Source organism: Methylocystis sp., from assembly GCF_021731785.1.
Classification (GTDB): Bacteria; Pseudomonadota; Alphaproteobacteria; order Rhizobiales; family Beijerinckiaceae; genus Methylocystis.
In genome coordinates, this window is the sequence record NZ_JAKFWS010000005.1 from 1 (window position 1) to 55,794 (window position 55,794).

General features: G+C 63.9%; 53 protein-coding genes and 1 riboswitch (1 of these 54 only partly in view). Of the genes, 18 read left to right on the forward strand and 35 right to left on the reverse strand.

Annotated elements, in window-relative coordinates; translation table 11 throughout:
- Positions 1–29: 29 nt before the first annotated feature.
- From QZ964_RS00710 to QZ964_RS00725, 4 genes are all read right to left on the reverse strand, one after another.
- Complete coding sequence (locus tag QZ964_RS00710) at positions 30–680, reverse strand: hypothetical protein (RefSeq protein WP_292527965.1); 651 nt, start codon at positions 678–680, stop codon at positions 30–32.
- 133 nt (positions 681–813) lie between these two features.
- Positions 814–3,585, reverse strand: a complete 2,772-nt coding sequence (locus QZ964_RS00715; RefSeq protein ID WP_292527967.1) for a DUF4159 domain-containing protein — start codon at positions 3,583–3,585, stop codon at positions 814–816.
- Positions 3,585–4,520 (reverse strand): DUF58 domain-containing protein, encoded by a 936-nt coding sequence (locus QZ964_RS00720; protein ID WP_292527968.1) that lies wholly within the window; start codon positions 4,518–4,520, stop codon positions 3,585–3,587. Before QZ964_RS00720 ends, QZ964_RS00715 begins: the two co-directional genes overlap by 1 nt.
- A 65-nt stretch (positions 4,521–4,585) precedes the next feature.
- Positions 4,586–5,590, reverse strand: coding sequence for a MoxR family ATPase (locus tag QZ964_RS00725; RefSeq protein ID WP_292527970.1), 1,005 nt, complete (start codon positions 5,588–5,590; stop codon positions 4,586–4,588).
- Positions 5,591–5,919: 329 nt separating this feature from the next.
- Here QZ964_RS00725 and QZ964_RS00730 point away from each other — a divergent pair, with 329 nt between their 5' ends.
- Entirely contained in the window at positions 5,920–6,177 is a 258-nt protein-coding gene (locus QZ964_RS00730) for a DUF6111 family protein (RefSeq protein WP_292527971.1), read from the forward strand.
- On the forward strand, positions 6,174–7,412 hold the full coding sequence (locus QZ964_RS00735; protein ID WP_292527972.1) for a CCA tRNA nucleotidyltransferase: 1,239 nt from the start codon (positions 6,174–6,176) through the stop codon (positions 7,410–7,412). Before QZ964_RS00730 ends, QZ964_RS00735 begins: the two co-directional genes overlap by 4 nt.
- 104 nt (positions 7,413–7,516) lie before the next feature.
- Here the strand turns inward: QZ964_RS00735 and QZ964_RS00740 are convergent, their stop codons facing one another.
- The 5 genes from QZ964_RS00740 to recJ form a co-directional block, all read right to left on the reverse strand.
- Positions 7,517–8,587 (reverse strand): DNA polymerase III subunit delta', encoded by a 1,071-nt coding sequence (locus tag QZ964_RS00740; RefSeq protein ID WP_292527974.1) that lies wholly within the window; start codon positions 8,585–8,587, stop codon positions 7,517–7,519.
- Positions 8,584–9,261 carry a dTMP kinase gene (gene tmk, locus QZ964_RS00745; protein ID WP_292527976.1) on the reverse strand — a complete coding sequence of 226 codons (678 nt, stop codon included), beginning with the start codon at positions 9,259–9,261 and terminating at the stop codon, positions 8,584–8,586. The genes QZ964_RS00740 and tmk overlap by 4 nt, the downstream gene beginning before the upstream one ends.
- On the reverse strand, positions 9,258–10,445 hold the full coding sequence (locus tag QZ964_RS00750; protein ID WP_292527978.1) for a D-alanyl-D-alanine carboxypeptidase family protein: 1,188 nt from the start codon (positions 10,443–10,445) through the stop codon (positions 9,258–9,260). The genes tmk and QZ964_RS00750 overlap by 4 nt, the downstream gene beginning before the upstream one ends.
- 92 nt (positions 10,446–10,537) lie before the next feature.
- On the reverse strand, positions 10,538–11,545 hold the full coding sequence (locus QZ964_RS00755; protein ID WP_292527979.1) for a septal ring lytic transglycosylase RlpA family protein: 1,008 nt from the start codon (positions 11,543–11,545) through the stop codon (positions 10,538–10,540).
- A 279-nt stretch (positions 11,546–11,824) separates the two neighbouring features.
- Positions 11,825–13,621 (reverse strand): single-stranded-DNA-specific exonuclease RecJ, encoded by a 1,797-nt coding sequence (gene recJ, locus QZ964_RS00760; RefSeq protein WP_292527980.1) that lies wholly within the window; start codon positions 13,619–13,621, stop codon positions 11,825–11,827.
- 282 nt (positions 13,622–13,903) lie between these two features.
- On the opposite strand from recJ, the gene QZ964_RS00765 reads away from it, so the two are divergent.
- Positions 13,904–15,094, forward strand: a complete 1,191-nt coding sequence (locus QZ964_RS00765; protein WP_292527982.1) for a hypothetical protein — start codon at positions 13,904–13,906, stop codon at positions 15,092–15,094.
- Between the two features lie 25 nt (positions 15,095–15,119).
- On the opposite strand, the gene QZ964_RS00770 is transcribed toward QZ964_RS00765, so the two are convergent.
- A complete protein-coding gene (locus QZ964_RS00770; RefSeq protein ID WP_292527984.1) occupies positions 15,120–15,812 on the reverse strand; it encodes a MarC family protein in 693 nt (230 codons plus the stop codon).
- 166 nt (positions 15,813–15,978) lie between these two features.
- Between QZ964_RS00770 and QZ964_RS00775 the strand changes: the two genes are divergently transcribed.
- Both QZ964_RS00775 and QZ964_RS00780 read left to right on the forward strand, forming a co-directional pair.
- Positions 15,979–16,863 (forward strand): aldose 1-epimerase family protein, encoded by an 885-nt coding sequence (locus QZ964_RS00775; RefSeq protein WP_292527985.1) that lies wholly within the window; start codon positions 15,979–15,981, stop codon positions 16,861–16,863.
- Between the two features lie 30 nt (positions 16,864–16,893).
- Positions 16,894–17,925, forward strand: a complete 1,032-nt coding sequence (locus QZ964_RS00780; protein ID WP_292527987.1) for a cysteine synthase A — start codon at positions 16,894–16,896, stop codon at positions 17,923–17,925.
- On the opposite strand, the gene QZ964_RS00785 is transcribed toward QZ964_RS00780, so the two are convergent.
- A complete protein-coding gene (locus tag QZ964_RS00785; RefSeq protein ID WP_292527988.1) occupies positions 17,922–18,491 on the reverse strand; it encodes a hypothetical protein in 570 nt (189 codons plus the stop codon). The genes QZ964_RS00780 and QZ964_RS00785 overlap by 4 nt on opposite strands.
- Positions 18,492–18,531: 40 nt before the next feature.
- Positions 18,532–19,143 carry a molybdenum cofactor guanylyltransferase MobA gene (gene mobA / locus QZ964_RS00790; protein ID WP_292527990.1) on the reverse strand — a complete coding sequence of 204 codons (612 nt, stop codon included), beginning with the start codon at positions 19,141–19,143 and terminating at the stop codon, positions 18,532–18,534.
- Between the two features lie 369 nt (positions 19,144–19,512).
- Here mobA and QZ964_RS00795 point away from each other — a divergent pair, with 369 nt between their 5' ends.
- A complete protein-coding gene (locus QZ964_RS00795; protein WP_292527992.1) occupies positions 19,513–19,788 on the forward strand; it encodes a DUF1153 domain-containing protein in 276 nt (91 codons plus the stop codon).
- A 160-nt stretch (positions 19,789–19,948) separates the two neighbouring features.
- On the opposite strand, the gene QZ964_RS00800 is transcribed toward QZ964_RS00795, so the two are convergent.
- Positions 19,949–20,932: a YbhN family protein gene (locus tag QZ964_RS00800; RefSeq protein ID WP_292527994.1), complete on the reverse strand. Its 984-nt coding sequence runs from the start codon at positions 20,930–20,932 to the stop codon at positions 19,949–19,951.
- A 137-nt stretch (positions 20,933–21,069) separates the two neighbouring features.
- On the opposite strand from QZ964_RS00800, the gene QZ964_RS00805 reads away from it, so the two are divergent.
- Positions 21,070–21,648, forward strand: coding sequence for a Yip1 family protein (locus tag QZ964_RS00805; RefSeq protein WP_292527995.1), 579 nt, complete (start codon positions 21,070–21,072; stop codon positions 21,646–21,648).
- Here the strand turns inward: QZ964_RS00805 and QZ964_RS00810 are convergent.
- The 6 genes from QZ964_RS00810 to QZ964_RS00835 form a co-directional block, all read right to left on the reverse strand.
- The gene (locus tag QZ964_RS00810; protein ID WP_292527997.1) at positions 21,645–22,112 is read right to left on the reverse strand and encodes a molybdenum cofactor biosynthesis protein MoaE; all 468 of its coding nucleotides are present in this window, start codon (positions 22,110–22,112) and stop codon (positions 21,645–21,647) included. The genes QZ964_RS00805 and QZ964_RS00810 overlap by 4 nt on opposite strands.
- A 1-nt stretch (position 22,113) precedes the next feature.
- The gene (gene moaD / locus QZ964_RS00815) at positions 22,114–22,365 is read right to left on the reverse strand and encodes a molybdopterin converting factor subunit 1 (RefSeq protein WP_292527999.1); all 252 of its coding nucleotides are present in this window, start codon (positions 22,363–22,365) and stop codon (positions 22,114–22,116) included.
- Positions 22,362–22,970, reverse strand: coding sequence for a CDP-diacylglycerol--glycerol-3-phosphate 3-phosphatidyltransferase (gene pgsA / locus QZ964_RS00820; RefSeq protein WP_292528001.1), 609 nt, complete (start codon positions 22,968–22,970; stop codon positions 22,362–22,364). The genes moaD and pgsA overlap by 4 nt, the downstream gene beginning before the upstream one ends.
- A gap of 139 nt (positions 22,971–23,109) precedes the next feature.
- Positions 23,110–23,499, reverse strand: a complete 390-nt coding sequence (locus tag QZ964_RS00825) for a DoxX family protein (protein WP_292528002.1) — start codon at positions 23,497–23,499, stop codon at positions 23,110–23,112.
- A gap of 11 nt (positions 23,500–23,510) precedes the next feature.
- On the reverse strand, positions 23,511–24,119 hold the full coding sequence (locus tag QZ964_RS00830; RefSeq protein WP_292528004.1) for a malonic semialdehyde reductase: 609 nt from the start codon (positions 24,117–24,119) through the stop codon (positions 23,511–23,513).
- A gap of 15 nt (positions 24,120–24,134) precedes the next feature.
- Positions 24,135–24,833: a hypothetical protein gene (locus QZ964_RS00835; protein ID WP_292528006.1), complete on the reverse strand. Its 699-nt coding sequence runs from the start codon at positions 24,831–24,833 to the stop codon at positions 24,135–24,137.
- 293 nt (positions 24,834–25,126) lie between these two features.
- Between QZ964_RS00835 and QZ964_RS00840 the strand changes: the two genes are divergently transcribed.
- The 3 genes from QZ964_RS00840 to QZ964_RS00850 all read left to right on the forward strand — a co-directional run bounded on the left by QZ964_RS00840 (position 25,127) and on the right by QZ964_RS00850 (position 29,332).
- On the forward strand, positions 25,127–25,384 hold the full coding sequence (locus tag QZ964_RS00840) for an acyl carrier protein (RefSeq protein WP_292528007.1): 258 nt from the start codon (positions 25,127–25,129) through the stop codon (positions 25,382–25,384).
- 181 nt (positions 25,385–25,565) lie between these two features.
- Positions 25,566–27,398: a dihydroxy-acid dehydratase gene (ilvD, locus tag QZ964_RS00845; RefSeq protein ID WP_292528008.1), complete on the forward strand. Its 1,833-nt coding sequence runs from the start codon at positions 25,566–25,568 to the stop codon at positions 27,396–27,398.
- A 59-nt stretch (positions 27,399–27,457) separates the two neighbouring features.
- Positions 27,458–29,332, forward strand: coding sequence for a CHASE3 domain-containing protein (locus QZ964_RS00850; RefSeq protein ID WP_292528009.1), 1,875 nt, complete (start codon positions 27,458–27,460; stop codon positions 29,330–29,332).
- 10 nt (positions 29,333–29,342) lie between these two features.
- On the opposite strand, the gene QZ964_RS00855 is transcribed toward QZ964_RS00850, so the two are convergent.
- From QZ964_RS00855 to tsaD, 3 genes are read right to left on the reverse strand one after another with little or no spacing between them, the layout of a single operon-like run.
- The gene (locus QZ964_RS00855) at positions 29,343–30,332 is read right to left on the reverse strand and encodes an NAD(P)H-dependent glycerol-3-phosphate dehydrogenase (protein WP_292528011.1); all 990 of its coding nucleotides are present in this window, start codon (positions 30,330–30,332) and stop codon (positions 29,343–29,345) included.
- Entirely contained in the window at positions 30,329–30,880 is a 552-nt protein-coding gene (locus QZ964_RS00860) for a phospholipase D-like domain-containing protein (protein WP_292528012.1), read from the reverse strand. Before QZ964_RS00860 ends, QZ964_RS00855 begins: the two co-directional genes overlap by 4 nt.
- Before the next feature lie 11 nt (positions 30,881–30,891).
- On the reverse strand, positions 30,892–31,956 hold the full coding sequence (gene tsaD / locus QZ964_RS00865) for a tRNA (adenosine(37)-N6)-threonylcarbamoyltransferase complex transferase subunit TsaD (protein WP_292528014.1): 1,065 nt from the start codon (positions 31,954–31,956) through the stop codon (positions 30,892–30,894).
- A gap of 360 nt (positions 31,957–32,316) precedes the next feature.
- Here tsaD and QZ964_RS00870 point away from each other — a divergent pair, with 360 nt between their 5' ends.
- From QZ964_RS00870 to QZ964_RS00885, 4 genes are all read left to right on the forward strand, one after another.
- Positions 32,317–32,655 (forward strand): hypothetical protein, encoded by a 339-nt coding sequence (locus QZ964_RS00870; protein ID WP_292528016.1) that lies wholly within the window; start codon positions 32,317–32,319, stop codon positions 32,653–32,655.
- Positions 32,656–32,803: 148 nt separating this feature from the next.
- The gene (gene hemC, locus QZ964_RS00875; protein ID WP_292528017.1) at positions 32,804–33,733 is read left to right on the forward strand and encodes a hydroxymethylbilane synthase; all 930 of its coding nucleotides are present in this window, start codon (positions 32,804–32,806) and stop codon (positions 33,731–33,733) included.
- 5 nt (positions 33,734–33,738) lie between these two features.
- Entirely contained in the window at positions 33,739–34,458 is a 720-nt protein-coding gene (locus tag QZ964_RS00880; RefSeq protein ID WP_292528019.1) for a uroporphyrinogen-III synthase, read from the forward strand.
- Positions 34,459–34,469: 11 nt separating this feature from the next.
- The gene (locus tag QZ964_RS00885) at positions 34,470–34,937 is read left to right on the forward strand and encodes a hypothetical protein (RefSeq protein WP_292528021.1); all 468 of its coding nucleotides are present in this window, start codon (positions 34,470–34,472) and stop codon (positions 34,935–34,937) included.
- Positions 34,938–35,072: 135 nt separating this feature from the next.
- On the opposite strand, the gene QZ964_RS00890 is transcribed toward QZ964_RS00885, so the two are convergent.
- The 9 genes from QZ964_RS00890 to mog all read right to left on the reverse strand — a co-directional run bounded on the left by QZ964_RS00890 (position 35,073) and on the right by mog (position 45,679).
- On the reverse strand, positions 35,073–36,629 hold the full coding sequence (locus QZ964_RS00890; RefSeq protein WP_292528023.1) for a serine hydrolase: 1,557 nt from the start codon (positions 36,627–36,629) through the stop codon (positions 35,073–35,075).
- Between the two features lie 42 nt (positions 36,630–36,671).
- The gene (gene cysG, locus QZ964_RS00895) at positions 36,672–38,081 is read right to left on the reverse strand and encodes a siroheme synthase CysG (RefSeq protein WP_367119180.1); all 1,410 of its coding nucleotides are present in this window, start codon (positions 38,079–38,081) and stop codon (positions 36,672–36,674) included.
- Between the two features lie 130 nt (positions 38,082–38,211).
- The gene (locus QZ964_RS00900) at positions 38,212–40,479 is read right to left on the reverse strand and encodes a TonB-dependent siderophore receptor (RefSeq protein WP_292528026.1); all 2,268 of its coding nucleotides are present in this window, start codon (positions 40,477–40,479) and stop codon (positions 38,212–38,214) included.
- Between the two features lie 586 nt (positions 40,480–41,065).
- Entirely contained in the window at positions 41,066–41,464 is a 399-nt protein-coding gene (locus tag QZ964_RS00905) for a cytochrome c-554 (protein ID WP_292528027.1), read from the reverse strand.
- A gap of 202 nt (positions 41,465–41,666) precedes the next feature.
- Positions 41,667–42,290 carry an alpha-ketoglutarate-dependent dioxygenase AlkB gene (locus QZ964_RS00910; protein WP_292528028.1) on the reverse strand — a complete coding sequence of 208 codons (624 nt, stop codon included), beginning with the start codon at positions 42,288–42,290 and terminating at the stop codon, positions 41,667–41,669.
- A 65-nt stretch (positions 42,291–42,355) separates the two neighbouring features.
- Complete coding sequence (locus QZ964_RS00915; RefSeq protein ID WP_292528030.1) at positions 42,356–43,441, reverse strand: hypothetical protein; 1,086 nt, start codon at positions 43,439–43,441, stop codon at positions 42,356–42,358.
- A gap of 106 nt (positions 43,442–43,547) precedes the next feature.
- On the reverse strand, positions 43,548–44,174 hold the full coding sequence (locus QZ964_RS00920) for a 2,3-bisphosphoglycerate-dependent phosphoglycerate mutase (RefSeq protein WP_292528032.1): 627 nt from the start codon (positions 44,172–44,174) through the stop codon (positions 43,548–43,550).
- Between the two features lie 21 nt (positions 44,175–44,195).
- Positions 44,196–45,002, reverse strand: coding sequence for a 4-hydroxy-tetrahydrodipicolinate reductase (gene dapB / locus QZ964_RS00925; RefSeq protein ID WP_292528033.1), 807 nt, complete (start codon positions 45,000–45,002; stop codon positions 44,196–44,198).
- Between the two features lie 131 nt (positions 45,003–45,133).
- Positions 45,134–45,679: a molybdopterin adenylyltransferase gene (gene mog, locus QZ964_RS00930; RefSeq protein WP_292528035.1), complete on the reverse strand. Its 546-nt coding sequence runs from the start codon at positions 45,677–45,679 to the stop codon at positions 45,134–45,136.
- A 338-nt stretch (positions 45,680–46,017) separates the two neighbouring features.
- Here mog and QZ964_RS00935 point away from each other — a divergent pair, with 338 nt between their 5' ends.
- A complete protein-coding gene (locus QZ964_RS00935; protein ID WP_292528037.1) occupies positions 46,018–46,443 on the forward strand; it encodes a septal ring lytic transglycosylase RlpA family protein in 426 nt (141 codons plus the stop codon).
- Positions 46,444–46,589: 146 nt separating this feature from the next.
- On the opposite strand, the gene thiC is transcribed toward QZ964_RS00935, so the two are convergent.
- Complete coding sequence (gene thiC / locus QZ964_RS00940) at positions 46,590–48,425, reverse strand: phosphomethylpyrimidine synthase ThiC (protein ID WP_292528039.1); 1,836 nt, start codon at positions 48,423–48,425, stop codon at positions 46,590–46,592.
- 101 nt (positions 48,426–48,526) lie between these two features.
- Positions 48,527–48,620, reverse strand: a riboswitch (TPP riboswitch).
- Positions 48,621–48,704: 84 nt separating this feature from the next.
- Between thiC and QZ964_RS00945 the strand changes: the two genes are divergently transcribed.
- Both QZ964_RS00945 and QZ964_RS00950 read left to right on the forward strand, forming a co-directional pair.
- Positions 48,705–51,242 carry a cation-translocating P-type ATPase gene (locus tag QZ964_RS00945; RefSeq protein ID WP_292528040.1) on the forward strand — a complete coding sequence of 846 codons (2,538 nt, stop codon included), beginning with the start codon at positions 48,705–48,707 and terminating at the stop codon, positions 51,240–51,242.
- A 206-nt stretch (positions 51,243–51,448) separates the two neighbouring features.
- On the forward strand, positions 51,449–52,840 hold the full coding sequence (locus QZ964_RS00950) for an OmpP1/FadL family transporter (protein WP_292528042.1): 1,392 nt from the start codon (positions 51,449–51,451) through the stop codon (positions 52,838–52,840).
- A gap of 85 nt (positions 52,841–52,925) precedes the next feature.
- Here QZ964_RS00950 and QZ964_RS00955 read toward each other — a convergent pair whose 3' ends face one another.
- From QZ964_RS00955 to QZ964_RS00965, 3 genes are read right to left on the reverse strand one after another with little or no spacing between them, the layout of a single operon-like run.
- The gene (locus tag QZ964_RS00955; RefSeq protein WP_292528043.1) at positions 52,926–54,041 is read right to left on the reverse strand and encodes an Mrp/NBP35 family ATP-binding protein; all 1,116 of its coding nucleotides are present in this window, start codon (positions 54,039–54,041) and stop codon (positions 52,926–52,928) included.
- Between the two features lie 52 nt (positions 54,042–54,093).
- On the reverse strand, positions 54,094–54,327 hold the full coding sequence (locus tag QZ964_RS00960; protein ID WP_292528045.1) for a GDCCVxC domain-containing (seleno)protein: 234 nt from the start codon (positions 54,325–54,327) through the stop codon (positions 54,094–54,096).
- A 1-nt stretch (position 54,328) separates the two neighbouring features.
- Positions 54,329–55,264, reverse strand: a complete 936-nt coding sequence (locus QZ964_RS00965; RefSeq protein ID WP_292528046.1) for a 2-oxo acid dehydrogenase subunit E2 — start codon at positions 55,262–55,264, stop codon at positions 54,329–54,331.
- Between the two features lie 65 nt (positions 55,265–55,329).
- On the opposite strand from QZ964_RS00965, the gene QZ964_RS00970 reads away from it, so the two are divergent.
- A protein-coding gene (locus QZ964_RS00970) for a DUF29 domain-containing protein (RefSeq protein WP_292528048.1) crosses the window boundary here: on the forward strand, positions 55,330–55,794 show its 5' portion. 18 nt of this gene lie beyond the right edge of the window; 465 of the gene's 483 nt are visible here — the first part of the coding sequence; the start codon lies at positions 55,330–55,332; the stop codon falls past the right edge of the window.

Genomic DNA, 55,794 nt, shown 5'->3' on the forward strand with positions numbered 1-55,794 from the left:
AGCGGCAGCGCCTCGCCGTCGCGGCGCACCTAGATCGGGATGCGCGCGCCGTCGCCGCCAAGATCGACGACGCGGGCGCGGATGATCTGATCCTTGCCGACGATGCCGAAACGCGGCGCCTCGACAAGTTCGATTCGGCGGTCGCGCTCGCCCTGATGCCCGGTCACGAGCGCATGCAAAGGCGCCTTGAAGCCGAGCGCCTCGGCTTTGGCGGGAATATCGTGGACGACGCCGTCGGTGAGTAGAATCGCGCCGCCGACGCGCTCGGGCGGAACATCCTTTAAAGCTTCGGCGAGCGCGCCGAAGAGCTTGGTGCCGTCATTGCCTGAAGCGTCGTTGGCGACGCTGATCGCGCGCGTTTCGACGTCGCCGAATTTGGCGAGCGCCGAGTCGAGCGCCTTGCGCGCCTCCTCCGTTTGCGCGTTTCTCGCGCCGAAATTCTGACTGTCGCTCTTGTCGACAACAACGGCGACGACGCTTTTTTGCGGATCGCGCTTTTCGCGCACCAGCGACGGGTCGGCGAGCGCCGCAACCAGCAATGCGAAGGCGAAGGCGCGGACCGCCGCGCCACGTTGGCGGTTGGCCGCCATCAGCGCCAACGCGCCGGCGCCGAGAACTGCGAGGACGATCAACGCCGGCCAGGGAATGAGCGGCGAAAAGGCGAGCGCGAGGTCGCTCATGCGCGCACGCCTGACGCCGCCCCGTCATGCCCGCGCTTGTCGCGGGCATCCACGCCGCGCCGCCAGCGCGTGGATGGCCGGGTCAAGCCCGGCCATGACGTGACTGAAACGTTTCGAAAAACGTCGGCGCCGCTCATTGCCCGAGCCTTTCCAGCAAATCGCGCACATGTACCTGATCGGATTTATAGTTTCCGGTCAGCGTATACATCACCAGATTGATGCCGCCTCTCAGCGCGAATTCGCGCTGGCGCGCGCCGCCGGGCGTCAATGGAAACAGCGGCTGGCCGCGATTGTCATGCGCCCAGGCGCTCGCGAGGTCGTTGGAGGTGATGACGAGCGCCGACACGCTGTCGGTTGCGCGCACCGGACGCGCCGCATGATCTTTGGGTTCCGGCGGCAACGCCTCGACCCAGGTCTCGCCGTTGGCGTAGCGGCCGACGAATCCATCGAGCAGGTAAAAGGTCTTGGTGATGACGTGATCGCGAGGCGCGACTTCCAAGGGCGGAATATCGAGGCCTTTCGTGAGATCGCGCAACCATTGCGTCTCCGGCGTCGGCGCGCCGCCGATGCGTTGCGAGAGAGCGTCGCGCGTGTCGAAGACCACCGTGCCGCCCTGTTTCATATAGGCCGCGATGCGCGCCGCCGTCTTGGCGGACGGCTGCGGCGCGCTGGCGACGATCGGCCAGTAGAGCATGGGATAAAACGCGAGTTCGTCCTTCGCCGGATCGACGCCGACTGGATTGCCCGGTGAGAAGGAGGTGCGCGAATTCAGAGCCTGAGTGAGCGCCTCAAGGCCCAGCCGCGAGACTTCGTCTACGCGGGCGTCGCCCGAGATCACATAGGCGAGCCGCGTCGTCAGCGCGGCGTCCTTGTCGCGCTGACTCGCTGCTGATTTTGGCGTCGGCTCGGCGCGCGCTTCATCAAACATCGGCGCCACAAACGCCAGCGCCAGCAGCGCGGCAGTCGCGACGCGGAAAGGCCGCAGACGCAACTTCCCGGCGAGCGCCAGGGCGATCAGCGCGTCGGCGATAAAGGCAATCAAAGCGAAGACGAACAGCGGCCCGCGCAGATCGAGCTGCGCTCCCGATCGCAGCGTGCTCGCGCTCAGCCCGGCGCCGGCGAAATCGAAGGCGGTGATCTCGTCCGTAGGACGCAACGTCTGCACCGCGACGAACGCCTCTCCCGCGCCGTAAAGGCCAGGCGGATGTTCGGCGCTCGCTGGACCTTGGAAGTCCGGCGGAATGCTTTGCGCGGTCGGACCGGGCGCGCCAAGCGCGCCGAATCCATCAAGAACGCGCATCGGCGCCAGAGCCGACTGATCGGTGAAAACGTCGGAGCGTTCGTCGCCGGAAGGCGCCGATTCCCCGGCCATGGCGCTAATTCGCTTCAGCATCTCGACGAAAAGCCCCGAGATCGGCAGGTTCGACCAGTTGGCATCGGCGTTGACATGAAACAGCACGATCAGCCCCTTGCCGCGCCGCTCCGCCGTGACCAGCGGCGTGCCGTCGGAAAGGCGCGCCCAGGTCTTGCCCGCAAGTCCGGGATCGGGCTCGGCGAGAACCTGCCGCTGCACCGTGACGTCCTTTGACGCGGGCAGCCCGAAAAAGGGACTCGCAGCCTCGAACTCGGCCAATGACTTCGGCTCCTCCCAGGACATCGCGCCGCCGAGCACGCGGCCGTTCCTGCGCAGGCGCACCGGCAAGAGATCGTCATCGGCGTTGGCAAGCCGAGGTCCGGCGAAGCGCACCAGCGTGCCGCCCTCTTCGACGAAGCGCGAAAGGGCGTCGAGGGTCTCGCCGGGCGCCAGGCCGACATCGGCGAGCCCCATGATATTGGGATGTTCGGCGAGCAGCGCCTGCACCGGATCGACGACGCCAGGACGCGCCGTTCTAACCTGCGCGAAAGGCGCAAGCGCCTTCTCCAGATAGTAGAGGGGCGAGAGCAGCGGCTGCGCCGCGTCGGCGCTCTCGCCGCCGACGAGGGCTACGCGCTTCACTTTCGAGCGCGCGTCGAGAAGCGCGACGGCGCCCGCGGAATTCTCGCCTTCGACGCGCAGATGGCTCACCTCGTTGCGCAGTTCGACCGGCAGCTCGATTTTCGCCCGCATGCGCGGCGCGCCGCCGAAATCTCCGGCGGCGCGGCCGATCGTCCTTCCTTTGGCGTCCAGCGCATCGACAAAGGTCGACTCCTCGGCGCCGGCGCGTAGCACGTCGACGCTGAGCGCAGCGGCGTCGTTGCTCGGACCGGCGAGCGCCCGCGGCGCGTGATCTTCGACATAAATGTTGACGCCGCCGCTGGTCCCGGACTCCTTCAGCGCGCGCGCGAAATCCGCCGCGTCGCCCTGCGCGAGGCCGTCGCTGATCCAAACGATTCGCGCTGTTGGATGAGCGCGGGCGAAGACCACAACCTGTTCGCCGATCGCCTTGCGTTGCGGCAAAAACGGCTTGGGCCGCACTGAGCGCAACTTCTCCAGCGCGCGCCGTCCGTCGCCTGGAATAGGCGCGGCGGTCTCGGACGCGAGCGCGACGGCGACCGGACCGCCGGCGCGCGCGGCTGAGTCAATGATCGACGCGGCGCCTTCAATTCGTCGTTCCCATGTCGGCGCCGCCGGCCAGCCGTCATCGATCACGATCAGCGTCGGCGCGGAGGACGCGACGACGCCGCTCGGCGCCCAGACCGGCCCCGCCATCGCGAAAATCAAGGCTGCGCACAGCGCCAGCCGCAACGCCGTCAGCCACCAGGGAGTTTTCGCCGGGGTTTCTTCGTCGCGCTTCAGCTCGCGCAGAATCCTAGTGGGCGGAAAGACGATCTCGCGCGGGCGTGGCGGCGTCACCCGCAACAGCCAATAGATCAGCGGCAGGCCAAGAAGTCCGAACAGCGCCAGCGGCGCGGCGAAGGAAAACATCAGCGCCGCTCCTCGAACCCCTCGCCATCCGGTCCTAGCAATCCCATCGCCAGCGCTAGCGCCGCTTCCGCGGCCGGCTTGTCGGTGCGATGCTGCAGGAAGATGAAGCCGACGCGTTGCGCGGCGCGTCGCACGGCCTCGCGATGCGCCTCGAACCGCCGCGCATAGGCGGCGCGCAAGCTGCGCGCGTCGCCCGCGTAGAAGGCGGGTCCGCCGTCAGTGTCGAGAAAAGTGGTTTCGCCGGAGAAGGGCAGCGTCTCTTCGCTGGGATCGGTCAACATCAGGATCGCGCCGGAGGCGCCGGCGTCGGCGAAGCGCCGCAGACGGGCCGCGAGCGCGTCCGGTTCGATGAGAAAGTCGGAGATCAGCACGACCCGGGCGCGCGGGCGCATCGGCGCCTGCGGCGGTAGATCGTCGCGAGCCGCGTTCATGGCGTTCTCGGCCAGAGCGCGCGCGAGCCGGTCGATAACGTCGCGGGCCGAGACCGGGGCGGTCAGGCCAAGCGCCGCCGCCCGCTCGCCACCGCGAACGAGCACATCGGCGAGCGCGAGCCCAAGGGTCACCGCGCGGGACAATTTGTCATCGGCGGCGAGAGAGGAGCCGAAGGCCATGGACGGCGAACAATCCATCCATAGGAAGTAGTCGTGCGCAGCCTCCCATTCACGCTCGCGCACATAGAGCTGATCGCCGCGCGCCGAGCGGCGCCAGTCGATGCGGTGCGCCGCCTCGCCTGAAGCGAACGGCCGATATTGCCAGAACGTCTCGCCGACGCCCGCGCGCTTGCGGCCGTGAACGCCATAGGCGAGGCTCGCCGCGATCTCGCGGGCGCGGGCCACGAGCCTCGGCATTCGGCTCGCGAGATCGGCCGCCGCGGCGCCTTCAGCAGGCTTGCGCTGGGCAGGATCGTAGGCGCGCGTCGTGACGTCAGCAAACATCGTCAGCCTTCTGGGTCATGGCGCAGGGCCGAGTAATGCGATGAACGAGACGCAAGCAAGTCGCGTCACCCGATCCGCGTCACGAGCGTTTGGATCACGTCGGAAACGGTCATTTCCCGGCGCGCGGCGAAATTGAGCGCCATACGATGACGCAGCACGGGCGCGGCTAGTTTCGCCACGTCGTCAATCGACGGCGCGAGGCGGCCGGTGACGAGCGCTCTGGCTCGCGTCGCCAGCATCAGCGATTGCGCAGCGCGCGGTCCTGGACCCCAGGCGACATGGGAGGCAACCTCCGGATCGCCCTCGTCGGGGCGTGCGGCGCGAACGAGATCGAGAATCGCGTCGACGACCTTCTCCCCGATCGGAAGCCGCCGCACCAACCGTTGCGTCGCCATCAGCTCCTCGGCGTCGAGCGCTTGGCTCGCCTGCGCCATCGTCTCGCCGGTCGTTTCCAGCAGGACGCGCCGCTCGCTGGCGCGGTCGGGATAATGCACGTCGATCTGCATCAAGAAACGGTCGAGCTGCGCCTCAGGCAGCGGATAAGTGCCTTCCTGCTCCAGCGGATTCTGTGTCGCCAGGACATGGAAGGGCCGCGGCAGGTCGTGGCGCTTTCCGGCGACGCTGACATGGTGTTCCTGCATCGCCTGCAGCAGCGCCGATTGCGTGCGCGGCGAGGCGCGGTTGATTTCGTCGGCCATCAGCAGCTGGGTGAAGATCGGCCCCCTGATGAAGCGGAACGAACGCGAGCGGTCCGCGCCTTCTTCCAGCACTTCGGAGCCGAGAATGTCGGCGGGCAGCAGGTCGGGCGTAAACTGCACGCGCTGCTCGGCGAGGCCGAGCACGCGGCCGAGCGTCTCGACAAGCTTGGTTTTGGCGAGGCCGGGCACGCCGACGAGCAGTCCGTGGCCGCCGGCCAGTATCGTCACCAGCGCCTGCTCGACGACCTCGTCCTGACCGAAAATGACGGCGCCGATGGCGGCGCGGGCGCGTCCGATATGGTCCAGCGCGCGTTCGGCGGATTGCACGACGGCTGATTCGATCGAGGTCGTCTTGGTGTCGAGTGAGGTCATTTCAGCGTTGCTCTGGCAGCCTACAGGTGAGGAGGATCGGACGCGTCGACGGCGGAGCTGCCCAGTTCCGCCGATTGTCGATCCATGCCCCGCGCCATTGGCTTCGCGCGGATTTTCAAGGGCGAAGCGGCGGGATTGAGGGCCAAGCGCAATCTTCGTCTCTCCGCCGGCGCAATTCAAGCGCAACCGGCGCGGTGGAGAGGCATTTTACTGCTAAAAACACAATTTGGACGTGACAGTTTGTTCATGCGTCCGGCATTAAGCCACCCTTTCCCGGAGGCCATGTATAATTCGTCGGACATGCCTCATAACGAAAGGCGTTCTCGCCCATGTGGCGCGCAATCGTCGAAACCGCCCTGCTCTTCTTCACGCCCTTCGTCGCCTATGCGATTTTCTATTTGCTGCAGCGGCGCTGGCCCTTCGTGCGCGAACTTTGGCATGGCAGGATCGTTTCGCTGCTGACGATCGCGGGCCTCGTCGTCGCGATCGTCGGCGTCGTGACGCTCGGCCTGACCGGTCTTAATCAGGGCGCTTATGTGCCGGCCCATGTCGAAAACGGAAAATTGAAGCCGGGCCGTTTCGAATGAACGCGGCGCAAAGACTTCTTGAAGATCCAAGGTTGGCGACGGTCTTTGCGGCGCTCGCCAAGACCGGCGCCGAGACCCGCGTCGTCGGCGGCGCCGTGCGCGACGCTCTGCTCGGCCTGCCGCCCCACGAGGTCGATCTTGCGACGACGGCGCTGCCCGAGGACGTCCTTGCGGCTGCGCGAGACGCCGGTCTCAAGGGCGTGCCGACGGGCATCGAGCACGGCACCGTGACGATCGTCGTCGCGGGCGCGCCCTACGAAGTCACGACGCTACGCGAGGACGTCGAGACCGACGGGCGCTTCGCCAAGGTGCGCTTTGGCGGCGACTTCGAGCAGGACGCCAAGCGGCGCGACTTCACGATTAACGCGCTGTCGCTGTCCCCCGACGGGAAGATTTACGATTACACCGGCGGACTCGCCGATATCGAAGGGCGGCGCATTCGCTTCATCGGCGACGCCGCGACGCGCATTCGCGAGGACTATTTGCGAATCCTGCGCTTCTTTCGATTCAATGCCTCCCATGGCGAAGGACTGTTCGACCGCGAGGGCCTGCATGAGTCGATCGTCGCGCGGGAAAACCTGTCGCGCCTGTCGCGCGAACGCATCCGCGCCGAACTGATGAAGCTGCTCCGCGCGCGCCGCGCGCCCGAGATACTGCGCGCCATGTCTCACGCCGGCGTCATCGAGGTGATCCTCGGAATCGGCTATCCCTCTCGTTTGCAGCGGCTCGCGGAACGCGACGTGGCCATGGGCGGACCGGCGGACGCGGTGTTGCGGCTTGCGGCCTTCTCTGTGCTGACCGTCGAAGACGCCGAGCGGCTGCGCGACCGCCTGCGTCTCTCCAACGACGAATTCGCCCGGCTTGCGGCTGCGGCGCGAAACCTCGCCCCTTTGCACGGACGCGACGTCCCGCCGCCGGCGTCTCATCTGCGCGAGATGCTGTTCCTGTGCGGCGCGCGCGCAGCCGCCGACGCGCTGGCGCTGGTCCATGCGGAAAGCGCGGCGGCGGCGAACGATCCGAATTGGCTCGAGGCCGCGCGCTATCTCGAAGAGACGCCCGCGCCCGCCTTTCCCATTAAGGGCGCGGACCTCATCGCGCGCGGCGTCGCGCCCGGCAAGGCTTTGGGCGATGCGCTCAAAGCGCTGCAAGCCGAATGGATACGCGCCGGCTTCCCGCGCGATCCGGCAGAGGTGATGCGGCTTGTCGAGGAGGCGGTAGGGAGGGACGCGAGCTAGCTTCCCTTCCGTCATGGCTGACCTTGAGCCGGCCATCCACGCGACAATCCTGCGAGGCGGGAAGACCAAGTCGTGGATGGCCGCGAGAAGCGCGGCCATGACGGCTAACCGCCCTCTGCCCGCGCCAGCCGCTCGAAAACCCCCAGCACCAGCGCGCGCTTATCGAAATTGAACACCTCGGTTTCGCGCGCGGCGCTGCGAATCTCCTCCCAGGCGCGGGCGTAGCCGGCCAGTCTGATCGGCGGCGCGCCAGTACCCGCAAGCTCTCGCACGCGCGCGTCGAGATGACGCTGCGTCGCGCGCATGAAGGTCTCATAGGCGGCTTCATTGTCGCGGCCGGTGAGCTTGTCGGCGAGCATATGCGCGCCGAGCCAATCGACCTGCGGCAGCCGATCGAACAGCCGGCGAACGGCGGCGTCGAAGGCGACGCCGTCATCTCCAAGCAGCCGCAGCGCCTCGCGCACCGAGCCATCCGCGCGCGCCGCGGCGACGATGAGGTCCGCCTCGGGCGCCGTCGACCATGGGGGCCCGACATTCTTTACCGCTGCGATCGTGTCTTCCGGCGACAGGGGGCCGAGCATCAGCTTGCGGCAGCGCGAGCGGATCGTCGGCAGGATGCGTCCCGGCTGATGCGCAACCAGCAGAAACAGCGCGCGTTCGGGCGGCTCCTCGATGAGCTTCAGGAGCGCGTTGGCGCTGGCGCGATTGAGATCGTCGGCGCAGTCGACGATGGCGATCCGCCAGCCGCCCGTTCCCGACGCCTGATGGAAGGCCTGGATGACCTTGCGCACCTCTTCGATGCGAATTTCGGTGAAATGCTTTTTGGTCTTCTCGTTCCAGGCGCGGCGCAGCAGAAAAATATCGGCAAGCGCCATCGAGGCGATCCGACGCGCCGCCGGATGGTCTTTGGCGACCCAGAGGGTTTCGGCGGACTGAACCGCCGCCGCGCTCGAATCGGGATGGGCGAGTAGAAATCGCGCCACGCGCCAGGCGAGCGTCGCCTTGCCGACGCCCTCCGGCCCGCCGATGATCCAGGCCTGCGCCATCCTGTTGCGACGGTAGGCGTCGAGGACCTCCCGCTCCGCCGCGACGTGACCAAACAGGGCGAGAATCTCCCGCGGGTGCGGGGCGTCGTCGTAGCGGTCGCTTTCGGGGTTCGCTTCGTCGCGGCTCATTGCGCCGCTTGCGCGGCATGCGCAAGAAAGCGGTCGTGAACGAGCGCGCGCACCGCTCGGGCGACGCCGTCGACGGACAGCGATGCGTCAATTACACAGCAGCGTTCCGGTTCGCTTTCGGCGATGGCGAGGAAGGCTTGCCGAAGCTCCTCGTGGAAGGACGGCGCCTCGTTTTCGAAGCGGTCGGCCGCCTCGCAGCCGTCTCGCCGCGACGCCGCCCGCGCCAGGCCTTCTTGCGCAGGCAGGTCGAGCATGATGGTCAGATCCGGTCGGGTTTCGCCCACCGCCGCGCGTTCGAGCAACGCCAAAGTCTTGGCGTCCACGCCGCCGTTTGCACCCTGATAGGCGCGAGTTGAATCGGCGAAGCGATCGCACAGCACCCATGCGCCGCGCTTTAGCGCCGGCGCGATCAGCGTCGCGACATGATCGGCGCGCGCCGCAGAAAACAGCGCCGCCTCGGCAAGAGGACCAAGCGGCGCGGCGCGTCCCGAAAGCAAGAATTCGCGCAGCTTCTCGGCTTTTGAGGTGCCGCCCGGCTCGCGCGTCGTCACCACCTCGACGCCGCAATCGCGCAGGTGCCCCGCGAGGCGCGCAAGCTGCGTCGACTTGCCAACGCCCTCGCCGCCCTCGAAGGTGATGAAGCGGCCTTTTTCGGGCGTCGTCTGGAAGGTCATTTCTTGCCGGACAGTTTCTGGTGGATGGCGGCGGCGGCGGATTCGTAAATCGCGTCGAAGGCGCGCCGCGGCAGCGATCCCTGCTCGACCGCTGCAGAGGTCTGGAGCGGCTGTTCCAGCACTACGGCGGCGCCACGCTTGATTTCGAGGCGGCCGACCGGCGTCCCCGCTTCGACAGGGGCCAGCACCGGACCTTCGTAAACGATCTTGCCCATCAGCCTCTCATTCGCGCCGCGCGGCAAAAGCACCTTGATGTCTTCCTTGGCCGACAGCTCCACGGAGCCTTGCGTGCCGCCATAGACCTGGGCTGGCCCAACCGGCTCACCGGCCTTGAACAGTTCCTTCTCCTCGAAATTGCGGAATCCCCATTGCAGCAATTTCCGCGCTTCTTCGGCCCGCTCCTTCGCAGATTTAGCGCCATAAATGGCGACGATGAGGCGTCTGCCGTCCTGCGTCGCGGAACCGACCAATCCGTAGCCGCTTTCCTTGTCGATATTGCCGGTTTTCAGCCCGTCCGCCCCGATGCTCATGGTGAGCAGCGGATTACGATTCTGCTGGCGTATTTTGTTCCAGGTGAACTCCTTCTCACCGAAATAGCCGTAAAACTGCGGATAGGTCTTGATGATATGCGCGGCGATCTTCGCCATCTCGCGCGCCGTCACCTTCTGGTCCGGACCGTCCATGCCCCAGGGATTGCCAAAGCGCGATTTGACAAGGCCGAGTTCGGCGGCGCGCTTGTTCATGCGCGTTACGAAGGCTTCCTCGGAGCCCGCCAGACCTTCCGCAAGGGTTATCGCGGCGTCGTTGCCGGACTGGATCACCAGGCCGCGAAGGAGGTCTTCGACGCGGGCGCGGCTGTTGAGCGCGAGGAACATCGCCGATCCGCCCGCCGGCGCGCCGCCCGTGCGCCAGGCATGCTCGGAGACGGCGAATTCGTCGTCGAGATGCAATCTGCCCTCGACAAGCGCCTGAAAGATCAGTTCGGCCGTCAGAATCTTGACGGTCGAGGCGGGCTTGGTGAATTCGTCAGCGCCCTTCTCGAACAAAACAGTGTTGGTGCCGGCGTCGATCAGAATCGCGCTTGGCACGCTCGTCTGAAAACCCTGGGCGCAGGCGTAATCTGCGCCCGGCCCCGCCAAAGCAAGAAAGGCCAGGATCAGGCATCGCACCGGAAACTTCGGCAAGGGCGCGCTCTCCCCCTATTGACGCCGCAGCGCGGCCGAGCGCGGAGAAGATGGCGCGCGGCGTCGAAAATTGCAATCTCGATATGGTCCGGTCAGTTGGTCTTGACCGAGGAATTCAGCGCCTGGCGAAAAGCGCCTCGAACTGAAGCCTGACGGATGCCAAGATGCGCGGGCCGCACCGGCGGCAGCGGCGCGACAACTTCCCTCGCCTTCCGGGTTGAAGCGACTGGCTCCTCGTCGACGCCGGCGTCCTCGCGGGAGGGAGGCAGCGGCGCTTCGCTCTCCTGCGCGGCATATGCCAGAGTCTGTTCGCGGTCGGCCTGGGCGTTCTCATAGGCGATGCGCGCCGAGAGCTCCGCAGCCTCGGCTCTTTCGTCAGTGCGGGCGGTTTGCGCCGGCGCCTCATTCGCCGAGGCCAGCATCGTCCAGGGCGTGGCGTCCAGCTGCGCCGGAACGCCATCGTCGCGCAGCGTTGCGAGAAGTTTGGCGTCGTCGTCGCCCTCAATATCGGCGCGCCCGATCCAATCCACCTTGACGCGCGTCGTTCCCACGCCGTGGAAGTCGAGCGCTTGGGCCACCCGCTGCGACACGTCCATCACGCGTCCGCCATGATAGGGCCCGCGATCATTGACGCGCACCACTATTGAACGGTCGTTGCGCAGATTGGTGACCCGCGCATAGCTCGGGAGCGGCATGGTGGGGTGAGCGGCGGAAATCGACGCCCTGTCGAAGATTTCGCCATTGGCGGTGCGGCGGCCATGGAAATCCGACCCGTACCAGGACGCGGTTCCGGTGGCCGAATAGGGCTTTTCGCTTGGATAATAGGTCCGGCCGGCGATCTTGTAGGGCTTGCCGACCATATAGGCGCCGCCGCCTTTCGGCACCTCTTCCCCGTCCGCGATCAACCGCGGACTTGGACGCACGCCGTAGCGCGGGTCGATCTGGCCGAGGCCGCCGAGGCTCGCGCTTCTGTGCGATCCAGAGGAAGAGCAACCGGCGAGCGCGCCAAGACAGACAAGAGGCACCAGTCTGGCGAGGAATTTCGGGTTAAATTTGCGATGCTGCGCACAAATAAAAGTCTTGAAGACGACAGATCGCATCTCGACGGTCCTTGCCATCATTTCTTGAACCCGCCGCCGATCCGCAATGAAAGACGCGTTGCATGGCCGCGCCTCTCCATTTTTAGGCGCGACGTAGAGCCGTCGCGCGAGTGCGACCCGCGGAGTTTCTCGCTGATTTGTGAAGTTGCCGTTAAACGCATTTACGCTCGCGTCAGGAGGCGGTTCAAATGGGACCAAAATGCGACAGTCACGGTTAATATGAGTTCATAAGCCGAGATTGAACAATGCTGTGGCAGAGGCGCCACAGTCTTCTGACCTTCATTGAGTGCGCGCGAGGTCGACGATTCGGGTCTCGACGCGCTCTACGCCGCGATAAACATTGCCGGACAATTTGGCGGCGACATGGAACTGCGCGCCGTCTCCGCTCAGAAGCGCCATGCCGAGCGGCGACCTTACGGCGCGGAAGGCGATGGCGTCGACCGTCGCGCCGTCGCGCGAGCGCAAACGAGCGCGCACGTGATCGGCGCCGACAGTTTGAGCGAATGCGACCTGCTGTTCGGCCAGCACAAACAGGGGCTCTGGATTGCATTGGCCGAAAGGCCCCGCCCGTTCCACCCGTCGCAGCAATTGGAGACTGACTCCTCGCCCGGTCAGGGAGGCGTCGACGACAAGCGCGTCGTCGCGCCGGGCGGCCTCGACGGCGGCTTCGAGGGCGTCGTTGAGAAAGGCGCGAAAGTCGCCGAGCCGATCGCGCGCCAGCGTCACGCCGGCGGCCATGGCATGCCCGCCGCCTTTCACCACGACGCCATGATCGACGGCGCGCCGCACCGCCGAACCAAGATCGACGCCATTTAAACTTCTGCCTGAACCTGTTCCATATTCTCCATTGAATGCAATAACAAATGCAGGAACATTAAAGTGTTCCTTTAAGCGTGACGCGATCAGTCCGACGACGCCAGGATGCCAGTCGCCGCCTTCGAGGACGAGGCATGACACTCGATTTGATCTTGCCAACTGCGCTTCGGCCTGGGCGATCGCCTGCTCCAATGTCGCCCGCTCGACGATCTGCCGCTCGCTATTCAGCCGATCGAGCGTCACCGCGATGCGATGCGCCTCCGCGCCGTCGACGAGGGTCAAGAGACGCGCGCCGAGACTGGCGTCGCCAATCCGGCCGCCGGCGTTGATGCGCGGGCCGAGCGCGAAGCCGAGATCGCGGGCGCGCGGCGGCCGGTCGAGCCGGGCGGCGTCCATCAGCGCGGCGAGGCCGGGACGCGACCGCGCGGCCATCACCGACAGGCCCTTGGCGACCAGCGCCCTGTTCAGTCGCACAAGCGGCGCCACATCGGCGACCGTCGCCAGCGCGACGAGATCGAGCGCGGCGAGGAGATCAGGCGCGGGCCGATCCTCGCGCCACCAGCCGCGCGCCCGCAGGGTCCGCGAGAGGCCGACGAGCGTCAGAAAGACGACTCCGGCCGCGCAGAGTCCGCCTTGCCCCGAAAGGTCGTCGAGCCGGTTGGGATTGACGACAAGCGCCTCGGGCAAAACTTCCGGGGCCTGGTGATGGTCGAGGACCATCACATCGAGGCCGAGCGCGCGCGCTATGGCGATAGGCTCGTGGCTCGTGGTTCCGCAATCGACGGTGACCAAGAGAGTCGCGCCGCGGGCCGCAAGATCTCGGATCGCCTCGACATTCGGTCCGTAGCCTTCGGTGATCCGGTCGGGAATATGCAGAAGCGGCGCCGGCGCGCCGGCTGCGCGCCAATAGTCGATGAGCAGCGCTGCGGAACAGGCGCCGTCGACGTCATAGTCGCCGAAAATGGCGATCTGCTCGCCCGTTTCGATCGCATGCGCAAGCCTGTCGGTCGCAGCGTCCATGTCGCGCAGCGATGACGGGTCAGGCATGAGGTCGCGCAGCTTGGGATCGAGATAGCCGGCGGCGTCAGCGACCGTGACGCCGCGCCCGGCGATCACCCGCGCAAGAAAATCGTCGATCCCATGCGCCTGGGTCAGCGCCAGCGCCTGCGCCTCGCCTCTGGCGTCGAGCCTCCCGCGCCACCGTCGACCGAGCACGGAACGCTCGACCCCAAGAAAGGCCGGAAATACCGAATCGGACATCGCTGCCTCTTAGGCAGTGGCTAAGCACTGCCCGCGACGGACGCAAGCGCCGCCGATCGCTCGCAATTCACTTGTTATCGCTGTAATTAGTCGCATCATATTGCTCGTGGAAGATTTTTCACATCCCATCTGTTTTGATGAGGCGTTCGGCCAGGGGACATCCGTAGAATTTTCGCGCGGCGTGACGCCCCTGGAGATGCTCGACGTCAAGGCGACTTACCCGTGCGGCGCGCTTCTTCGAGCGCAGACGCATTTTGATTTTGATTGATGTCGGACCGGCGAATGGCGCTCAAATCCACTCATATTGTTTTCGTGCATGATTTCTTCGGCTGGGGGCCCAAAGAGTTCGGACTTCCCTATTGGGGCGACGCGCTCGATCAGATTGGCGAACCTTTCGCGGTCCATGAAGCGAAGGTGGGTCCGGTCAGCTCCTTCCATGACCGCGCCTGCGAGCTTTTCGCGCAGATCGGCGGCGGACGGGTCGATTATGGCGCGCGGCACAGCAGCGAGGCGCGCCATGCCCGCTATTCACGGGAATATGCGGTTCCTTTCGCGCCCGACTGGTCGGAAAAAAACCCGGTGATCCTCGTCGGTCATGGCGCCGGCGCCCAGACCGCCATGCAGTTGCAGGCGCTGCTCGCCGACGACTTCTGGGAGCAGGGATCGAGCGCGGACTGGATCGAAGGCGTGGTCAGCGTCGCCGGCGCCATTAACGGATCCTTGCTGCCTTACAACTTTGGATGCGACCATGCGGACGGCCGTTTCAGGCGCAGACCGAGCCAGATGATCGCCGAATCGTTCAAATTCCTCGGCATGGCCGCCGGCGTTCCGAGCGCCATGCGCAGGCCTTTCGATCTCCATCTCGATCAATGGACGGGGTGCGAGGCGGACTCTTACGAGGCGATGGCGCGTCTGGACGCAGGCGCCTTTGTCGAGGGCGAAGACAATCTCGCCTTCGACCTGACGCTCCAGGGCTGCCGCAACGCCAACGCCCGGTTCAGATCGCATCCGAATTCTTACTATCTCTCGCTGGTGACCAACGCCACCCATGCCCGACCTTCTGCCTTCTTCGGCAGAACCTGGCGGCCCGATCCGACCATCCATCCCGTTCTTTGGCAGACCGCGCTTTATCAGGCGCGAGAGGCGAATTTCGCCAAGGCGCCGATCGTTGGCTGGGGTGGTGGCGACCTTTCGCTGCCGCAATGGCGCCCCAACGATGGCGCGGTGAGCGTCATCTCGCAGCGCTATCCGTTTACGGCGCAGCAGGAGCCCGTTGGAGGCGAAGGCGTCTTCAGACGCCAAAGACTCAAGCCGGGGCGGTGGTATTACGAATATCTCGACAAGGCGATCGGCCACCGCTTCGACCACTTCGACGCCGTCATCGGCGCGCAGCTCAAACCCTGGGTCCCAGGCCTGCGTGACGCGCATCGCGAGATCTATTCGCGGCTCGGCGAGACCTTGCGCAGCCTGTAGCCCATCAGTCCTGCGGTCTTGCCGGCTAATGCAGACCGCTCATGCCGTGCGACTGCAGCGCGTCGACGACGCCACCGAAGACCAGTGACACGCCCATCGCCGACACGAAGAAACCGACGATTCTGGTCGCCGCATCGATTCCCAGCGGCCCCATAAATTTCGTCAATGGCGTCGCGAAAGCGAGACAGGCGTAAGTCGCGGCCACCGCAAGAAAGATCGCGGCGAGGATCGCGCCGAAGGCCAGCGCTTCGTGGGAAGAATGCTCGATGGTGGCCATCATGCCCAGAACCGTCGCGATCGGCCCGGGTCCAATCATCAGCGGCATCGCCAGCGGCATGAAGGCGATGTTGGCGTTGGCGCCAGCGGGAGCTAAGGAACTTTCTCCATTCGGCGCCGGCAGGAACAGTTCAAATCCGATTCGCGTCAGCACGATCCCTCCGGCAATCCGCACCATGGCTAGCGAGACGCCGAAGATTTTCAAAATCACCGCGCCAAAGAACAGGAAGAACAGGATGAGCAGCAGCGCATAGAGACAGGCCATGAACGCCACCTGGCGTCGCTCCTGATTGCTTTTGTCGCGCTGGAGCATCAGGAAGACCGGCAGCGCCTCAAAAGGATTGATGACCGCCAGCAGCGTGGTGAACGCCGAGAAAAAGAGGGTCAGCTCGGTGCTGAAGACGCCGGAACCGATATTTGCGACCAGACTGCTAATCGTCATAAGTCCTTCTCTTTGGCGTTCGACCGCGCCGAACGCATCGCGCATGCATGACGCATGGCGGCGCGACATTATTGCGGCGCGTGCGGCCGCTCAAGCGGCGCAGGGGCGGATCACTGATTTTGCCTATGCATTCGCTTGGGCCTGCGGCTCACGATAGGATCGATCCGTGACCGACGCGATTCAGCTCACCCATCTCTGCGGCGACAGCGCGGTGATTTTGCCCTTCGGCGCGGAGCTTGCGGCCTGGCGCGCGCGAGGCGTCGACATGATCTGGGCGAAGGACCCCGAAATCTGGGATCAGACCGCGCCTGTGCTGTTTCCCGTCGTCGGCTGGACGCGCGACGGTCGCGTACGCGTCGACGGTCGGACCTATCCTCTCGCGCTCCATGGCTTCGCCTGGAGAAAGCGCTTCGACGTTGCCGAGCGCCGCGACGACTATCTGCGACTCGCGCTCGTCGACGACGACGAGACCCGCGCGCTCTACCCTTTCGCCTTCCGCTTCGAAGTGGAATTCCGGCTCCATGCCGGCGCGCTGGAAAACAGTCTCATCGTCGCGAATATCGATTCGCGGCCCCTGCCCTACGCTTGCGGCCTGCATCCCGCCTTTCGCTGGCCGCTCGCCGGCTCGAATGCGCCGCATGCGATCATTTTCGAGAAAGAGGAGCACGCCGACGTTCCGGTCATCGGACCCGGCGGACTCTTCTCGAAGCCGATCCGCAAAACCCCGCTGGACGGCCGGCGGCTGCCGCTGGAACCTCAGATGTTCGCGCGCGACGCGCTGTGCTTTCTCGATCTTGCGAGCCATAGCCTCGTTTTCGACAATGGCGAAGGCGCAAGTCTTTCAGTGACGATGGAGGATTTTCCGCATGTCGGATTTTGGACGCTTCCGCCCGCGCCCTACCTGTGTATAGAGCCTTGGACAGGCTACGGCGACCCCGAGGATTTTTGCGGCGATCTCTATGAAAAGCCTTCGATGAGACTCCTGGCGCCCGGCGAGCGTGCGCGGCATGGCGCGATTTTCGCCTTTGAGAGGAAGGCGCCGGTCGGCTAGGAACGGTCCGCCTTTCACCGGGAACTCTGAATGACTATCGCCTCCAGCGTCATCGAAGCCATCGGACGCACGCCGCTCATCGAATTGCGTGCAGCCTCTAAGGCGACCGCCTGCCGCATCCTCGGCAAGGCCGAATTCATGAATCCCGGCGGCTCCGTGAAGGACCGCGCCGCGCTGTCGATCGTCGAAGACGCGCGCGCGAAAGGATTGCTAAAGCCAGGAGGAACGATCGTTGAAGGCACCGCCGGCAATACCGGCATCGGGCTCGCGCTTGTCGCAAACGCGCTCGGCTTTCGCACGGTGATCGTCATTCCCGACACCCAGAGCCAGGAAAAGAAGGACATGCTGCGCCTGCAAGGCGCGCAGCTCGTCGAAGTGCCGGCGGTTCCCTACGCCAATCCCAATAATTACGTGAAACTTTCCGGACGGCTCGCCGAGCGTCTCGCCAGGGAAGAGCCGAACGGCGCCGTGTGGGCGAACCAGTTCGACAATGTCGCCAACCGCGTCGCCCATCTCACCACCACCGGCCCCGAAATCTACGAAGCGCTCGACGGCGCGGTCGACGCCTTCATCTGCGCCTGCGGCACCGGCGGCACGCTCGCCGGCATCGGCATGGCGCTCAAGGAGCGAAATCCCGAAGTGAAGATCGGGCTCGCCGATCCACATGGGGCGGCGCTCTATTCCTATTACACGACCGGAGAGCTGAAGGCCGAAGGCTCGTCGATCACCGAAGGAATCGGCCAAGGCCGGATCACCGCCAATCTCGAAGGCGCCCCGGTCGACGTCGCCTATCGCATACCGGATGACGAGGCGCTGCGGGTGGTCTTCGATCTTGCCGAGCAGGAAGGCCTGTTGCTTGGCGGCTCGTCCGGAATCAACGTGGCCGGCGCGATCCGCCTCGCCCGCGATTTGGGCCCCGGCAACACGATCGTGACCGTGCTCTGCGACGGCGGCGCACGCTACGCTTCGAAGCTGTTCAACCCCGAGTTCCTGCGCAGTCAGAAGCTGCCGACCCCGCCCTGGCTCGAAGGCGCGATCGAGATCGATCCGGGATACGTCTAGCGTTCGATGGTTTCGCCTAGCGCCGTCTCCCCCGCCCGCTCGACCTCGCGCTGGGGAACGAACGTCTCGCGACGCACGAAGAGAACCTTCTGCAATTCCTTCTCCCCGATCAGCTTTGCGAATTCGCGATAGCCGAAGAAGGGAATGAGCGCCGCGAAGGTCACGAGCCCGACCGAAAGCAAGATGCGCAGATTATCGAGGTCCACGCCGTCATGATCGGCGTGGGCCGGCCAAAAACGCTCGAGCAGCGCCTGTTCCCCAATGTCCATGCCGATGAGCAGCGCGCCGAACAACAGCGACTTGAGCAGAATGGGCGTTATCAGCGGTCTGTTGTCGAAGATGCGCCAGATACCAAAACTGTTGGCGACAAAAAGCACCTTGGCGAAAGCAAGCGCCTTCGCGACAGCGAAGCCCTGATGCTGCACGATGTGCGCCTGAGACAGAACGATCGACTTATGCACGCCGAGCACGGCGAGCAGGAACCAGACGTATAAGAAGACGGGTATGAAAGCCTTGGCTTCCTCCTCCGCTTTCTCCTTGAGGCCTCTCTTCGCTTGCACGCTCATGTCTATGCGTAAGCTCCCGCAAACCTCGCCGCGCGCTAATTTAGCCGCGCGCCGCCTCCTTGGCTATCGCGACGGCGCTCGCCATATCCTCCGGTCTGTTGACGTTGAAGAACGGGTCATACGGTTCGACCGGCCATTCGACGATGACATTTGCAAAGTGAGCGATGAACGCCGACACCCTGCGCTCGCCTTCTTCCATGAGCGCGCGCCGCAACTCGTCGCGCAGCGCAACCGGCCAGAGCGCCACGGCGTGATGGGTCCGCGCGTTAGACGCGGCGACCGCGATGCTTGCGCCGGCGCGCTTTCGGGCGGCTTGCAGACGCGACAGGAGATCGGCGGGCAGGAATGGGGTGTCGCCTGGCGCGCTGAGAACATCGGCCGCTCCCCTCGCGGCGGCAAAGTCCATGCCCGCCAGGACGCCTGCAAGCGGTCCCGCGAAACCCTCGACGCTGTCGGCGACGACCGGAAGTCCGAAGCGCGCAAAACGCGCCGGATCGCCGTTTGCGTTGATCGCCAGCGCGGCGCACTGCGGCTTCAAGCGATCGATCACATGCTCAAGGATAGGTTTGCCTGAAATCTTGACGAGCGGCTTGTCGCCCCCGCCCATGCGCCGCGCCAGTCCGCCGGCGAGGATCACCCCGATGCTGGTCATGCGCTTTCCGAATTCGCCTCAGCCAGGGACGCCGCCATCGTTTACGCGCGTCACGGTTTCGCCCAAATGGTTGACACAGTTAACGCGGCGTTTTTAGAGCTTTGCGCCATCGATGACGTGGCCGCGCGAATTCCTAGACTTGCCGTACCGGCGTAACGCGCGCGATCGAAGCAAAACCCTGCAAAATCGGGCGCCAATGTGGTATTGGCGGTTCAACGGGCGGGGCAGGCAAGTCTACCGCCTGCCGCATCTTCCTAAAATTTAGTTTATTTTCCATTGCTTATAGAAGCTGTTGGTTTAGGCAATTCTTAAAGCGACGGCTTTATAAGGATCGCTACTAGGCAGCTGTTTGAGTAGCGAGTAAGTGAGATGACCGAGACGCACCGTCCCCGTGTCAAATATGTCATCGGCCCCGATGGCAGTCCGCTGACCATTGCCGATTTACCCCCCGCTTCGACCAAGCGCTGGGTCATTCGGCGCAAGGCGGAAGTGGTGGCGGCGGTGCGCGGCGGTCTTCTTTCGCTCGACGAGGCCTGCAGTCGCTACACGCTGACGGTGGACGAATTCCTCAGCTGGCAGATGTCGATCGATCAGCACGGGCTTGCAGGGCTGCGAACGACGCGTCTCCAGCAATATCGCATTTAACCTCGACGCAAGAGCGCGTCCTGGCCGAGAATCGACGGCGACGCACAGATTGGCGTCGCGCGCTCCAAGCCGCGGTCGTAAAAATGGCGCTTCACCCGCGGTGAGACGAAGGCGCGACTTCCGCGCTGCTTTGAATTTCTGAACGCGATCGCCGGCCGCTTCATTTGAGCGGCTGCTCCTCTATCCCGCGCCAGCGCTCGACGAGTTTCCTGCGCTCAAAAAGCGCAACGACGACGAGCGCGATCAGCAAGGGGATAATGAGGTAGAAGAGTCTCCAAACGAGCAGCGCAGCCAAGACCTTCAGGCGCGGCACGTCGGGCATCACCTTGATGAACAGCAGCTCGAAGATGCCGAGACCACCCGGCGCATGTGACACCAAAGCCGCCGAGAAGGACAGGAGAAAGGCGCCGAGCACGACGAGATAGCCCGGATTGCCCTGCTCCGGCAGCGCGAAATAGATGATGCCGGCCGCGCCGATGAGCTCCAGTGGCGCGGCGAAGAGCTGGCGCACCATGATGCCGGGGCGCGGATAGAGAATCTCGAAACGCCCGAACAGGCGGATCGCGCGGAAATGCATGAGCGATCCGAGAATGTAGACAACGACGAAAGCCAAACAGGCGAGGCCGACGACGAGCGCGGTATGGGGGTTGGTCACGACGTCCGGCAGGAAGCCCGACAGTCGCTGCATGATCGTCGGATCGTAAGTGAGCAAAAGCCCGGCGAGTAGCACATTGCCAAAGCCGAACGTATAGGAGCACAACACCACCAACGTCGCGACTTGCGTTGCGGTCAGCCCCTTCGTCGAATAGGCGCGATAGCGCACCATGGCGCCCGAGAAAACGCTCGCGCCGATATTGTGAGACAGGGCGTAGGTCGTAAACGAGCAGACCGAAATAAACAGCCAGTTGATATGCTTGACGCCAAGATGGAGCAGCGCGATGCGATCGTACCAGGCGAGCGCCGCGTAGGCGACAAGCGTCGACAGGCCGGCAAGAAGATAATGCGTCGTCGGTATGGCCTTCAGATTGGCCCAAACCTCGACGCCAACCGATTCTCCTCTGAATTCTCGATAGAGAAGGAAGAAAGAGGCGACGACGGCGACGAGGCCGACCGTCGGCCAAAAATATTCCAGCAGTTTTCTCATGCGGACCGTCGCGTTAAGTTGCACCGTCGATCATCGAACCGGCCGCTGCTGGCCGCATATTCCCTCGCATGGAGCGACCAGCGGCCGCAAGCCCGCTGCGATTATTTCAAGCTTGCGGCGAATCAATGGAGACGGGAATGAACTTGCTTTCGCGGATCAAGGGCTTAATTCTGACGCCGCAGACTGAGTGGGCGCAGATCTCGCAAGAGGAGACGTCGGTCTTAGATCTCTATCGCAATTATATTGCCGTGCTGGCGCTGCTTCCGCCCTTCGCGAGCTTCTTCGGCTCGTGGCTTTTCGGCTTTTCCTACGGTTCGCAGGGAACCATGCACCCGACGTTTGCGGGCGGCCTCTATCGCGCTTTCGTTCAATATCTCCTCAGCCTGCCGGCCCTCTTTCTCGTCGCCTTCGTCATATCGGCCATCGCGCCGCATTTTGAAGGCAAGACCGACGACCGCCGCGCCCTGATGCTGACCGCCTATTCCTTCACGCCGGTCTGGCTCGCCTCTCTGTTTGGTCTAGTTCCCGGCCTTCGATGGCTGGACGTGCTCGGGTTCTATGGAATTTATGTTTTTTCCGTCGGCCTGCCGCCCATGATGCGTGTGCCAAGGGAAAATCTCGACGTCTTCACCCTCGCGATGCTGTTTCTCGTCGTCGCGACCGTCGCGCTGCACGGATGGCTGGTGCATCTCATAGCTCCGCAGCAGCTGATCTAGCGCCAGCGCGCCATGGCGTCGTCGTCCTCGAATCTCGCCTCAACCCAGTCGTCAGGAGCGCCGTCCGCGCGGCGCTCCTTTTTCCAGAAGGGCGCCCGGGTCTTCAGGTAGTCCATCAGAAACTCCGCGGCGGCGAAGGCGTCGGCGCGTCGGCGCGCCGCCGTGAGCACCAGAACGATCTGTTCGCCAGGCCGAATGCGGCCGAAGCGATGAATGACGGTCAGGCCCTGTAAGGGCCATCGCTCGAGCGCCTGGTCGGCGACACGAGCGATCTCCGCTTCCGCCATCCCCGGATAATGTTCGAGTTCAAGAGATTCGAGCGAACCGTCCTCGTCCCTGCAAAGGCCGACGAAACTGACAAGCGCGCCGATGTTTCGCCGTCCGTGGGTCAGCAGCGCCTGCTCGCGTCCGGGATCGAAATTTTCTGCCTGCACGCGCACGGACGGCGCCGTCCGCTGCGTCATCTCAGCCTCCGGTCATCGGGGGGAAGAAGGCGATCTCGCGGGCGGCGACGATCGGCGCGTCCGGCGCCGCATGGATCTTGTCGACCGCCGCGCGGATCGTCGCCGGATTGGCGAATGCGGCGGCATAGCCTTCGCCGCGCGCGGACAGCCAGTCGATCAGCTGGCGCACCGTGACCACCTCGCCCGGCGGCGCAATGTCCTCTTCCGCCAGACCGATGCGCTCGCGCACCCATGCGAAATACAGCGCCTTCATCCCGGCCCGTCTTCCCCGAAATGATCCCATGCCGACTGCAGATAGTCGAACCCGGTATAAAGCGTCAGGATCGCCGCCGCCCACAACAGGGACGCGCCGATCTTGATCGTGCCGGGAAGAACCACTTCGCCCGCCGGCCCGGCGATCAGGAATCCCAGCGCCACGAGCTGCGCCGCCGTTTTCCACTTGGCGATGGCGGAGACCGGCAGTCGAACCTTGAGCTCGGCCAGATGCTCCCGCAGCCCCGACACGAGGATTTCGCGGCACAGGATGATGATCGCCGCCCATATCGTCCAGCCGGCCACCGTTTTGTCGGCGACGAGCGCCATCAGGGTGGTCGCCACGAGCAGCTTGTCCGCAATCGGATCGAGCATCCGGCCGAGCGGCGAGTGCTGCTGCCAGATTCTTGCGAAATAGCCGTCGAGAAAATCCGTCACGGCGGCGGCGATGAAAATCCCCAGCGCCGTCCATCGCGCCCAATGATCGGTGAAGCTGAGAAGCAAACCCGCGACCACCGGAACGGCGACGACGCGGCCATAGGTGAGCAGATTGGGCAGCGCCAGCGCTTGGGAACGACGCTTGGCGGTGACAGCCGTCTCGGACATAGCGCAAGGGAATATGTTCCCGGCGTCCAATGTCAATAGACAGAGCGCCCGGACAGAAAGCGCGCCACAGCAAAGCGCGCCACAGCAAAGCGCGCCGTCCCGTCCGCGCATCGGCTGTTAAATCGCGACGGTTGCGGCCTCACTCGCGGTCGAGCGCGAAGGCGCCGGGTCCGGCCGCCGCAAAAAACAGAAATACGAAGCAGTAGAGCGCGGCGAGCTCGCCCTTGTTGACGATCGGCCAGAGATCCTGGCCGGCGTGAAACAGGAAATAGGCGACCGCCATCTGGCCCGAAAGGATAAAGGCGACAGGCCGTGTGAACAGGCCGAGCAGCATCAATACGCCGCCGACAAGTTCGATGATCCCCGCCGCGCCCCGGAGCGAGATCAGTTGCAGCCCGTCAAACATCGCGACGTGTGGGACGCCGAAGAGCTTGGCCGTTCCATGCTGCAAAAAAAGCAGAGCGGCGGCGATGCGCAGCAGGCCCTGCGCATGCGGTGCGAAGCGTTGTGGAATGATGCGCAGAGTCATCGGATGGCCTCCTAGAGAATCCTGGCGATCTCCTCAAAATCAAGCCGCGGACCGCGAGGATAGAGCTTTGCCGGATCACCATAACCGATGTTGATCAAGAAATTCGATTTTATCCGGGTGCCTTGGAAGAATTCCGCGTCGACCTTGTCCCTGTCGAATCCGCTCATCGGTCCGCAATCGAGACCCACCGCGCGAAGCGCGAGAAGCAGGTACGCGCCCTGCAGCGAGCCGTTACGAAACGCCGTCTGGTCGATCAGGGTTTCGTTGCCGATGAACCAGGAACGCGCGTCCGTCGCCGGATAAAGGCGCGGCAGAATTTCGGGAAAATCCAGATCATAGGCGACGATTGCCGTAGCGGGCGCGGCCATGGTCTTCGGGCGATTGGCGTCCGACATCGCCGGCGCGAGCCTGGCCTTCGCCTCGGGCGAGCGCACGAAGACGACGCGCATCGGGGAGCAATTGGCGCTTGTCGGACCCCATTTCGCGTAATCTACGGCGCGTTCGAGCAGGCTGTCAGGCACATCCCTGTCAAGCCAGCCGTTATGAGTCCGCGCGCCGGTAAAGAGCCGCTCCAACGCTTCCGGCGCAATCGGGCCTGCGGCCTGCCTGTCGGTCATCATCGCATCCCTGCAGCGCTAGATGTCGCGCCCTTCGACTTCAATATGTAGGCGCTCCTCGATTTTGCGGAGCGATTCCTGCTGGGGCGAGATCGCGAGCGACTTTCGATAGGCGGCGAGCGCGCCTTTCTTGTCGCCGGACTTTTCCTTGAGCGCGCCGAGGGCGGCGAGCGCGTCGAAACGTTTCGGCTCAAGCGTCGTCGCAGTCTCGAGGTCAGCGATCGCGCCGCTGTTGTCGCCTTGCTCGGCCCGCGCCTTGGCGCGCATGACATAGGCCTCCGTCCACTGGGGAGACAGCGCCACCACATAGTCGAGCAGGCTGAGCGCAAGCGATGGCGCGCCGGCCGCATCCGCCGCAAGCGCGCGCGCCGCCAGCAGATTGATCGTGTCTGACTCCGCGCGCGACCAGCGGCTGGCGATCGCCGCGGCGACGCCTTTCGCCTCGCGCTCGTCCTCGGCCTGCTCCAGGCGCAGATAGAGCCGAGCCATATCCTCGTCCCGTCGTTCGGCAGGGTCTTTAGGCTGCGCCGGCGGCCCGGCCGCTGGCGCGCGCCGCTCGGGCGCTCGTTCGCCTCCTCCCTGCCCCGGACCAAGCGCTCTGGTTCCGGGCGGCAGAGGAATTCTTCCAATGCCCGGAATGAACAGGAAATTTTCGCCATCCTCCGCAAACGATTCGATCGACGGCGGTCCCGACTCCTGAGCCGCCGGCCGCCGCATGGGCAAGGCTGCCAAAAAAACGACGATTGTCAGGGGAAGAAGCCGCAGGATGCGCATGGCGGCTAACATAGCGCGATTAAACAGAAACGGCCACAGTTGGCGGCGCGGCAGCGTATTGCATTAACCATTCGTTAGCCGAAACCCGACCCTGGCGCTGCGAATTCATCCTCCGTTCAGGCGAGGCGCCCGAATCCTGTGCGCACTAGTTAGGATTGTTAGGACCCAACCGCGCCTATCGCGCCAACAACGCTGCAGCCCGCGTTTGAGGCGTCGAACTCCTGGAGTTGGAATCGATGATGGATACCATACGCCGTCTGTTGCAAGAGCACGGCCGTCTGCACATGCCGGTGGCGCAATTGTCGGATTTCGACGATCTTTACGGCGCAGGACTGACGCCGTTCGCCGCCATCCGCACCATGCTCGCGCTTGAAGAAGCTTTCGACATAGAATTTCCGGTTTCTATGCTGCGCCGGCAAAGCTTCGCTTCGATCAACGCCGTTCGTAATTGCGTCAACGAGCTGTTGACGGCGGCTGAACGCCGCGCCGCTTAGGCGTCTTAAGCCAAGCCGCGGGCGCGAGAGTTAAGCTCTCGTCGCGCGCTCGTGCCGCCAAGCTGAGCGCCCCGAGAGTCGCGGACTGAACGGCGCCGCGCACGGTTGCGGCGGCTCCTTCGCTGCGCTAGTCGTCTCTGGAAAGGTTCGAACCTCGAGCCTTCGCGACGACGAGAATTCGATGCCTCCCTATCGTTCACGCACGACGACCCACGGCCGCAACATGGCCGGCGCACGCGGCCTGTGGCGCGCGACGGGCATGAAAGAGGAAGACTTCGGCAAGCCGATCATCGCCGTCGCCAATTCCTTCACGCAATTCGTGCCGGGCCATGTTCATTTAAAGGATCTTGGCCAGCTCGTCGCCGCCGAGATTGAAAAGGCCGGCGGCGTCGCGAAGGAGTTCAACACCATCGCGATCGATGATGGAATCGCCATGGGCCACGACGGGATGCTCTACTCCCTGCCCTCGCGCGATCTCATCGCCGACAGCGTCGAATATATGGTCAATGCGCATTGCGCCGACGCGCTGGTCTGCATCTCCAATTGCGACAAGATCACGCCGGGCATGCTGATGGCGGCGTTGCGTCTCAATATTCCGACGGTGTTCGTTTCGGGCGGTCCGATGGAGGCCGGCAAGGTCGTGCTCGCCGGCAAGGAGCATGCGCTCGATCTTGTCGACGCGATTATCGCCGGCGCCGACGACACGGTCAGCGAAGCGGATGTTGCGACGATCGAGCGCTCCGCCTGTCCAACCTGCGGCTCCTGCTCCGGCATGTTCACCGCGAACAGCATGAACTGTCTGACCGAGGCGCTGGGCCTTTCACTTCCAGGCAACGGATCGGTTCTCGCGACGCATGCCGATCGTCGACGCCTGTTTGTCGAAGCCGGCCATCTGATCGTCGATCTCGCGCGGCGCTACTACGAGCAGAACGACGATAGCGTGCTGCCGCGTTCGATCGCGAGCTTCGAAGCGTTTGAGAACGCCATCACGCTCGACATCGCCATGGGCGGCTCCACCAACACCGTGCTGCATCTTCTCGCGGCGGCGCATGAGGCGCAGATCGATTTCACCATGGCCGACATCGACCGGCTGTCGCGACGCGTGCCGGTGCTGTGCAAGGTCGCGCCCTCCGCGGCCGACGTTCATCTCGAAGACGTGCATCGCGCCGGCGGCGTCATCGCCATCCTCGGCGAGCTGCTGCGCGCTGGCTTGCTGCATGGCGATCTGCCGACCGTCCACAGTCCTTCGGTCAGCGACGCGGTGGCGCGCTGGGACATCGCGGTGACGCAGAGCGAGACCGCGCGCACGTTCTTTCGCGCCGCGCCCGGCGGCGTGCCGACGCAAGTCGCCTTCAGCCAAGACCGCCGCTACAAAGAGCTCGACGCTGATCGCGAGAAGGGCGCGATACGCGACGCGGCGCACGCCTTTTCCAGGGATGGCGGCCTCGCTGTCCTCAACGGCAATCTCGCCGTCGACGGCTGCATCGTGAAAACCGCTGGAGTCGACGAGTCGATCCTGAAATTCGCCGGCCCCGCCAAGATCTTTGAAAGCCAGGACGCCGCGGTTTCCGGCATCCTGACGGGCGGCGTAAAGGCCGGCGACGTCGTCGTCATTCGCTACGAAGGCCCGCGCGGCGGGCCGGGCATGCAGGAAATGCTCTATCCGACGAGCTATCTGAAGTCGAAGGGGCTCGGCAAAGTCTGCGCGCTGGTCACCGACGGACGATTTTCCGGCGGCACCGCCGGTCTTTCGATTGGCCATGTGTCGCCCGAGGCCGCGGAAGGCGGCGCCATCGCTCTGGTCAGAGACGGCGACCGGATCGAAATCGACATCCCGTCGCGCACGATCACGCTCGCGGTGAGCAACGAGGAACTCGCGGCGCGGCGCGCCGAACAGGCGGCCAAGGGCTTCGCGCCGGCACAGCCCCGGCCGCGAAAAATCACGACGGCGCTGCGCGCCTACGCCTCAATGACGACGAGCGCGGCGAAGGGCGCCGTGCGACAGGTTTCCTGACCTTTCGCAATTTTAGCGGGCGTCGTAGACTGACGCGCGCACTCCGTCGCCGGAACAAAATGTCTCCGTCACGTAAATTCGTCGCTTCCGGACTGTTTGGCATCGCTTTGGGATTCGCGGTGCTTGCGCTTGCCAGTTATGTGGCCGTGCACGCCGAATTCCAGCGCCGCACAGCGGGCGCATGGCTGCGCCACACGATCCAGGTGCAAAGCGACCTCTATCAGCTTTTCGGATTGCTGCAAGCCGCAGAGAGCAATCAACGCGGCTACATGATCACCCAGGACGAACGTTATCTCCAGGCGTGCGCCGACGCGTCGCGCAAGATGCCCGACATGTTGGACCGAATTTCCGAGGGCGTGAGGGACAATGCTAACCAGCTCCAAGCCGTCGCAGAGATGCGGCCGCTGCTCGGCGAAAGGATCGAAATTATCGATCAAACGATCGCCGACACACGCGCCGGCCAGCTCGACAAGGCCGTACAACTCGTCAAATCCGGGCGCGGAAAAGCGCTGATGGACCGGGTCCGCGCCATCGTCGACACGATGATGGAAAATGAGCAAAGTTTGGTTGAGAAGCGCGAGCGCGAGATGAACGCCGCGGGCGGCAACTTTGACGCCGCCATTTGGGCGCTGGCCGGCATCATCTTCGCGCTTGGCGCATTTTCATTTCTCAATGCCCAAAAACAGATGAACGCCCTGCAAATGTCGCGCAACTCACTAAAGGAAGCCTATGATCAGTTGATCGGGGAAACGACGCGCCGCGAAGCGCTCGAGTCGCAGTTGCGGCAGTCGCAAAAACTCGAATCGCTCGGGCAGCTGACGGGCGGCATCGCGCACGACTTCAACAATATGCTCGGCGTCATCGTCGCAAGCCTTCATCTGCTGCGACGGAAACTCGCGGGTTCGGACGGCGAATATACTCAACTCATCGACTCGGCGCTGGACGGCGCCGATCGCGCCGCGGCAATGGTCCGCAGGCTGCTCGCCTTCTCACGACGGCAGCCGTTGTCGCCGCGGCCGCTCGACCCGAACAAGTTCGTCTCCGGCATTTCCGATATGGTGCGCCACGCGCTTGGCGCGACGATCGAACTTGAGACTGTGCTTGCCGGCGGACTCTGGACGACGAAAATCGATCAGCACGAACTGGAAAGCGCCATCGTCAATCTCGCGGTCAATGCGCGCGACGCGATGCCTAACGGCGGCAAGCTGACGATCGAGACGGCGAATTGCTATCTCGACGACGGCTACGCCGCCGAAAACACGGACGTCACGCCCGGCCAATATGTCATGATCGCCGTCACCGACACGGGTCATGGAATGCCGCCGGAGGTCTTGGCGCAAGCCTTCGATCCGTTCTTCACCACAAAGCCCGCGGGCAAGGGCACCGGACTGGGCCTTTCGCAGGTCCATGGATTCGTCAAGCAGTCGGGCGGCCACGTTAAAATCTATTCCGAAACCGAACGTGGAACCTGCATCAAGCTCTATCTGCCACGCTTCAATCACGTCGAAGCGCCCGTCCTAGCACCGGCTGCGTCGGTAACGACGCTCGATCTGCCGCTTGGAAAGCCGGACGAGCTGGTGCTGGTCGTCGAGGACGACGACACGGCGCGCCGCGTCACCGCCCAAGGCGTGCGCGAACTGGGGTATTCCGTTTTGGAGGCCGAGAACGGACGCGCGGCCGTCGACATCATTCGCCAACGCGCCGACATCAACTTGCTGCTTACCGACGTGGTCATGCCCGACATGGATGGCGCCCGTCTGGCGCGCGAGGCGGTGTTTCGTCGACATAGTCTGCGCGTCCTGTTCATCACCGGCTATACGCGGAACGCCATCCTGCACAACGGCGTTCTCGACCCGGGCGTCAAACTGCTGACGAAGCCCTTCACGTTACAGCAGCTCGCCGTGAAGATGCGGGAGATTCTGGACGCGAAATAGCCGACGATGATCAGTTTTCGGCTTTGAGCGGACGCATCAGCAGCGCTTCGACAGCCCCGTCGATGCTCAGGCGCGCTGAAAGAATGGCGTCGACAGCCTCAGCGATCGGCAGCTCGACGTCGTGGGCGCGCGCCATTTCCACCATGACGCGCGCCGTATAGGCGCCCTCCGCAAGCTTGCCATGCGTGGCGTCTTCCAACGACTCTCCGCGCCCCAGCGCTTCGCCAAGCGCAAAGTTGCGCGACTGCGCAGATCCGCAGGTTAGGACGAGGTCGCCCAATCCGGAAAGACCCATCAACGTTTCCTGACGCGCTCCTAGCGCGCGACCGAGCCGCATCAACTCGGCAAACCCGCGCGCGATCAGCGCCGCCTGCGCGCTCGCGCCGAGCCCACGGCCATGGCTCATGCCCGCAGCGATGGCGAGAACATTCTTTGCCGCGCCGCCAATTTCAACGCCGCGCACGTCGGTTGAGCGGTAAAGTCGAAACGTCTTCGTCGAAAGCTCTTCACAAAGACGTCGCGCCAGCTGCTCGTCATGCGCCGCGAGCGTGACCGCCGTCGGCAGCCCTCGGCAGACGTCTGCAGCGAAGCTTGGTCCCGAGAGCACGGCGACGCTCGCCTGGGGCAATTCTTCGCGCACAACTTCGCTCAAGAATTTGCCGCGCTCGCGCTCAATGCCCTTGGCGCAAATCACGAAGGCGGCGCCCTTCCGTAGATACAGCCGCGCGGCGCGCGCCGTCATGCGGATGGCTTGCGCGGGCGTAACGGCGAGAATGATTTCCGCTTCGCGCAAAATCGAAATGTCGTCCGTCGGCGCGACGGCGGCGGCAAGCGGCATTCCCGGCAGCCGGCGCTTATTTTCACGGTCGCGCGCGAGCGCTTGTGCCGTCCGCGGGTCATGCGCCCATAGTGGCGTCCGCGCGCGGCCCTGGGCGGCGACATTGGCGAGCGCAACGCCCCACGCGCCGGCTCCGAGCACTGCGACCGTCGCTCGCGTCATCTGACGCCAATCCGCTGATTGTCGGCGCGCGACCACAGCCTCTCGAAGGCTTCGCGAAACCGCGCCGCCATTTGCGGGCTTTCGATCACGATGAGGTCATTGTCCTGATAGATTTCGCCGGAGATCGAGAAATTCGCCGAGCCGCTGCGCAACACGCGTCCGTCCACTTGATATGATTTGAGATGCATCAGATCGCGCGAACGGCCCTTGCGGCGGACCTCTAAGTTGGGGGCGTCGGCGATCTCCCCGATCGCTGCGGCGCCACGGCCCATTTCATCGCCGTCCAGATAAATGCGCACCTTGACGCCGCGCATGGCGGCGCGGCCGAGCGCCGTCATCAACGAGCGGTCGGTCAAAACATAGGCCGCCATATCGATCGAGCGGCGCGCCCCGTCGATGAGACGCGCGTCGACTGAACCGAAGCCTTCGCCGGGCCCGTAAAGCACGCGCACCCCCGCGAAGGTCGGCTCTTCGGCAAGAAGTCCGGCCGGCTGCGGCATTGGCGCGAGCGTCATGACCCCAAGCGCCGCCAGGAAAAGAAATCGCATCGAGGCCCGCCTCAAGCCTTGCCGTGGTGCGATCGACTCGGCTCGGCGTCGAGCGGCCAGCGCGGACGTGGCGCAAAGTCGAGGTCGTCAGTCAGTCCGCACTTCAAACGCTCGAGTCCCGCCCAAGCGATGATCGCCCCATTGTCGGCGCAGAGCGCCGCCGGCGGCGAAACGAACCGCAGGCCGCTTTCAGCGCAAAGTCGTACCAGCGCGCGGCGAATGGCGCCGTTGGCGGCGACTCCGCCGCCGATGACAAGGCCCTGCGGCGGCCGGCCGACACGATCGGCAAAGAGCCGTAAGCCAGAGCGCACCCTGTCGACGATCACGTCGACGATCGCGGCCTGGAAGGAGGCCGCAAGATCCCTAACGTCCGTCTTATTCGGCGTTTGCAGCTTGAGAATTTCCTGGCGCACCGCGGTTTTCAAGCCAGAGAGCGAAAAATCCGCCCCTGGCCGGCCGAGCATGGGGCGTGGGAAATCGAAACGATGCGCGTCGCCCTCAAGCGCCAGCTTTTCAATGTGCGGGCCGCCCGGGTATGGGAGCTCCAACATTTTGGCGACCTTATCGAAGGCCTCTCCAGCAGCGTCGTCGAGGGTGGACCCGAGCCGCCGATAATCGCCGACGCCGTTCACCGCAACGAGTTGCGTGTGTCCCCCGGAGATCAGCAGCGCCAGAAAGGGGAAGGCGAGCCGGTCCGTCAGCCGCGCCGTCAGCGCATGGGCCTCCAGATGATTTACCGCAATGAAGGGTTTGCCCAGCGCCAGCGCCATGGCCTTGCCGGCGGTAAGTCCGACAAGAATGCCGCCGATCAATCCCGGACCAGCCGCCGCGGCGATGGCGTCGAGGTCTTTCGCCTCGGTCTCGGCGCGCTCCAGCGCGCGTCTGATCAACCGGTCGAGCACGTCGATATGGGCGCGCGCCGCAATTTCCGGAACGACGCCGCCATAAGCCGCATGGCGGGCGATCTGGCTCAGCACCTCGTTGGAAAGGATCGCTCCGCCCGCCTCGCCGAGCCGCTCCGACACGATCGCGACCGCCGTCTCATCGCAAGTGGTTTCAATGCCCAACACGCGCATGCGCACTCCCTGGCGCAAGGAATCGTTCCGCCGATTTTTAGTCGACGCATGACGAAGCTTATACCGTCGCGCGACAACAGGTTTAGAAAATTGCGATTGGCGAATGGTTTACAGCAATTATTGCAAGCTACTAGCGGACATCGACACTTCCCAATGCAACGCTAAAGATGGGCCCATTAAATTTTTTAGTTTTCTTACAGTCGCCACTTGACATGATCTCGACGGATACAAGTTGGCACAACAGATCGTTGCTTCCCAAACGGCGGCTTTATCTTGAGCTGAAATTATTCCGACTAAAGCGAACAGGTAAATAACGTCCCGGTTGAGGTTGCCCGCGGTCTGAACTGTATGGAGGTGAAAATGGCGTCGAACAAGATTAAGGCTTTCGCGCTAACGTCCGCAATTGCAATGGCCGCCGTGATCGGCTCCACAACTCTGGCAGAGGCGCGTTATTGCCGGGCTCATTACGGCTGGCATCGACACTGCGGAAGCTACTGGGGTTATTCTTATCGTCCAGTGCGTTACTCCCGCTGCTATCGGCCGGCTTATTATGGCTCCGCCTGGCCTGGCTATGGCTACAACGCCGGATATTACGGGTATGGCGGCGGCGGCCTACTTGGCGCAGGCTTGGGCACGGGTCTCGGACTTGGCGCAGGCCTCGGCGCGGGGATCGGAAGCGGCCTGTTTGGCTGGTGGTGATCGGTTAGCAATCCGCGAGCCGCGTAGAGTAAGCTCGCGGAGCAAAAGAGCGTCCGCTTTTGCCAGCGGACGCTCGATCTATTTGAGCGCCTTTCGCTTGCCCTTAACGCGTTCCCTCCTATAGTCGCGCGCGACAAGGCGCCGGCTAATGACATCTCCTTTTTTCCTTCGCATTGGGACCCGCGGCAGTCCCCTCGCCCTTGCTCAGGCCCACATGGTCCGAGAAGCGCTGATGCGCGCGCATCGGGGAAGCGAATCGGATTTCCCCATCGAAATCATCCGCACGACAGGCGACCAGATCCAGGACCGGCCTCTGTCTGAATCAGGCGGCAAGGGACTTTTCACCAAGGAGCTGGATTCGGCGCTCATCGCTGGCGCGATCGATCTTGCGGTGCATTCCTCGAAGGACCTGCCAACCCATTTGCCGAGCGAAATCGTGATCGCCGGCTATCTGCCCCGTGAGGACGCGCGCGACGCCTGGATATCGCGCGGCGGTCTTGCGCTCGACGAGCTTCCTGCCGGCGCCGTGGTCGGAACCGCTTCGCTGCGCCGCGCCGCCCAGGTCAAGCGCCGGCGACCCGATATCAAGACCACGCTGCTTCGCGGCAATGTCGAGACGCGTCTCAGGAAGGTCGAGGAAGGGGATATCGACGCGACCCTCCTGGCTGTCGCCGGCCTAAAACGCCTGGGTCTCGCCCATCGTGCTTCGGCGCTGCTGCCGCTTGAGGCGTTTCCGCCGGCTTGCGGCCAGGGCGCGATCGGAGTCACGCGGCGCGGGGGAGACAACGCGACGCGCGATCTGCTGGCGCCGTTGTTCGACGAAGCGACCGGCGCTGCGCTCGCCGCCGAGCGCGCTTTCCTTGCGGCGCTTGACGGTTCCTGCCGCACGCCGATCGCCGGCCATGCGCAGGTTCACGGCGCCGAACTCTCCTTCTTCGGCGAGGTGCTGAAAGCCGACGGCGCCGAATCCTATGTCGTGCGCCGCCGCGGGCGCGCCATTGACGCTGCGATGATCGGCGCCGACGCCGGCAAGGAAATATTGTTGCGTCTGCCGCATGGCGTTGCGGGGCTTATGTGAGGCGCGTGCTTTTGTTGCGCGCGGCGGATGACGCCACGCGCACGGCGGAGAAACTACGCGCGATCGGTTTTATCCCCGTCCTCTCGCCCGTGCTGGAGATCGCCGCCACCGGCGCGCAATTGCCGCAAGGCGCCTATGACGCGCTATTGGCGTCGAGCGCGAAGGGCGTCGAACTCGCGCGAGGCGCAGAAGCGTTTAAGTCCCTGCCCCTCCACGCCGTCGGCGAAAAAACGGCGCATGCGGCGCGCGCGCATGGCTTTCATCCCCACGTCGTCGCGGGAAACGCCGAGGCGATCCTGCCGCGATTGCTCGCTCGTCATCCCGCGCCCACGCATTTCCTCTATCTCGCCGGGCGTGACCGCCAGCAGACTTTGGAAGCGGGCCTGAAGGCGGCGGGCCATCGGGTCGCCGCCGTGGAAGTTTATGAAGCGCGCGCGGCGAAGGCGCTTTCGCAAGAAGCGGTCGATGCGATCGCGGCGGGCGAGATTGATGCGGTTCTTCATTACTCTCGTCGCAGCGTCGAGATTTTTCTCGCGCTCGCGAAGGCAGCTGGTAGTTTGGAGAAGATGCGCGCCATCCCGCATTTCGCCCTGTCGCAGGAGGTCGCGCAGCCGCTATTTTACGACAATATTCCAAGTGTCGGCGTCGCCGAACGGCCAGACGAAGACCATTTGCTGGATCTGCTCGCGAGCGAGGCTTTTAACGCGCATGGCCCAAGGAAATAAGGGAGGAGCCAATGTTTCGATCGGCGATTTTTTCATTCCTGATCTTGATCGTTCTTCCCACCTTCGCTCTGGCGCAGGACGTCGCGGCGCGCTGCGCGAAAGTCGGCGACGACGACAAGACGAAGCCCATTCCCGCCGCGCTTGTTCCGCAAGCCCGTCAACTTTTCGGCTTTTCGCGGGAGACGCCGAACGCCGTCATTCGCAAGGGGACGAGCTATCGCTGCATGGGCGGCAAGACCTGGCTCTGCAATGTCGGCGCGAATCTCGTCTGCGGCAAGGCCGACGCCTCACAAAGTCTGCCAGGCGCCGCAGCCTTCTGCAAAGACAATCCCGGCTCCGACATGATCCCAATGGCGGCCACCGGTCACGACACGATCTATGAATGGAAATGCGTTGGGCCCAATGCGCAGATCGCGCGCAAGATCGTCAATGTCGATTCTCGTGGCTTCATCGCTGAGAATTGGAAGCCTCTCGATTGATTTTCGCCGCTCGCCGAAGCGCGTAAAGCTCGATAGTCCGCTCCTATGAGCGCGTCCTTGGCTTTCCGGTCCGACCTGAAAGCGACGGCGCTGTGGACGCGCCTCAAAGTGGCCATCGCCCGCTTTTCTCTCGCATCAGCTGCGCATAAAAACGCCCTGACCGTTGCCATTGAAATAATCGATGACGACGCTCGCCGCTTTCTCGTCGCCGTTTCGGGAAAATCTTACCGGACTGAGCCCGCTGGCGTTTTCTCCCGCGGGCTGAAAGGTGAAAATGTCGCCCGAATAGTGACGCATCGGATAGGACGTGGGCGCCGGGCCCAGGGTAAGCGAAAGCCCTTCGGCCGTTTCGACGACCCCAATGGGTCCGTAAAGCTCGTTGCGATAATAGCCGACATATGTCGAGCGCGGCGCGCGCGCCGGCGCGCTGGCCGGGGGCTTTGCATAATCGGCGTCCCGACCGTATGTCGAAATCGCCATTTCCGCGAAGGCTCCGCCAAAAAGCGCGAGCCAGTCCCGTTCGATCTTTCCGGTCAGGACCAGATCTAGGAAGCTGCGGCAAATCGTTTCCGGCGCGCCGATCGGCGCGGAATTGCTTAGCACGACGATTCCGAACCGTTCAGCCGGCATGACATAGGCGCAGGTCGCGGCGCCGAGGGCGAACCCGCCCGAGTGGCTCCAGCGCTGGCGCGCCGGACCGCCATAGTCGATGTCCCAGCCAAGCCCATAGAAGGTCGGCCCGCGCATCGGATCATGCGCCGGGCCGGTGGCGATTTGGGGGAAATGCGTTTCTGCGAGCGCCTCCGGCTTGACGATTTCGCGGCCGTCGAAGACGCCGTCGCGGAGTTGCAAGCGCACCCATGTCGCCATGTCGCGCGCCGACGCCGACGCGCCGCCCGCCGGCGCCTGCGCGTCGGCGTTGCGCTGCTCGCGACCGACCACCCAGCGGTCGCCGCGCCGCACATGGCCGAAGGCGCGATTTTTTTGCGCGATGAAATCGACGTGCCGCGAACTGGCGCTCGTCATCCCCAGCGGCCGATAAAGACGCTCGTCGCACACGTCCTCCCAGGATTTTCGCGCAGCTTTCGCCGCCGCGAAGCCTGCCGCCGAAAACCCCATGTTGTTGTATGCGTAATGCGTGCGAAAACTCGTGTTCGGTTTGATGTAGCGCAGGCGTCGAATGATTTCGTCGCGATCGTAGCCGATGTCTTCGACGAGATCGCCGGCATGGTCGGGAAGTCCGCTGCGATGGCAGAACATGTCGCGTAGCGTGATTTCGCACGTGACCCAGGGATCGCTCATCGCAAAGCCCGGCAAGGTACGCTCGATCGGCTGATCCCATGAGACGACGCCGTCTCCGACAAGGCCCGCGACGACGGTAGTAGAAAGAGGCTTGGACAGCGAAGCGATCTGGAAGACCGTGTCGGGGTCGACGCGATCCGCCGCGTCCGCTCGGCGCATGCCAAAGCCCTTCAAGTAGAGCGCGCGGTCCGGAGAGACGACGGCGACCGACATTCCCGGCACGCCGGTTTTCTTCATGACGTCGACGACGAGCGCGTCGAGATCGCTCAGATGTTTCTCAGTCGGCTCGCGGATGGGTGATGATGCGGGCTTCGCCTTGCCAAACGCCGGCGCGGGGGCCAGCAACCCCAGTCCCGACGCAAGCAGAGCGGATCGTCTCGTAAAAGGCATGATGTTTCTCCGCTCGCGCCTTCTTGCAACAATAGTGCTGAATCACTTCTCCGCCAGCGCCCAGCCGATGAGCACCATCACCGGGCCGACGATGGTCTGCCCGGCGACTCTCGAAGGCAAGTCCGCGATCGTGCCTTTGACGACGCGCTCGTGCGGCGTTGAAGCGCGCTCAATGAGAAAGGCGGGCGTATCGTGCGACATGCCCTCCTGTAGTAAGCGACGCGACAATTCCGGCAGCGTGCGGTTGCCCATATAGACCGCCGTGGTGGCGCGCTCGTCGGCGAGCGCGCCCCAATCGAAGTCCTCGGGAAATTCGCCGTCCTTGGTGTGCGCGGTGATGAATTGCAGGCGCCGCGCCATCTCTCGGCTGGTCAACGATGCGCCGATCGCGGCGGCGCCGGCGCAGGCGGCGGTCACGCCGGGCACGATCTCGATTGAAAAGCCAGCTTCGCGCAGCGCGGCGATCTCCTCGTTGGCGCGACCGAAGATAAGCGGATCTCCGCCTTTGAGCCGCACGACATTCTTGCCCTCGCGCGCAAGCTCGACGAGCAAGGCGCTAATTTCTTCCTGGCGCACGGAGGGCGCATAGCCGCGCTTGCCGACATTGATCCGCGTCGCTTCGCGACGGGCGAGATCGAGAATGCTCGCCGGAACGAGATCGTCGAACAGCACGACGTCGGCGCCGGCGAGCGCGCGCATGCCTTTCAAGGTGAGGAGTTCGGGATCACCAGGCCCCGCGCCGACGAGCGTCACGCGTCCGCGCGCCGTGGCCTCGGCGCCGGCGCGCGCCTCTTCGAGCAGGGCCGCGCGATCTTCGTCCTGCGGCGTTCGCTCGATTTCACGGAACGCGAGCCGCGTAAACCGGCGCCAGAAATCGCGCCGCGCCAAAAAGTCCAGTCCAGACGCGCGCAGAAGCGGCCGCCAGGCGTGCGCCGCCCGCGCCCACGCCTGGAATGTCGCAGGCACCAGCGTTTCGATCCGGCCGCGCACCGCCTGAGCGAAAACCGGCGACGCGCCGCCGGTCGAGACGCCGATCACCAGCGGCGAGCGATTGACGATGGCGCCCATGGTGAAATCGCTGAGCGCGGGCCGATCCGCGAGATTGAGCGGCACGCCGGCCACACGGGCTTGCTCATGCGCCTGTCGAGCCAGAGCGTCGTCCTCGATCGCGCCAAGCGCCATCGCCGCGCCGGCGAAATCGGCCCGCTCGACGGCGCGCGTGTGAATGGCCACATTGTCGCGCGCTCGCGCAATCTCGCGAAGTTTGTCGCAGGGCGCCGGCGCAAAAACGTCGACCTGGGCGCCGGTCGCGGCCGCCAGATCGACCTTCCAGGCCGCGGCTTCGCTGCCGCCGATGACCACCACGCGTCGCCCGGCAAGCGCGTAGAACACCGGCAAAGTCGCCAGCGGCTGCATCAGATCGGCGGATACTTCATCGGGTTTGCGGGTCACGGCGTCCCAGATCACGCTGCATTTGGGCGGAATCGCCCAATGCAATTTACGTGATCGATTTCTAAAACCTAGCGCGCTTTGCACGAAAATCGGCGTCGCGCCCGTCGGCGAGCCTCAAAACCGTGCGCAGCTAAAATCGCGCGTTCAGCGTCACATAGGCCGAGCGCGGCGCGCCGGGCGTGATGTTGTTGTTGTTATGCGCGAAGACATAATAGCGCGCCCCCGCCAGATTCTCGACATTGAGCTGTCCCGAGACATTCTCGCTCAACTTGACGAACAAGGCGCCGTCAACCCGGGCGTAACCCGGCACGACGACGAAATTGTCGATGGCCGGATAGAATTTGGAATTGTAGACGACGCCTGCGCCGACGCCGAGAACCCCGGGACCGGCGTCGAAGAAGGACGAAATATCGTATTTGTTCCAGAAGGAGAAGGTGTTTCTGGGCACAAAGGGATTGGTCTTGCCGACGTCAGTGAAGAACGGCGTCCGCAAGGTCGGCGCTCTGTCGGTCTTGACGACGCGCGCGTCCTGATAGCCGTAGCCGAGCGAAACCTCCCACCGGTCGGTGACATTGCCGACGAGGCCGAGCTCTCCGCCCTGCGTCCGCGTATTAGCGAGAATGGCCGTCGTCGCGTCGACCGTGAGCTGCTGGTTCGAACGATTGAGCTGATACAGCGCCCCGGTGAAGAGCAAGGCTGGCAGCAACTGCGCTTTGAATCCCACCTCAACATTCTCGAAGCTCTGCGGCGCGAGATTGGCGACGGTTGGAAACAGCACGTTGAACTGGTCTCCCGCCACAGGCACGAAGCTTCGCGAATAGGAGCCATAGAGCGAAACAATTTCGTTCGGCTTGAACACAAGGCCGAAGCGCGGCGACCACACATTGTCGACACGGCGCAGCTGGCCTCTAAAGTCGGTCGGACCGGGATCGAAGCCGGTGAATTTCAGGTCGAACCTGTCGAACCGCACGCCCGCGATCACATCGATGTATCGCGTCACCTCGATCTGATCCTGAACATAGCCTGCGGCAAGGTCCAGATTGGTGTGGCGACGACGGTTCGGATTGGCGAAGACCACGGGGAAATACGCCGTCGGCGTCCAAAACGGCGTCGTCACGCGCCGCATCGCGCAGGAAAAATTGAAGCAAGAAAGATCGCGGTTGTCGTCGCTCCTTTGGTTGCCGACTTCGGCGCCAAACATCACCGTGTGACGGATGTCCGGCGTCATCTGCCATTTGTAGACGAGGTCGGTCTGGTTGAAGATGTTCTGCCGGGGATTGGAGCTGAGATAGCCGTCGAGGCGCGCAACGCCGGCGGGAGTGACGCTTGTCGCGACAGGATTGAGCAGCGTCGTGACGACGCCCAGACCCTGATCGGGGAACGTGTTCTGATAGCGCTTCTGATAGTCCGCATAGACCGTCTGGTTTCGGATGTTGAGGCCGAATTCCGTGGTGTGATCGAAGGCGAGCGCAACGCGATTGAGATCGACTTTGGCGTAATTGACGGCTTCGACCGAAGGATTGCCGACGCCGAAGAAAGCGTCGATCGGCGCCGGCGACGGGTATCCCGGATAGATCGCCGAGCCGCCGAAAATGAAGCCGCCCACCGACGGAATGCCGCGATCGGCGGTGCGGCGATCGCGGAAATGTTCGTAGCTCAGCGTAACGAAGGTCTTTTCGAGCGGATGCCACGTCATCGTCGGATTGACGCCATAGCGCTCGAGCTTGAAGAAGTCGCGGTAGCCGTATGATTGCTCGTAGAGCCCATTGAGTCGGACGGCGAGCGTATCGTTGATCGCGTCGCCGACGTCGACCGTGACCCGCTTTCGAGCGAAGCTGCCCGAACTGACCATGATCGACCGCAGCCGTTCGCCGTCAGCCTTTTTGGTGACGCGATTGACGATGCCGCCGCCGCCGCCGCGTCCGAAGATCAGCGCGTTGGGGCCCTTGAGAACCTCGACAGCCTCGATGTTGTAAAGGTCGCGATAATATTGCGCGTCGTCGCGGATGCCGTCGGTATAGAAGTCGGCGGTCGTGTCCTGGCCGCGGATCGTGATCTGGTCGCGATTGCCTTCGCCCTGCGCGACCGTGACGCCGGGCACATACATCAGCGCCCGATTGAGATCGATGCTGTTGCGGTCCTGAAGCTGCTGCTTCGTCAGAATCGTGATCGACTGCGGGATATCGATAATCGGCGTGTTGGTTTTCGTCGCCGTCGACGTCCTGCCCGCGAAATAGCCGACGACGTCCGTCGGGCCGCGGCCGAGCGCCGTGGCCGGGAACAGCGGACGCTCGCCGGGAGCGCCATCGACGGAGGTAGCCGCGGTCACGACCGGCGCGCGGGTCGTCGGAATCACCCGAGCGCCGCGTCGTGCGCCGCCAACGTCGATCCGGGGCAAATGTTGGGCTCCGCTCGCGGAGCGCGCTTGCGAAGCGACATGCTTGGGCTTCGCCTGTGCGACCGGACGGGGCTTTTCCGGCGGCGCGTCGACTCTCACTGCCGGCAACCGCCCGGATTGGGACTGCGCGAGAGCGGGAAGGCTGGGCGTCAGCGCAGCGACAAGACTGACAGCGGCGGCCGAAGCTGCACCCGTTATTCGATCAAGCGCAATGGAAGAGAAAGAAAACGAGAAGTGCGCCTGTCGATGTCTGGGTTGTTTCCGAAGCATGTCTAGTCCACGCGCAAAGAGAAGGTTATTTAATAAATTTTCTCTTTGAAAACGGTCAATTAGCAGACAGGCTAGTTTAGAATCATTCCGACGCAATATTTAGCATTTGTTTCTGACTGTTGCCGAAATACGACATAAAGCGATATAGCTGAGAAGTATTTCAAGAAGGATATGATCGCCTTTTGTTGACTGTTGTATTTTCGACGCCCCTAGGCGTCGAATCGCGCATGTCGATTCCTTTTCGTACTCGATTCGGCGACAAAAAAAGGCGGCCCTTAAAACAGGGCCGCCAAAAGCGTATCTTGAGAAGAGTTGCTTACTTCTTTTTGCCGTCGGCGCCGAACTGAGCGATATAGGCCCACACATTCTCCTCGTCGCCCTCGCTCGGCAGACCCTGGAAAATCATTTTGGTGCCGGGAACCTTTGCCTTCGGGCTCTTGATGAACTCCTTGAAGCTCGCCTCGTCCCACGTAATGCCGGAACTCTTCATCGGCTCCGAATAGCTGTAGTCCGGCGCCGTGCCGGCCTTGCGGCCATCAACGCCGTTCAATTCCGGACCGATGGCGTTTTTCGCCGTTTCTCCGACTTGATGGCAGGCTTTGCATTTGGCGAAGACCTTTTCGCCCGCGGCGGCGTCGCCGGCGGCGTAAGCCTGGCCGGCGGAAGCGGCGAAAGCGACGCTCGCGGCGAACGTCAGCAGGGAAATCGTCTTCATCCTTGTTCCTTTCCTCTTCCCGGCGTTCGCGTCGCGCCCGCCCTTTTTTGAAATGCGACCGGCCATCGTTGGCGCCTCGCGGCGCTCTTTAGACGGTTTTGAAACTACAACGAAGCCGCGGCCAAAGACAATACGCCAGAGGTTAGGTCTCGCTATCATCGACTTTATGGCGAACGTCGTGAACGCGCGCTGAACCGCAGACTTAAGTGACCCGTCGGAGCGTGAGATTGACGCGAACGCCGAACGCTGCGAGCGCCGGCGGCAGCGAGGCGTCGACCGTCGGCAAAATCCGGTCGACGCCGTGATAGCGCATTCTTGCGGGTCCCGAGAGCACGAGCGCGTCACCTGACGACAGCGCGAAAGCGATCGCGCGATCGCCGCGCCGGGTTCCGCCAAGCCTGAACCGGCAGTCGGCGCCTAGCGACAGCGAGAAGATCGGCGCAGCCAAATCCGCTTCGTCCCTGTCCTGGTGGAGGCCCATGCGCGCCTTTTCGTCGTAGACATTTACGAGGCAAGCTTCTGGCGGCCTGTGATAGCGCGCGAGTTCGTCCCAGAGCTGCAACAGACGCGGCGGCATCGCCGGCCAGGGCTCGCCGGTCTTGGGATGGCGCGCCTCGTAGCGATAGCCCTGCGCCTTGTCGCTGACCCAGCCGAGCGCGCCGCAATTCGTCATCCGCACCGACATTGGCGCGCCGGTCTTCGGCATCGTCGAGACGTAGAGCGGCGCGGCGGCGATGACTTCCACAATCTCATCAGCAAGAGCCGCCTGCGCCGCTTGATCGAGGCAGGCTGGGAAATGAAAAACGCCAGGCGCGATTTCGAGCATCTAGACGAACCTGGGCGGCTTGCGTCGGCACACGAGGGTCGCCGTTGCGCTGCTATATTTGCGCGCTAGGCGACACGATTGGGAAACAGCGCTTTCAGACGGGTGTGAAAGATGTCCGCGAATTGGTCGAAGCCCGGTTCCGTAGGGTGAAGCTCATTGTGCCACGAACTCGTCTTGCGCGGCAAAGTCCCCTGACCGTTAATAAAGGTCGCTTTCCTGGCGGGATCGTTGGTGATCTGCGCGAGCATCGCTGCGAAGCCTTTCAGCATCGCGTCGACGACGGCCTGCCTCGCGGCGAGCGTCGGAAAGCCCTTGAGATCGAAAGTTGGCTTGAGCCAGGGTCCGAAAAACACGCAAACGTTGCGACCATCGGGAATGGCGAAATCGTAGTCGTGGAAAACGAGATGAGTCGTCGGGCTGAATTTGTCGCGAATGTCGATTAGATCATCATATCCGGCTCGAACGAGCGCCAGCACATTGTCGAAGCGCGCCTGATTGAGATGCGCCGCGGGAGGGATCGCCGGGTTCCAGTCTTTGACCCAGAGCGCCATCGGGTTGTCAACGACGTCATTGCCGCCGCCGGAAAAGAGCAGCACGTCCCAAGGTCCACCCGCCGGCGAACCCCGACGCAACCGGTCGATGAGTTCCGTGCGCTCCTTGACGCCGAGCATATAGCGAACTTCGTCGCCTGCCTTTGCCAGATTGAGGATCGGGACGCCCACCCGGCGCTCCAGCCGAGGAACGATTCCGCCGGAAAGGAAAGCCGGATAGTCGAACCATGAGTCGCCTTCGGCGCAGATCTGCAGCGGGGCGAAGGCTTGCGCGGTCGCTGCAGCACGAGCGCCGCGCCGTTTCATGATCGACATCACAGCTTTATATTCGGTCTCTCGGCGAGCGATCTCAGCGTCCCGCTCCGTTTCCACCCGTTCCCGTGCACGTCCGATCTTCTCCGGTGAAACGGACGGCGCTACGCCCGCGAGGCGCGCTGCAGTCCGCGCCGGCTGCTGCTTTGCCTGGGCGAGCGCACGGGCTTCATCAAGCGTAACCGGCCCTCGTTTCGGCGGGACGACCCCCGCGCGCGCGTTGGCGGTCTCGGTTACTGGGGAGCGAGCCGCCTTCTTTTTCGGCGGCGCCTTGGGATTTTTCGCCATTCGAATATCCTCGATCAAATAATTTCGCCGCGGACGCGGCAATCAATTGCAGCGAAAGCAAAACACACAAGTAAGGGAAGTCAATGGGACCGCGCCTGCGACGCCGTTACTGCGAGTGGCCCAGCACGGTCTTTGACGCCACCGTCGAATCGGCGTTGAGCTGATAGATGATCGGGACGCCGGTCGCGAGTTCGAGCGTCGTAACGCTCTCCGGCGTCATCTGCTCCAACACCATGCAGAGCGCGCGCAGCGAATTGCCATGCGCCGTGACCAGCACGCGCTCGCCGCGCATCACCGGCGGCAGAATGCGCTGCACATAAAAGGGCACGACGCGGGCCACCGTGTCCTTGAGGCTCTCGCCGCCGGGCGGCGGCACATCATAGGAGCGCCGCCACAGCCGCACCTGTTCCTCCCCCCATTTGTCGCGCGCCTCATCCTTGTTGAGGCCGGAAAGATCGCCGTAATGACGCTCGTTCAGCGCGCGGTCCTTGATCGTCGGGACGTTCGTCTGGCCAAGCTCCTCGAAGATCAGATCGAGCGTGTGCTGCGCGCGGATCAAAGCGGAGGTGAAGCCGACGCTGAACAGAATGTCGAGCTTCTTCAACTCACGGCCGGCGCGGCGCGCCTCTTCAACGCCGAGCGGCGTGAGATCCGGGTTTTTCCAGCCGGTGAAGAGATTTTTGGCGTTCCATTCGCTTTGGCCATGGCGAACCAGAACGAGAGTGCGATTCATGCTCGTAAACGCTCGTCGGTATCAGGTGCCGGAAAGGCCAAGCACGTCGGACATGGAGTAGAGCCCGGGAGTCTTTCCGCGGGTCCACAGCGCGGCGGCGAGCGCGCCGCGTGCGAACACGCCACGATCCTCGGCGCGATGCGAGAATTCGATTCGCTCGCCGGACCCGGCGAAAATCACGGTGTGATCCCCAACCACCGTGCCGCCGCGAAGGCTGGCGAAGCCAATCTCTCCGGTCCGGCGGGGCCCGGTTAGCCCGTCGCGCCCGTGCGCGCTATTCTCCGCGAGGTCGACGCCACGCCCGCGCGCGACCGCGTCGCCGAGCAGCAACGCCGTTCCCGAGGGCGCGTCGACCTTGAGGCGATGGTGCATCTCGACGATTTCGGCGTCCCATGCCGGTCCGAGCGCCCGGGCGGCGCGCTCGACGAGCGCGGCGAGAAGATTGACTCCCAGGCTCATGTTGCCCGAACGAACGATGGCGGTTTTCTGCGCGCACGCCGCGACCGCGGCAAGGTCTTCGGCAGAAAGCCCCGTCGTGCCGATGACGAGGGCGACCTTGGCTGCCGCCGCCGCCTTCGCCATTTCGACGCTGGAGCCCGGCGACGAAAAGTCGACGATGGCGTCGGCGTCGGCAAGGGCGGCGCCGATATCGCTCGTGATCGGCACGCCGTTTGGCGTCGCGCCGCCGCTGTCGGCGCCGAGCGCTTGCGCGCCAGGGCGCTCAAGGGCGGCGGTCAGGCGCACGCCCACCGCGTCGGGGACGATCTGAGTCAGCATCCGGCCCATACGGCCCGCCGCGCCGACCACCACCAAACGCAATTCGTTCATTCGGTCGCTCCCGCCCCCGCGCTAGCGGCTTCGATTCAGTTTCAGTGACGCGCAATCCCTATACAGGCGAGGCGCCCCAATGAGAAGCGCGCAGCTTTGGCGGGCGGGCGACATACCACCCGAACGAACGGTTATTTCGGCTTGGGGCGGAAGCTTTTCACCCGCGCGGGATCGGTTTCGATATAAGCGGCGCCGATGAGGTCGAGGCAGTAAGGCACTGCGGGCATGACGGCGTCGAGGCAGAGTTCGATCGCCCTTGGCTTGCCGGGCAAATTGATCGCCAGGCATTTGCCGCGATGAGCGGCCAATTGTCGCGACAGGATCGCGGTCGGAGTCTGCGCCAGCGAGACCTGTCGCATCAATTCGCCAAAACCGGGCAGTTCCCGAGGGCAGGCGGCGAGCGTCGCTTCCGGCGTCAGATCGCGCGGACTGGGCCCCGTGCCGCCGGTCGTGACGATGAGGTCGCACCCGACGTTGTCGGCGAGATCGATCAGCGTATCGCGCACGCTTTCAAAGCCGTCGGGGATGATGCGCCGCTCGATCCGGAAAGGCGTCGTCAGCGCCGCCCGTAGATAGGCCTCGATCGCCGGACCGCTCTCGTCTTCATATACGCCGGCGCTCGCGCGGTCGGAGGCGGTGACGATCCCGATGATTGCCGCCTGGTTTTCAGCTGACATTGGCGAGTCTCCCGGCGGGCATGTTTGCCGCGTCGCCGCGCGCTTGTCACTATCTCACGCCGCAGCGCTTAAGATAGATTATCATGCACAAACACAGGGGATATGGCGATTGCTAAAGCATTATCAGACAAAATAGATATACAATTATCGAATATAAATAGCCGTTCAGGATTTATGTTAACGCTTTTATCAAGCGTAGCTTATGAACATATTCTGCCACATTTATATATTAACTATTTTGTCTTCACATCCATTCAGACGGATGGAACTTATGCGCTCGACGATGCGCTTGGCTCGTCGGCGTCCCTCCCAATCATGCGAAAACGGAGCACTGCTGGATGAATCGTGTCTATGGCGTCGTGACAATCCTTGGACTAATGACCGCGCCCGCGCTGGCGCATCACGCCTCCCATCACGCCTTCCGCCATTCGGGGCGTCATGCTGAGGACTCACAAGCCCAGGAGTTCACCGCCACTGCGTCCTTTTACGGCGGCGGTCCGCGCCGCTACGAGCCCAACGCCCGGACTGCCAATGGCGAAATCTTCAACATGTGGGATCTGACCGCCGCCCACCGCAGCCTGCCGATGGGCACGCGGCTGCGCCTGACCTATGCCGGACGAACGGTGGTGGTGCGCATCAATGACCGCGGGCCGGCGGCCTGGACCGGGCGCAGCCTCGACATGTCGCGCGGCGCGGCCGAGCAGCTCGGCTTCGTCGCACGTGGTGCCGGACAGGTGCGCGTCGAGGTGCTGGGCAAAAGCTGAGAACATCATGCGCGACCTCTCCCATCGGGAGAGGGTCGGACCGAAGGTCCGGGGCGCGGGGTTGGCGCTCTTGTCGGAGAGGCGAAACCCCTCTCCCGGCCGCCTTCGGCGTCCACCCTCTCCCACAGGGAGAGGGTTTTCGCGCGCTATGGGAGAGGGGTTTCCTTCACGTAAATCTCCGCGCCCTTTTCCAGAAACTCTTCCGCCTTTTCGGCCATGCCCTTCTGGCGTTCGATCTCTTTCGCCTCCTCGCGCAGGTCGCGGGTGATCTGCATCGAGCAGAATTTCGGCCCGCACATCGAGCAGAAATGCGCGACCTTGTGCGCCTCCTTCGGCAGCGTCTCGTCGTGGAACTCGCGCGCCGTGTCGGGATCTAACCCGATCTCGAACTGATCCTCCCAGCGGAAGTCGAAACGCGCCCGGCTCATCGCGTCGTCGCGTTCGCGCGCCGCCGGATGGCCCTTGGCGAGATCGGCTGCATGCGCGGCGATGCGATAGGTGATGACGCCGGTCTTCACGTCGTCGCGATCCGGCAGGCCGAGGTGCTCTTTAGGCGTTACGTAACACAGCATAGCGGTGCCGAACCAGCCGATCATCGCGGCGCCGATGCCGGAAGTGATGTGGTCGTAGCCCGGCGCAATGTCGGTGACGAGCGGACCGAGCGTATAGAACGGCGCCTCGCCGCAAGCCGCGAGCTGCTTCTCCATGTTGGCTTTGATCTTGTGCATCGGCACATGGCCGGGGCCTTCGATCATGACCTGACAGCCCTTGTCCCAAGCGATTTTGGTCAATTCGCCGAGCGTCTCCAGCTCGGCGAATTGCGCCGCGTCATTGGCGTCGGCGTTCGAGCCAGGACGCAAGCCGTCGCCGAGCGAGAACGACACGTCATATTTGCGCATGATGTCGCAAATCTCGTCGAAGCGCTCGTAGAGGAAGCTCTCCTTATGTTTCGAGAGACACCAGCGCGCCATGATCGAGCCGCCGCGCGAGACGATGCCGGTGACGCGGTTCGCGGTGAGCGGCACATAAGCGAGACGCACGCCGGCATGGATGGTGAAATAATCGACCCCCTGCTCCGCCTGCTCGATCAGCGTATCCTTGAAGACCTCCCAATCGAGCTTCAAGGCGTCGCCGTCGACCTTCTCCAACGCCTGATAGATCGGCACCGTGCCGATCGGCACGGAGGCGTTGCGGATGATCCAATCGCGGATGTTGTGAATGTTGCGGCCGGTCGAGAGATCCATCACCGTATCGGCGCCCCAACGGATCGCCCACACCATCTTCTCCACCTCATCCGCAACGGAAGAGGTGACGGCCGAGTTGCCGATATTGGCGTTGACCTTCACCAGAAAGTTGCGGCCGATGATCACCGGCTCGAGCTCGGGGTGATTGATGTTGGCCGGAATGATCGCGCGGCCGCGCGCGATTTCATCGCACACGAACTCGGGCGTGACGAATTCGGGGATCGAGGCGCCGAAGCTCTCACCGTCGGCGATGCGTTCGTTCGCGACGTCGAGCACGCGCTCGCGGCAGAGGTTCTCGCGATGCGCGACATAGATCATTTCTTCCGTGACGATCCCGGCGCGGGCAAACTCGAGTTGAGTCACAGGTTGAAGCCCAGCCGCCCGATAAAGCCTGCGCGCGGCGGGACATGGCGGCACGAGCCGCTCGCCTTCGGCGAAGCCATTGTCCTCGGGCTTGATCGCGCGCCCTTGGTAGGCTTCGAGACCGGCACGCGCTCCGAGCCAGGGCCGCGCGGACGGAAGCCCGGCCGAGAGGTCGGGCGTGAACGACGCGCATGTATAAGGGCCGGAGGAGTCATAAACTCGAAGCGGCGGCTCGCCAGAGGACGGATGCAGCGGGATTTCGCGATAAGGCGCGCGAATATCGTGGCGCCCTTCTGGCGACGCGTAGACCTTTCGCGAGTTTCCGATCGGCCCGGTGGTGACGCTCGCCGGCAGGCGCTTGTCGTGAATGTTCATGCTCGCGCTCCTTCATCGCGCTTCGTCAAGGGAAGCGGACGCTGAGTCATGAAGACGAAGGAGGGACGCGCTACCATAGCGTCGACGCGAGGCGCGCCGTTCGCTTCTGTCGCTGGCCTTCCCTACGCCGGCATGACCCGGATCAGGTTCGACGGGTGCTTCTCAGCCGCGCTTGCGGCGCCCCTCGCCATTATGGAAAAGTTACTGCGTTCACACTCGCGTCGCAAGTTCGCGTGGCGATACCGGCAAATAGCGTATAGCCCCGACGAGCCCAGACATATGAGGAATCTAAATTTCCAGGGTCTGTCTTCAAACGAGGCGGCCCGGCGCCTTGCCCAATACGGCCCCAACGAGCAGCCGAAGGCGCCACCGCCAGGCGTATTCGCGATCGCGCTGCGCACGCTCAAAGAGCCCATGTTCTTTCTGCTTGCGTCGGCCGCGCTGCTCTATCTTTTCGTCGGCGATCTGGGCGAAGGCCTGTTCATGGTCGCCGGCGCCGGCGCGTCGATTACGCTTGTCATTCTGCAGGAGCTGCGAACCGAACGCGCGCTCGAAGCGCTCAACCGGCTTGCGGAGCCGACCGCAACTTGTCTGCGCGACGGGGTCGAGCGTCGCATTCCGGCGCGCGATCTCGTGCCCGGCGACCTTATTCTCGTCGGCGAGGGAGAGCGTGCGCCTGCCGACGCGGTGCTGGTCGGCGGCGACGCGCTGGTTATCGACGAGTCCCTGCTGACCGGCGAATCGGCTCCAGTGACGAAGACGCTCGCAGGCGAGGCCCGTTCGGCGGAATTCCCCGATCCTGGCGGAGAGCATACGCCTTTTCTTTTCGCCGGAACCATGATCGCGCGCGGATCGGGGCTGGCCGAGGTCGTGCGCACCGGCGCGCGCACAGCGATGGGACGTCTTGGCGCCTCGCTCGCCGCGATCGAGGCCGAGCCCAGTCCCCTGCAGCAAAGAACCGGCAGACTGGTCGCGACGCTCGGCGCCTTCGCGCTCCTTTTTTGCGTGCTGGTGTTTCTGGCCTATTGGCTCGTGCATGGCGACTGGTTTGAAGGCGCCATCGCCGGCATCACGCTCGCCATCGGCCTTCTGCCCGAAGAATTTCCGATGGTGCTGGCGATCTTCCTCGCGCTCGGCGCCTTTCGGCTGGCGCGTCGCAACGTGCTCGTGCGTCGCTCCTCGGTGACCGAGACGCTGGGCTCTACGTCGATACTTTGTGTCGACAAGACCGGAACGCTGACGCAGAACCGCATGCGCGTCGCGTTCGCCATTCCCGAAAGCGACAAGGCGATCGATGCGCCGCTGGCGGATGCCGTACAGCGCATGCTCATCCGCGCCGCCTTGCGCGCGTCATCGGCAAACCCCGTCGATCCCATGGATCGCGCCGTTCACGCCTTCGCGGCGGACGTCGGCGTGGCGCCGGAAGGCGAACCGGTTCGCAGCTTCCCAATCCGCCCAGACCTTCTCGCTTTCATTCAGTGCTGGCGCGATGAGTCGGGTGAGAGCTACGCCGCGAAAGGCGCGCCGGAGGCGATCTTCAAACTCACGCGAGTTTCTGACGAAGAACGCGCACGCCTTCAGACTAAAATCGACGATCTGGCGCGTCGCGGGCTTCGCGTGCTTGGCGTCGCGACGACGGCGCCGCTGCCGCAAGCGCTTCCGCTGGAGACCGCATCGTTTGATTCTGTCGGATTGCTCGCCTTTGAGGACCCGCTGCGCGACGACGTCCCGGCCGCCGTCGCAGCGGCGCGCCGCGCGGGAGTCGCCGTGGCGATGATCACCGGCGATTACCCTGCGACGGCGCTCGCCATCGCGCGCCAGGCAGGGATCGATTCTGACGCCGGCGTGATCACTGGCGCCGAGATCGGCGGCACGCCGAGCCGCATGCTTCCCGAGAAGATTCGCAATGTGCGCGTCTTCGCGCGGGTGACGCCGACAAGCAAGCTTGCGCTCGTCGAGGCGTTCAAGGCCGACGGCCAAATTGTCGCTATGACCGGCGACGGGGTCAACGACGGGCCGGCCCTCGCCGCTGCGCATATCGGCATCGCCATGGGCCAGCGCGGCTCGGACGTCGCGCGCGAGGCCGCGCATATCGTGTTGCTCGACGACAGCTTCACGTCGATCGTCGCCGGCGTGGCGCTGGGGCGGCGCATCTTCGCCAACCTCCGCCGCGCGCTCACCTATGTGACGGCAATTCACATTCCGATCGCCGGCGTCGCCCTGGCGCCAATCCTGATGGGGCTGCCGCCGCTGCTGCTGCCGGCGCATGTCGTGCTGATGGAGCTGATCATCGATCCGACCTGCGCGCTCGTTTTCGAGTCGCAGCCGAATGAGGCTGACGCCATGCTCAAACCGCCGCACCGGCGCGATGAGCCGCTTTTTGGTCCGCGCGAACTCTTCCTGGGTTTCGTGCAGGGCTTCGTCGTCTTCCTCGCCGTGATGTCGGTCTATGTCATCGACAATGGGTTGGGCGCGCCCGAGCGGCAAGCGCGCGGGCTCGCCTTCGCAACCCTTGTCGTCGGCAATCTCGTGCTTGCGCTGTCGGATGCGCTTCCGCGCGGCGCGTCGCTGTTTTCACGCGATAATATGGCGTTCTGGCTCGTCGCCCTCGCGGCCAGCGCAATGGTGGCGGCATGCCTTTACGTTCCGCTGATCGCGGAGCTTCTGCGCTTCGAGCCGCCGACTTGGCCAAAACTCGCTCTGGCGCTGACGCTCGGCACGATCGCCGGAAGCTGGTACGGCGTCTGGCGTCGGTTGCTCTATCCGGCGCCGCGCGCGCAGCGGGAAGACGCCGTCCTGACCATTGATTTGCGCTGAGGGGTGCAATACGCAAAAACCACATGTGTTGCAAAGACGTTACACGACGAAGAAATCTGTGCATGTGAAGGCGAATTTACGCCTCAAGGCGAATGAGTCTTGTAATGTTTACTACAGTGTGAGCCTGCGTCGGCGTTCGGCGCGACAGGCGAGCGCTCGCTATTGGTGGTGCTTTAAGAGACGGTTCGCCTTGGGATTTGCGGCCAATGAAAAAATTTATTTCGCGCAGCTTCCTCATCACGCTGACGACGGCCGCGGCGTTCTCGCCCTCTTTGTCCTTTGGCGCCGACGGCTACTTCCTTACAGGTTACGGTCCACGTCAGCGGGCCTTAGGCGGCGCTGGCGTCGCGGACTCGCGAGACCCGATGGCCATGTCGATCAACCCCGCTGGCATTGTCGGACTCGACCGGACGTTTCAGGTCGGGCTCGCCGCGAGCCTCCCCGAGCGCGGTTACTCGACGACAGGTCTGCCGGCGGTCCTGGCGCCCGGCGATGTGAGGAGCGGTCGACCGATCTTTCCGGTGCCTAACGGCGCCTATGTCCAGCCGATCGACGCCGAATCCGCATGGGGGGTCGCCAATTACGGCAACGGCGGACTCAATACTTCGTACGACTTCCAGCATTTCAAGCCTCCGGTCAAAGCGGGCCCAGGCGGCGCGATCACAGTTGCTCCTTCCTTCGGCGGCATCCTCGGCGGCGGCTGGGCGGGACTCGACCTTCAACAGTCGTTTATGAGCGTCACCTACGCCAGAAAATTCGGTCCGATCACGGTGGGCTTCTCGCCCACTTTGGCGATCCAGATGTTCAATGCGCAGGGACTGAAAATCCTCTCTCCCTACTCGTCCAACATGTACAACTTTTCCGACATGGGCTATGATTGGTCGGCCGGGGGCGGGTTCCGCGTCGGCGTCGAGTGGCGCGCGACGAACGAACTACGCTTTGGCCTCGCCGGCGCGACTCCCATGTTCATGTCGAAGCTGGAAAAATATAGGGGACTTATTGCCGACAACGGCAGTTTCGACATTCCGGCGACCTTGATCGCCGGCGTCGCCTATGACCTGCTGCCCAGCCTCACGCTGATGGCCGACTGGAGACACATCTTCTACTCGGCGACTACCGCCGGTTACGCGAGTTTTCCCATCTGGTACGGGTCATTCGGCTCATATGGCGGCAGCGGCTTTGATTGGCGCGACACTGATTCCGCCTCCTTTGGCGTCGAATGGCGCACTGCGTCAAAGCTGACGCTGCGAGTCGGCTACCATTACTCAACCTTGCTGATGAGAGAGCGCTCCGCCACGCTTGCGGCGCTGGCGCCGCTTGTCGCCGCGCATGCCGTCACCGGCGGGTTCGGCTATCAGCTGACGGAGAATTCGTCGATCGATTTCGCCGCCATTCACGACTTCAAGAATTCGGTCAGCTATTTCGAAAACGCGCCCTTCGTCGGCCGCGCGTTTTTTCCCGCAATTCCAATAAATCTGCTTCCCCATTATAATACAAACGCCGTAATCACCGCTTGGGGACGCGCTACCCAGTTCACGGTCGGCTACAACTACAAGTGGGATGCAGGCGATACTTCGTGGATCCCCAGTCATTTCTGAGACATAGCGCTCCCTGACGGCCGGTAGCGATCGGCCCGCCTGGCGCGCCTCCCGAACGGGAGGCGCGTCTTTTTTTGCGCGCGTCTTAGCCGACGACGATCTCCGGCGCTGCGCGGCGCTTCTGCGTTTCGAGCAGCGTCTTCACTTTGGCGGCGAGATTGAGATAGACGGCGGCCTGCGGGCTGTCTGGCTCGGCGCCCACGACCGGGCGGCCGGCGTCCGAGGTTTCGCGAATTTTGATGTCCAGCGGCGCTTCGCCAAGGAAGGGCACGCCCATTTGTTCGGCGTCGTGGCGCGCGCCGCCATGGGCGAAGATCTCAGAGCGTCCGCCGCAGTGCGGGCACAGGAAATAGCTCATATTCTCGACAATGCCGAGAATCGGCGCCTCGACCTTCTGGAACATCGCCACGGCGCGGCGCGCGTCGATCAGCGCGAGATCCTGCGGCGTCGAGACGATCACCGCGCCGGCGAGCGGGACCTGCTGCGCGATGGTGAGCTGGACGTCGCCGGTTCCTGGCGGCATATCGATGACCAGCGCGTCGAGCTCTCCCCAGGCGACTTCGCCGAGCATTTGCGAGATCGCCTGCGACACCATCGGACCGCGCCAGACCATCGGCACGTTTTCGTCGACAAGAAAGCCCATCGACATGATTTTCAGGCCGTAGGCTTCGAGCGGCACGAGCTTGCCGGCTTCGATCTTCGGTTTCTCGGCGAGTCCAAAAAGCCGCGGCATCGAGGGGCCATAGACGTCGGCGTCGAGCAGGCCGACCCGCCAGCCCTGCGCGGCGAGGCCAAGCGCCAGATTGGCCGACGTCGTCGATTTGCCGACGCCGCCCTTTCCGGATGCGACGGCGATAATGAAACGGATTTTTTCCAGCGCCGGAATGCCGCCCCTGCTCTGAGGCGGCGGCGCGCCGGCCGCGTGCGCATGGGGTTGGCCGCGAGGCGGCGCCGCAGGGCGCGGCGCGCGCTCGGCGGTCAGGGTTACGACCGCTTGCTCGATGCCGGGCGCCGCCTTGATCGCACGCTCAGCAGCGACACGGGCGGCTTCCCACGCCTGCGCCTGGCTCGGATCGCCTGCTATAGAGACAAAGGCCTTGGCGCCCGACAGATTGATTCCGCTCACGGCCCCCGCCAGCGGCGCGCCGCCAGGCCCGTAGAGCCCTTCCAGCGCCTTCAGAATGTCAGCTTCTGTCCCCACGGGCTCGCTCCCTGCCTGTTTAGAGCTATTCTAGGCAAGGCATATGCCGCGATTAGCGCCCCTCGTCCATCCGCGCGCCGCAACAATCGCCATCCGCCTGCACGGGCGGGCAGGGAACATCGCCATAGGAGCAGAACACGCAGCAGTCTCCCGTCTTTGGCGTTAGCCGCGCCCCGCAGCCCGCGCAGACATGCACCACGACGCAGGCGTCCAGCGGCATCTCGAGCGTTTCCGCACGAGCGCAGTGGGGGCAGGTCAGGGTCGATTGTAGCTCCACATCGCGCATTTTAGACGAACATCATCGCCGGATGTTCGATGACGCACTTGAATTCCGCCAAAAGCTCGGCGCCCAGCGCGCCGTCGACGGCGCGATGATCGCAGGAGAGCGTCACACTCATCATTGTCGCGACAATCGGCGCGCCGTTCTTGACGATCATCCGCTGCTCGCCCTGCCCGACCGCCAGTATCGTCGACTGCGGCGGATTGATCACCGCGGTGAAGCTCTGCACGCCATACATGCCGAGATTGGAGACCGCCGACACGCCGCCTTCATATTCATGCGGCTTCAGCTTGCGGGCGCGGGCGCGGTCCGCAAGCTCCTTGATCTCGTCGGAAATCTCGCGCACCGATTTCGCCTCGGCATTACGGATGATCGGCGTCACGAGCCCGCCGGGGATCGACACGGCGACGCCGATATCCGAGGATTTGTGGCGCAGCAAAGCGTCCGGCGTATAGGTGACATTCGCCTCGGGCTTGCGCTGGAGCGCGAGCGCGAGCGCCTTCACCACGTAATCATTGACGGACGTCTTCCAGGTCGGCTTGCCGTCCGAGCCAAGCGGCGCGGCGGAATTATAATCCTCGCGCAGGCGCAGGAGCGCCTCGATCTCGCAGTCGATATTGAGATAGAAATGCGGAATGGTCTGGATCGCTTCGGTCAGCCGCCGCGCGATCGCCTTTCGCACATTGTCGTGCGGGATTTCCTCGAAAGAGCCGGCTTCGAAGAATTTGCGCGTGACGTCCGCCGACGGCGCGGCGGCGAGCGGCGCCGCCTTCGGCGTCTCGCCGCGCGCGATCGCTGTCTGCACGTCGCGTTCGATGATCCGGCCATGCGGCCCTGAGCCTTGAAGGGCGGAGAGATCGAGTCCGCCCTCCTTCGCTAGGCGGCGCGCGAGCGGCGAAGCGAAGATGCGGGCGCCGGGGGCGAATTGAGCGGGAGCGTTCATCGTGCGAATTCGCCTTTGGCGGCGGAAAGTTCGCTATATATTAGAGGCCTTGCGAAGAGCAGTCCATGAACGCGTCGGGCCGAGCCAATAAATCACCCGAGGAGAAAGTGGCCGCGAGTCAGCTTTATGACCGAGATTTTTACGCCTGGGCCAATGAGCAGGCGGCGCTGCTGCGCGCCGGAAAGCTCAGCGAGGCGGATATCGAGCATATCGCCGACGCGGTGGAGAGCTTGGGCAAAACCGAAAAGCGCGAGTTCGTCAGCCGATTGCGGGTCCTGATGCTGCATCTGCTGAAATGGCGCTTTGAGCCCGGCAAACGGACGCCGAGCTGGGAGGCGTCGATCAAGATTCAGAGACTGGATTTACTTGAGCATCTTCAAGACAATCCGAGCCTGCGCCCGGTGATCGCCACGATTCTTGAAAAGGCCTTCAAGGGGGCGGTGCTCGAAGCCATCGCCGAGACGGGGTTTCCGGACAAGACCTTTCCTCAGCAATGTCCCTGGACCTTCGAAGAGATGATGGCCGAGGAT

What these genes read in the sequence shown, in the direction of transcription:
- QZ964_RS00710 (WP_292527965.1), bottom strand. Translation starts at nt 680, where the DNA reads ATGAGCGACCTCGCGCTCGCCTTTTCGCCGCTCATTCCCTGGCCGGCG.
- QZ964_RS00715 (WP_292527967.1), bottom strand. Translation starts at nt 3,585, where the DNA reads ATGTTTTCCTTCGCCGCGCCGCTGGCGCTGTTCGGACTTCTTGGCCTG.
- QZ964_RS00720 (WP_292527968.1), bottom strand. Translation starts at nt 4,520, where the DNA reads ATGTTTGCTGACGTCACGACGCGCGCCTACGATCCTGCCCAGCGCAAG.
- QZ964_RS00725 (WP_292527970.1), bottom strand. Translation starts at nt 5,590, where the DNA reads ATGACCTCACTCGACACCAAGACGACCTCGATCGAATCAGCCGTCGTG.
- QZ964_RS00730 (WP_292527971.1), top strand. Translation starts at nt 5,920, where the DNA reads ATGTGGCGCGCAATCGTCGAAACCGCCCTGCTCTTCTTCACGCCCTTC.
- QZ964_RS00735 (WP_292527972.1), top strand. Translation starts at nt 6,174, where the DNA reads ATGAACGCGGCGCAAAGACTTCTTGAAGATCCAAGGTTGGCGACGGTC.
- QZ964_RS00740 (WP_292527974.1), bottom strand. Translation starts at nt 8,587, where the DNA reads ATGAGCCGCGACGAAGCGAACCCCGAAAGCGACCGCTACGACGACGCC.
- tmk (WP_292527976.1), bottom strand. Translation starts at nt 9,261, where the DNA reads ATGACCTTCCAGACGACGCCCGAAAAAGGCCGCTTCATCACCTTCGAG.
- QZ964_RS00755 (WP_292527979.1), bottom strand. Translation starts at nt 11,545, where the DNA reads ATGCGATCTGTCGTCTTCAAGACTTTTATTTGTGCGCAGCATCGCAAA.
- recJ (WP_292527980.1), bottom strand. Translation starts at nt 13,621, where the DNA reads ATGTCCGATTCGGTATTTCCGGCCTTTCTTGGGGTCGAGCGTTCCGTG.
- QZ964_RS00765 (WP_292527982.1), top strand. Translation starts at nt 13,904, where the DNA reads ATGGCGCTCAAATCCACTCATATTGTTTTCGTGCATGATTTCTTCGGC.
- QZ964_RS00770 (WP_292527984.1), bottom strand. Translation starts at nt 15,812, where the DNA reads ATGACGATTAGCAGTCTGGTCGCAAATATCGGTTCCGGCGTCTTCAGC.
- QZ964_RS00780 (WP_292527987.1), top strand. Translation starts at nt 16,894, where the DNA reads ATGACTATCGCCTCCAGCGTCATCGAAGCCATCGGACGCACGCCGCTC.
- QZ964_RS00785 (WP_292527988.1), bottom strand. Translation starts at nt 18,491, where the DNA reads ATGAGCGTGCAAGCGAAGAGAGGCCTCAAGGAGAAAGCGGAGGAGGAA.
- mobA (WP_292527990.1), bottom strand. Translation starts at nt 19,143, where the DNA reads ATGACCAGCATCGGGGTGATCCTCGCCGGCGGACTGGCGCGGCGCATG.
- QZ964_RS00795 (WP_292527992.1), top strand. Translation starts at nt 19,513, where the DNA reads ATGACCGAGACGCACCGTCCCCGTGTCAAATATGTCATCGGCCCCGAT.
- QZ964_RS00800 (WP_292527994.1), bottom strand. Translation starts at nt 20,932, where the DNA reads ATGAGAAAACTGCTGGAATATTTTTGGCCGACGGTCGGCCTCGTCGCC.
- QZ964_RS00805 (WP_292527995.1), top strand. Translation starts at nt 21,070, where the DNA reads ATGAACTTGCTTTCGCGGATCAAGGGCTTAATTCTGACGCCGCAGACT.
- QZ964_RS00810 (WP_292527997.1), bottom strand. Translation starts at nt 22,112, where the DNA reads ATGACGCAGCGGACGGCGCCGTCCGTGCGCGTGCAGGCAGAAAATTTC.
- moaD (WP_292527999.1), bottom strand. Translation starts at nt 22,365, where the DNA reads ATGAAGGCGCTGTATTTCGCATGGGTGCGCGAGCGCATCGGTCTGGCG.
- pgsA (WP_292528001.1), bottom strand. Translation starts at nt 22,970, where the DNA reads ATGTCCGAGACGGCTGTCACCGCCAAGCGTCGTTCCCAAGCGCTGGCG.
- QZ964_RS00825 (WP_292528002.1), bottom strand. Translation starts at nt 23,499, where the DNA reads ATGACTCTGCGCATCATTCCACAACGCTTCGCACCGCATGCGCAGGGC.
- QZ964_RS00830 (WP_292528004.1), bottom strand. Translation starts at nt 24,119, where the DNA reads ATGATGACCGACAGGCAGGCCGCAGGCCCGATTGCGCCGGAAGCGTTG.
- QZ964_RS00835 (WP_292528006.1), bottom strand. Translation starts at nt 24,833, where the DNA reads ATGCGGCGGCCGGCGGCTCAGGAGTCGGGACCGCCGTCGATCGAATCG.
- QZ964_RS00840 (WP_292528007.1), top strand. Translation starts at nt 25,127, where the DNA reads ATGATGGATACCATACGCCGTCTGTTGCAAGAGCACGGCCGTCTGCAC.
- ilvD (WP_292528008.1), top strand. Translation starts at nt 25,566, where the DNA reads ATGCCTCCCTATCGTTCACGCACGACGACCCACGGCCGCAACATGGCC.
- QZ964_RS00850 (WP_292528009.1), top strand. Translation starts at nt 27,458, where the DNA reads ATGTCTCCGTCACGTAAATTCGTCGCTTCCGGACTGTTTGGCATCGCT.
- QZ964_RS00855 (WP_292528011.1), bottom strand. Translation starts at nt 30,332, where the DNA reads ATGACGCGAGCGACGGTCGCAGTGCTCGGAGCCGGCGCGTGGGGCGTT.
- QZ964_RS00860 (WP_292528012.1), bottom strand. Translation starts at nt 30,880, where the DNA reads ATGCGATTTCTTTTCCTGGCGGCGCTTGGGGTCATGACGCTCGCGCCA.
- tsaD (WP_292528014.1), bottom strand. Translation starts at nt 31,956, where the DNA reads ATGCGCGTGTTGGGCATTGAAACCACTTGCGATGAGACGGCGGTCGCG.
- QZ964_RS00870 (WP_292528016.1), top strand. Translation starts at nt 32,317, where the DNA reads ATGGCGTCGAACAAGATTAAGGCTTTCGCGCTAACGTCCGCAATTGCA.
- hemC (WP_292528017.1), top strand. Translation starts at nt 32,804, where the DNA reads ATGACATCTCCTTTTTTCCTTCGCATTGGGACCCGCGGCAGTCCCCTC.
- QZ964_RS00885 (WP_292528021.1), top strand. Translation starts at nt 34,470, where the DNA reads ATGTTTCGATCGGCGATTTTTTCATTCCTGATCTTGATCGTTCTTCCC.
- QZ964_RS00890 (WP_292528023.1), bottom strand. Translation starts at nt 36,629, where the DNA reads ATGCCTTTTACGAGACGATCCGCTCTGCTTGCGTCGGGACTGGGGTTG.
- QZ964_RS00905 (WP_292528027.1), bottom strand. Translation starts at nt 41,464, where the DNA reads ATGAAGACGATTTCCCTGCTGACGTTCGCCGCGAGCGTCGCTTTCGCC.
- QZ964_RS00910 (WP_292528028.1), bottom strand. Translation starts at nt 42,290, where the DNA reads ATGCTCGAAATCGCGCCTGGCGTTTTTCATTTCCCAGCCTGCCTCGAT.
- QZ964_RS00915 (WP_292528030.1), bottom strand. Translation starts at nt 43,441, where the DNA reads ATGGCGAAAAATCCCAAGGCGCCGCCGAAAAAGAAGGCGGCTCGCTCC.
- QZ964_RS00920 (WP_292528032.1), bottom strand. Translation starts at nt 44,174, where the DNA reads ATGAATCGCACTCTCGTTCTGGTTCGCCATGGCCAAAGCGAATGGAAC.
- dapB (WP_292528033.1), bottom strand. Translation starts at nt 45,002, where the DNA reads ATGAACGAATTGCGTTTGGTGGTGGTCGGCGCGGCGGGCCGTATGGGC.
- mog (WP_292528035.1), bottom strand. Translation starts at nt 45,679, where the DNA reads ATGTCAGCTGAAAACCAGGCGGCAATCATCGGGATCGTCACCGCCTCC.
- QZ964_RS00935 (WP_292528037.1), top strand. Translation starts at nt 46,018, where the DNA reads ATGAATCGTGTCTATGGCGTCGTGACAATCCTTGGACTAATGACCGCG.
- thiC (WP_292528039.1), bottom strand. Translation starts at nt 48,425, where the DNA reads ATGAACATTCACGACAAGCGCCTGCCGGCGAGCGTCACCACCGGGCCG.
- QZ964_RS00945 (WP_292528040.1), top strand. Translation starts at nt 48,705, where the DNA reads ATGAGGAATCTAAATTTCCAGGGTCTGTCTTCAAACGAGGCGGCCCGG.
- QZ964_RS00950 (WP_292528042.1), top strand. Translation starts at nt 51,449, where the DNA reads ATGAAAAAATTTATTTCGCGCAGCTTCCTCATCACGCTGACGACGGCC.
- QZ964_RS00960 (WP_292528045.1), bottom strand. Translation starts at nt 54,327, where the DNA reads ATGCGCGATGTGGAGCTACAATCGACCCTGACCTGCCCCCACTGCGCT.
- QZ964_RS00965 (WP_292528046.1), bottom strand. Translation starts at nt 55,264, where the DNA reads ATGAACGCTCCCGCTCAATTCGCCCCCGGCGCCCGCATCTTCGCTTCG.